The sequence below is a fragment of the Nonomuraea sp. NPDC004186 genome (genome assembly GCF_053603495.1).
This window is the reverse complement of the sequence record NZ_JBSGFQ010000035.1, coordinates 1-54799: the sequence shown is the minus strand read 5'-3', so window position 1 is coordinate 54799 and position 54799 is coordinate 1. Positions and strand designations below refer to the sequence as shown.

Below are 54799 nucleotides of genomic sequence, written 5' to 3'. Positions count from 1 at the left end.
GAAGGCGTTGACCAGGCGCTCGCCCGGCGCGTACACCGTCACCCAGTCGCCGTGGTTGCTGAAGCAGGCCCGGCCGAGCCCGTCCTCGCGCAGCGCGCCCACCGACAGCACCACGTCGCCGGAGGAGTTGACCGGCTCCGTGGCGAACGCGGCCGGCCAGAACGGCAGCGTCTCGCCGTCGTTGCCGGCCGCGGCCACCAGGAGCGTGCCGGGGTGGGCGGCCAGCTCGTCCACGAAGTCGGCCAGGCCGAGCAGTGCGCTCGCGTCGGCGGTCCTGGTGCCGGCCGACAGGGAGACGATGTCCGGCCAGCCGTGCTCGTCCAGGATGTGCAGCAGGGTCTGGCCCAGCTCGTCCTCCAGGGCGGCGCCCGCGTACGGGAAGGCGTTGTAGACGCGCACGTCGGCGGCGGGCGCCACGCAGCGCAGCACGCCGGCGATGAACGTGCCGTGGCCCACGTACGGCTTGATCAGGCCGTCGGGGTCGAGCTCGTCGCCCGGGGCGGTGACGTCGCCGTCCACCTTGGGGATGTTCGGGATGCCCGAGCTCTCGGCCAGCCACTGGTGGTCGAGGTAGTCGTGGACGAGGCCGGTGTCGAGGACGGCGACGCTCACCCCCGCGCCCCGGTCGCGGCCGGACAGGGGCGGGTTGAGCGGCCCGGCGCTCGGGACCGGCTCGTCGCCGGGGCACAGGTTGACGCCCGCGACGGTGACGAAGTGGACCAGGCTCGACGCGATGTCCTCGCGGGCCAGGTGCTCGACGGTCCGGTGCAGGTTCCTGGAGCCGACGGAGAGCCGGCGCATGGAGGTCCGGCCGACGGTCCTGGCCCCGGCCACGCGGACCGTGTCGGGGCCCGGCTGCAGGCGCTGGACGGTCGCGGCGGCCCGGCCCGCGTCGGCGTCGCGCACCAGGACGTGCCCGGCGAGGTGGGCGAACCGCGGCTGCACCGCGGATCCCGGCGCGGCCCCTTCGGGGCCCGCGACCGCGCGCATGCCGTCCGGCAGCGCCGCGTTGAGTATCTCCAGCTGCTCCCAGAACCGGCTGTCCGATGGGGTCATTCTTTGTGTCCCTCCCTGCGATGTACGTATGTAGGAGCCATCACCGGAGCCGCTGATACAGCAGGGGTCTACGATCGTTCCGTGTCCCGGGAAGATCCGCATGACCTGCTGGCCATGGTCTTCGCGAGACCCCGGGAGGCCCTGGCGGCAGCCAGGGCGCTGCTGGCCGACGGGAGGGGCCCGTACGAGTCCTCGATCGCCAGGCAGGCGCTCGGGATCCTGCACCGTGAGTTCGGCGACCTCGAGGCGGCCATCGGGGAGCTGCGCCATGCCGTGCGCCTGGCGCGGCGCTCCGGCTCGGCCGACCGCGAGACCGACGTGCTGGCCACGCTGGGCATCGCGCTGCTGCAGTCAGGACGTACGCGGGCGGGCCTGTCGGCGCTCGACCAGGCCGCCACCCGGGCGGACGGCACGACGCGGGCGCGGGTGCTGTTCCGCCGCGCGGGCGCCCGGTGGATCCTGGGCCGGCACGGGCCGGCCCTCGACGACCTGCGGGACGCGGTGCCGGCCCTGCTGGCGGCGCGCGACACCGTGTGGGCGGCGCGGGCGCTGACCCTGCGCGGGCACGTCCAGCTCGCCCTGGGCGCCGTCCAGGCCGCAGACGCGGACTTCCGCACGGCGCAGGACATGCTGGGCCCCACCCGGCAGGAGCACGACTCGGCGGTGGCCGTGCAGAACCGGGGGGTGGCGGCGTTCCGCACGGGCGATCTGCCCGCGGCGCTCGCCCTGCTGGACGAGGCGGAGCGGAGCTTCCACTCACTCGGCACGCCGATGTTCGACCTGGTCGGCGACCGGTGCGCGGTCCTGCTGGCCGCCGGGCTGGCCCGGGACGCGCTGGAGCACGCGGACGGAGGGCTGCGGCTGCTGGCCCGGCTGCGCGGCCAGGCGACCCGGCGTGCCGAGCTGCTGCTCATCGCCGCCCGCGCCGCCCTCCAGGGCGGCGACCCGGCCACCGCCGGCGAACGGGCGGGGGAGGCCCGGCGGCTGTTCGCCCGCCAGCACCGCGCGTGGTGGTCCGAGCACGCCCGCCTGATCGTCCTCCAGGCCGAGCACGCCACCCCGGACGTCCCGGCGCGGCGGACCGCGCTGGGTGAGGCCCGGCGGCTCGCCGCGCGGCTGGCCGGGCTGGGGTCACCGGAGGTGTGGCAGGCCCACCTGGTGGCGGGACGGATCGCGCTCGCCCTGGGCGAACCGGGCGTGGCCGAGCGGCACCTCGCCAGGGCCGCCGACGTCCGGCACAAGGGGCCCGCCACGTCCCGGGCGGGCGGCTGGCTGGCCGAGGCGCTCCGGGCGGAGGCGGCCGGGGAGCCGCGCCGCCTGCTGCACGCCTGCCGGGCCGGTCTGGCGCTCATCGAGGAGCACCGGCTCACGTTCGGCTCGTCCGAGCTGCACGCGCTGGCCACCGCCCAGGGCGCGGAGCTGGTCACGCTCGCCCAGCGGCACCTGCTGCGCGAAGGTCGGCCCCGCCGGCTCCTGGCCTGGACGGAGCGGTGGCGGGCCACCTCGCTCGCCGTGCCCGCCGTGAGCCCGCCCGAGGACGGCGAGCTCCTGGCCCGGCTCGCCGCCCTGCGGCAGGCCGAGCACCTGCTGGCCCAGGCCCGCCAGGACGGCGCCGCCTCGGCAGCGGCCCTGGAGCGCGACCGCAGCCGCCTGGAATCCCGCGTACGCTCCGCCACGCTCCATGCCAAGGGGCAATCGAGCGGCGGGCGCGAGCGCCGCGACGACGATCGGACCGGGCGGCTCCTGGACGCCCTCGGCGGGGGCCGGCTGGCGGAGCTGGTCGCCGTGGACGGCACGCTGCACGTCCTGCTCTGCGGCGGCGGGACCGTGCGCCGCCACACCGCCGGGCCCATGGAGCGGGCCGTCGCGGAGGTCGAGTTCGCCCGCTCCAGGCTGCGCCGCCTGGCCTACGAACGCGACCCCGACCAGGGTGAGCTCCACGACCTGGGCGCCCGGCTGGAGCGTGCGGTGCTCGGCCCGGTGGCGGGCCTGCTCGGCGAGGAGGGGCCGCTGGTCGTGGTGCCCCCCAGCACCCTGCACACCACCCCCTGGGGCCTGCTGCCGTCCCTGCGCCGCCGGCCCTTCACCGTCGCCCCCTCCGCCGGGGCGTGGCTGCGCGCCAGGTCGGCGCCGCGCCCCGACGGCGGCCGCATCGTCCTCGTCCGCGGCCCGGGTGTCGCCCACGCCGACCGCGAGGTACGCGAGATCGCCGGCCTGTACGCCCAGGCCGACCGTGACGTGCGCTGGGACGTGCCCTGGGACGTGTCCCTCCTCGAGGCGGGGCGGTCCACCGCGCCCGCGGTGCTGGCGGCCATCGACGGCAGCCTGCTCGCCCACCTGGCCGCGCACGGCACGTTCAGGGCCGACAGCCCGCTGTTCTCCTCGCTCCACCTCGACGACGGCCCCTTGACCGGCTACGACCTCGAACGCCTGCGCCGCGCCCCCCACCACCTGGTCCTGTCCAGCTGCGACTCCGGCCAGATGGCGGCCGTCGGCGCCGACGAGCTGCTGGGCCTGGCCACCGCCCTGCTCCGCCTCGGCACCGCCGGGATCGTCGCCAGCGTCGTCCCCGTGAACGACGAGACCGCCGTGCCCGTCATGCTCGGCCTGCACGACGGCCTGCGCCGCGGGCTCGGCCTGGCCGAGGCGCTCTGCCGGGCCAGGGGCGACGACGTGTCGTTCATCGCCATCGGGGCAGGCTGATCGGGCCATTGATGGGAAGCGCGCGATCATGAAACAATTCCCTAACAGATGGATATCGGGGTTTGGGGGACGGTCGCCCATGATCCGCGAGCTGATCGAGCGGCCCTAGGATGCCGGACGACGAGCTGGACGAGGCGTTCGAGCTCGGCAGGACGTGCGCGCTGGCCGCCGAATGCGGCAGGGACCTGCGGCGCTGCGCCCAGATGTACAGCGGGCTGTTCCCCGTGGCGGCCTTCGGCGCGGAGTTCTACGCCGCCCTGACCCTGTCCACGGCCTTCAGCGCCCCCTGGGCCAGCGCCGAGCACCTGAAGGTGGCCAACCGGGCCGCCCTGTGGGTCCTGGCCGTGGACCGTCTCGTGGACCACACCGCCACCACCCGCGAGCAGGTCGACCGGCTGATCCGCGAATGCCTGTCGGTCGCCGACGGCGCCGTGCCCCGCTCGGCGGCGACCCGGTTCCTGGCCGACCTGCGGGACGAGCTGGGCACCGTCAAGGAGTTCGACGACCTGCGGTGGATCTGGCGCGACCAGCTCGCCGAGACGCTGACCGGCATGGGCAGGGCGTGGGTGTGGCGGGACACGCGGGCCGTCCTGACGCTGGAGCGCTTCCTCGACAACGCCGACAGCCGCGGCTCGTGCTTCGTGGACGTCTCGCACTGGATCTACACCGCCGACGACTGGGCCAGGACCCATCTGGACGACCTGCGGGCGGTCAGCAGGCAGGTCCAGCGCTACCTGCACCTGCTCGGCGACGTGGCCTCCTACCGCAGGGACATGAGCTGGGGCGACCTGAACGTCCTGGCCCTCGGCGTCAGCCGCGCCGAGGTCACCGGGGCGATGGCCGCCCTGGCCCGCGAGGCCGCCGGGCTCATCGAGCCGGTACGGGCCGGCAGCCCCCGCACCGCCGCCTACCTGCGCAGACAGATCGGGTTCAACGCAGGTTTCGTCGGTATTTCGGGCTGAGGACCGGTCCGTTAAAGTGCTTGTCGGATTACCTGACACATTGGCTTGACACTTTGACCGTCAGATCCGCGAATAAGGGCGCGTCGCACGACAAACCGTGACATTTTGATTCTTGTAAAAGATTGCGGCTTGAGTGGAAAATGTGGCGTTGCTAGGGTGTCTGGATGCCAGGCATGTGGAGCGACCTTCTCAATGCACCTTGACAGGTACCACTGACCACGGCACCTCAGGGGCGGGGTTGTGCATGCGCGGGAGAGGTACAGGCGGTGCTGGATGGAATTCGGTCGCTCTGACCGTTGGCGGCTGCCGACAGCGATCAAGATCCTGATCGCGGGTGGTTTCGGTGCGGGCAAGACCACCATGGTCGGCGCCGTGTCCGAAACCCGGCCATTGCGTACGGAAGAGGCGCTCACCCAGGTAGGGACCCACGTCGACGACCTGTCGGGCGTCGAGAGGAAGCTCACCACCACCGTGGCCATGGATTTCGGCCGCATCACCATCGCCAACGACTACATGCTCTACCTGTTCGGGACGCCCGGCCAGGAGCGGTTCTGGTTCGTGTGGGACGAGCTGGCCATGGGCGCCCTCGGCGCCGTCGTGCTGGCCGACACCCGCCGCCTCGACGACTGCTTCCCGGCCGTCGACTACTTCGAGAAGCGCGAGCAGCCGTTCATCGTGGCGCTCAACTGCTTCGAGGGCTCGAGGCCGTTCACGGTCGGCGAGGTGCGCTCGGCGATCGGCCTGGAGCCGGACATCCCCATCGTGCGCTGCGACGCCCGCAAGAAGGACTCGGGCCGGGAAGTGCTCATCACGCTCGTCGAGCACGCGATGCGCATGGGGGCCTCGCCCGTCGGGACCATGTCGTGACCATGACCGGCTAACCTTTTGGCGATGGAGGAGATCGACCGCCGGATCGTCACGCTGCTCGCCCGCGACGGCCGCATGAGCTTCACCGACCTGGCCAGGGAGACCGGGCTCTCGGTCTCGGCGGTGCACCAGCGCGTACGCCGCCTGGAAAAGCGCGGGGTCGTGCGCGGATACGCCGCGATCATCGACCATGAGGCGGTCGGGCTGCCGCTGACCGCGTTCGTGTCGATCAAGCCGATCGACCCGGCCGCGCCCGACGACGCCCCCGAGCGGCTGGCCCACCTGACAGCCATCGAGGCGTGCCACAGCGTGGCGGGCGACGAGAGCTACATCCTCAAGGTCCGGGTGGGCTCGCCGACGGCGCTGGAGGACCTGCTGCAGCAGATCCGCGCCTCGGCCAACGTCTCGACCCGCACCACGGTCGTGCTGAGCACCCCGTACGAGCATCGGGCCCCCGAGGTGGCCGGCGAGCTCCCCGCCGGCCCGGACGCCTGACCACCCGCCCCGGAGCGGCCGCCGGGGTGCTCAACCACCCTTGAGCGCTCAGCCCCGGCCAGGCGGCTCGTAGCGGGCGCGCAGGCGGGCCTTGGCGCTCTCCGCCGCCCCGAGGTGCTCAAGGCCGAGCAGCCCCGCGCCCACGATCGGGGGCACGTCGGCCAGCACCGGCTTCGCCCGCGGCGTCCGTACCGCGAAGGAGGAGTCCAGCAGCGACGTCAGCAGCGGATCCCGGGCCGTCAGCAGGCCCCCGCCCAGCACCACCTCGGTCGGCGTCTCCAGCAGGCCGAGGCGGCGCAGGCACACCTCCGCCATCACCGTCACCTCCTCCGCCTGCCGCTCCACCAGCGACCGGGCCACCGCGTCCCCGTCCCCGGCCGCCGCGAGCACGCCCGGCGACAGCTCGTGCAGGCGTTCCTCGCTCAGCCGGCCCAAGTGCACCTCCAGCACGAGCTCCTCGACCGTCGCCGTGCCGAAGTAGGACGTGATCAGCCCGGTCAGCGCGGTCGGCAGGCCGCGCCCGTCTTCGGCGCGGACCGCGTGCCACAGCGCCTCCTCCGCCAGGCCCTGGCCGCCGCCCCAGTCGCCGCTGATCCGCCCGAGAGCGGGGAAGCGGGCCACCGCGCCCGCGGGGGAGACGCCGACCGCGTTGATGCCGGCCCCGCACACCACCGCCACCCCCCACGCGGCCGACGCCCCGGCCCGCAGGAGCGCGAACGTGTCGTTGCGCACCGCCACGTCCCGGCCGAACCCCCTGGCCGCGAACTCCCGCGCCAGCGCCTCCTCCTCGACCGGCAGGTCCGCCCCCGCCAGGCAGGCCGACACGTGGTCGAACCCGCCCTCAGGCCCGCCCTCAGGCCCCAGGGCGGCGAGCGCGTCCCGGACCACGCCCACCGCCGCCGCCACCCCGTCGCGCTGCGGCGCGAACGGCCCCGAGCGGCCCGTGGCGAGCACCTCGCCGTGCTCGGAGATCACCGCCACGTCGGTCTTGCTGTTGCCGCCGTCCACCGCCAGCACGAGCCGCGGGCGCCCCACTAGCCCACCGCCCACGGCAGATGCGCGCGGTTCGCATCGAGGAGCAGGCCCGTCAGCTCCTCGGCGATCTCGTCCTGCCCGACCAGCGGATGGGCGAGCAGGGCGTCCCGCACCCGGTCCGCGTCGCCGTGCAGCGCCGCGTCCAGGGCCAGGCGCTCGTACGCGGACACGTGCGCGATCAGCCCGGCGTACAGCGGCTCGACCGGCGGCACCGGCAGCGGCACCGCGCCCCGGGCCCCGACGGCCGCGGGCACCTCGATCACCGCCGCGTCGTCGAGGAACGGCAGCGTGCCGCCGTTCCGGACGTTCACCACCTGAGTGTCCCCCCGGTCCCCGAGCAGCGAGGCGATCAGCGCCACCGCCGCCTCCGAGTAGAACGCCCCGCCGCGCTCCGACAGCAGCTCCGGCTTGGTCACCACGGCCGGGTCGGCGTACATCTCCAGCAGCCGCCGCTCCAGCGCCGCCACCTCGGCCGCCCGCGACGGCTTGGCGCGCTGCTCGCGCACCACGGCGTCGTGCGCGTAGAAGTAGCGCAGGTAGTAGGAGGGGACCGAGCGCAGCCGCTCCAGCAGCTCCGGCCGCAGCCCGAGGCTGTCGGCGATCTCCTGCCCGTGCGAGCGCAGGATGGCCGGCAGGACGTCCTCGCCGTCCAGGTGGACGGACCGCTCCCAGGTCAGGTGGTTCAGCCCGACGTGCCCGAGCGAGACCCGCGAGGGCTCCACCCCCAGCCACCCGGCGAAGCTGCGCTGGAAGCCGATCGCCACGTTGCACAGCCCGATCGCCCGGTGCCCGGCGTCCAGGAGGGCCCGGGTGACGATGCCGACGGGGTTCGTGAAGTCCACGATCCACGCCTGCGGCGCCAGCGCGCGTACCACCGAGGCGATCTCCAGCACGACCGGCACCGTGCGCAGCGCCTTGGCCAGCCCGCCCGCGCCCGTCGTCTCCTGCCCCACGCACCCGCAGCGCAGCGGCAGCGTCTCGTCCACCTCCCGAGCCGCCTGCCCGCCCACCCTGAGCTGGAACAGCACCACCTGCGCCCCCGCGACCCCCTCCTCCACCGAGGAGGTGGCCAGCACGCGCGCCGGGTGCCCCGCGTGCGCCAGCATCCGCCGCGACACGCCCGCCACCAGCTCCAGGCGCGCGGCGTCGGGGTCTATCAGTGCGATCTCCGTCACCGGCAGCTCGTCGCGCAACCGCGCGAAGCCGTCGACCAGCTCAGGCGTATATGTCGAGCCGCCCCCGACCACGGCCAGTTTCAACCCTTCACTCCCGTCAAAGTCACGCCCTCGATGAACACTCGCTGGGCGAAGAAGAACACGATGATCACCGGTGCGGTCACCAGCAGCGTGGCGGCCATGGTGAGGTTCCACTGCACGCTGTGGAACGCCTTGAACGTGGCCAGGCCGAGCGACAGCGTCAGGTGGTCCTGTTCGACGCCGGCGTACAGCAGCGGCCCGTAGTAGTCGTTCCAGCAGTAGAAGAACTGGAACAGGGCGACCGCCGCGATGGCCGGGCGGGCCATCGGCAGGACCACCCTGACGAGGGTCGTGAAGTCGGAGCAGCCGTCCACCTTGGCCGCGTCGGTGTAGTCGCGCGGGATCGTGACCAGGAACTGCCGCAGCAGGAAGATCGAGAACGCGTCCCCGAGCAGCATCGGCAGGATCAGCGGCCACAGGCTGTCCGTCAGCCCCAGCCGCGCCCACACCAGGTAGATCGGCACCGCGATGACCTGCGGCGGCAGCATCATCGCGGTGATCACCAGCAGGAACGCCAGCCGCCGCCCGCGAAAGCGGAACTTGGCCAGCGCGTACGCCACCGGCACCGACGACACCACCGTGAACACCGTCCCGAGCACCGCGTACATGAGCGTGTTGGCCGCCCACCGCAGCAGCATCGACTTCTCGAACACCACGGCGAAGTTGTCCCAGTTCCAGCTGTGCGGCCACAGGTCGCTGGTCAGCGCCTGCTGGTCGGTCATCAGCGCGGTCAGCGCGATGAACACCACCGGCGCCAGGAACATCAGCGCCAGCGCGACGGCCAGCGCGTGCGTGGCGATCCACACCAGCACCCGCCGCCTGCGGGCCCGGACGCCGTCCCGCCGGGCGTGCGCGGCCACCGGACGGGGCGCGGTGCCCGGGTCGGCGATCGTGGCACTCATGACGCCTCCTCGGCCTTGCGGAACTGCCGCAGCAGGATCAGCGTGAAGATCATCGAGGTGGCGAACAGGAGCAGCGCGAGCACGCACGCGTACCCCATGGAGTAGTCGCGGAAGCCGACCTGGAACAGCCACTGCGGCAGCGTCAGCAGCGATTCGTCCGGATAGCCGGGCGAGAACGAGCTGCCCGGCGAGTCCGTCTCGCCCGAGGCCACCCGCGAGGCGATCATCGCCTGCGTGAAGTACTGCAGGGCGTAGATGACGTTCGTGACCAGGGAGAACATCAGCACGGGCGCGATCGCGGGCAGCGTCACGCTGCGGAACTGCCGCCACGCTCCCGCCCCGTCGATGGCCGCGGCCTCGTACAGGTGCCTGGGCACGTCCAGCAGCGCCGCCATGAAGATCACGACGAGCTGGCCGCAGCTCCACAGCGACAGCAGCGTCAGGCTCGGCTTCGACCAGGCCGGATCGCCGAACCAGTCGGGCCCCCGGACCCCGAACAGCGCCAGGAACTGGTTCCACGGCCCGGTCGCCGGGTTCATCAGGAAGACGAACGTGATCGTGCCGGCCGCCAGCGGCACCAGTGACGGCAGGTAGAAGATCGTGCGGAACAGCCCGACGCCGGCCTTGAGCCGCACCACGAGCTGCGCCAGCGCCAGCGAGCACAGCACGGTCGCCGGCACCATGATGAGCACCAGCCACAGCGTGTTCTTCGCCGAGGTCAGCACCCTGGGGTCCTCGAACAGGTAGCGGTAGTTGTCCAGGCCGGCGAACTCGAGGGTGTACATGTCGTAGCGGTGGAAGGAGAAGTACACCGTGGACAGCAGCGGGTAGACGAAGAAGATCGACACCCCGGCGATCCACGGCGACAGCCACACGAGGGCCCGCAGGCCCTCGCGGCGCCGCCACACGTCAGCGAGCGCGGCCACCTCAGCCCCCGGACAGCTTCAGCTTGTCGTCGATCTGCTTGTCCACGCCTTTCAGCCCGGCGTCCAGATCGGGTACGCCGCCCTTCTCCCACTTGGTCATGAAGGTGCCCATGACCTCCTGGTTGAAGACGCTGTTCACGCTGGCGGGGATGGTCGAGGTCTTCGGGTGGGCGAAGATGTTCAGGAACGTCGTGAAATTGGCGTCCTTGGCCAGCTCGGGTGACTCCATCGACGCCTTCGTCGTCGGCACGTTGCGCAGCGCGTTCGACAACGTCACCAGCGAGGCGGTGTCCGTGGTGAGGTGCTTGACCAGCTCCCACGCCTGCTGCGGATGCTTGGCGCCCTTCGGCACGCCGATCACGGTGCCCGCGGTGAACCCGCTGCCGTACAGGTCGGGCCGGTCGTCGGCGACGGGCAGGGGAGCGGTGCCGTAGTCGAGGTCCTTCGCCTCGTTGGCGATCATGGCGTTACGCCACTCGCCGTCCAGGACCATGGCCACCTTGCCCTGGTAGAACGGGTGCTTGGCGCTCCACTCGTCGCCCAGGCTCTTGCGGAACTTCTCCAGGTTGGCGTAGCCGTACCAGTCGACGAGCTCCTTCTGCCAGGTCAGCAGCCGCTTCCAGGCTGGGTCGGAGCCGATGGCCGAGGTGCCGTCGTCGTTGTACCACTTGGCGCCCACCATGGGGGCCAGGTGGGTGGGGCTGTTCTCGTAGTACTGGACACTCGGGATGAACCCGGCCACCTTGATCGTGCCGTCGGCGTCGCGCACGGTGAGCTTCTTGGCCAGCGCGGTCAGCTCGCTCAGCGTCTTGGGCGGCTGGCTGCCCTTCATCAGCGTCTTGTTGTAGTAGAGCCCGTACGCGTCCGCCAGCAGCGGCAGCGTGCACTGCTTGCCCTCGAAGCCCGAGTACGAGCGCGCCACCTCGGGCAGCACCGACAGGTCGATCCCGTCCTGCTTGATCACCGGGGTGAGATCCTGGAACGCTCCCGACTTGCACCATTGGGCCACGGTGTCGGTGGTGAACGAGGCCGCCACGTCGGGCGCCTTCCCGCCCCGGATGGCCTGGGTGATCTGGTCGTCCTGCACGTTCTTGACGGCCTTGACGGTGATCTGCGGGAATTTCTTGTTGAAACCCGCGATGGCCTCCTCGAACGCCTTGACCTCGGCGTCCGTGTTGAACCCGTGCCACAGCTCCAGCGTGGCCGCCGGGAGCGCCTGCGAGGCCGAGCCCGAAGGTTTGGGCTGGGCGCCGAGCGACGGCCCTGCCTGTTTGTTCGCGGTGCACCCGCTCAGAGTGCAGGCGGTCAGCGCGAGAGCCGCGGCGACCGACAGAGGGACGAAGCGCACGGGGGGTGCCTCCTGCCATGGTGGATCATGTCGGAACGGTTGAGCTGAAAACCTCTTCGCGTACGGTGGCAAGAGCCAGATCGAGGGCGCCGGCGAGGACGGGGTTGCCCTCGACGCTCGACAGCCGGACCCGGGGCTGCGGGATGGTGAGCGCGTGCAGCTCGTGTTCGACCAGCTCGCGCAGGGTCTCGCCGCCCGACAGCACGACGCCGCCGGTCAGCACGATCAGCCCGGGGTCCACGACGGACGTGATCGCGGCCAGGCCCACGGCCAGCCGGGCGGCGATGTCGCGCAGCCCCGCCCTGGCGTCGTCGGCCTTCTGGCCCTTCCCCTCGGCCGCCCGCACGGCGTTGGCGACCGCGTGCGGGAAGTCGCCGCCGCGCACGCCGTACGAGCGCAGCAGCTTCAGCACCGCCGGGCCGCCGGTGAGCGCCTGGTAGCCGTGGTTGGCGTAGCGCCCCGCCTCGCGGGCCGTCGGCGCGCCCGGGGTCGGCATGTAGCCCACCTCGCCCGCGCCGCCCGTGGCGCCCCGGTGTATCCGGCCGCCCAGCACGATGGCCGAGCCGATGCCCTCGTCGGCCCACAGCAGCACGAAGTCCTGATGGCCCTGGGCCGCCCCGTGCGCCTGCTCGGCCACCGCGACCAGGTTGACGTTGTTCTCCACGTCCACCGGCACGCCCAGGCCCGCGCTGAGGGTCGGCACCAGGTCGGGGAGCTGCCAGCCGGGCACGTCCTTGGCGGCCGCGTACCCCAGCCTGCCGGTGGACGGGTCGATCGCGGCCTGCACGCCGATCACGACCCGGCGCAGCTTGTCCGGCGGGCTCGCGCCCTCCAGGGCCGCGTTCAGGCGGTCCACCAGCTCGCCGGGGGGCCGGCGCGGGGTCGGGAGCGTGTGCTCGCCGACGATCGTGCCGGTGATGTCGGCCACCTTGGCCTCGATCCGGTCGGGCGTGACGTCCAGCGCGGCCACGTACGCCGCCGCCGGGTTGATCCGGTAGACCTCCGCCGTACGCCCCGGCAGGCCCTCCCTGATGCCGTCGAGCACCACCAGCCCGGCCTCCTGCAGCCGGGCGAGGAGCTGGGACGCCGTCGGCTTGGACAGCCCGGTGAGGGTGCCGATCTCGGGGCGGGTCAGCGGACCGCGTTCGAGGAGTGCCTGCAGGGCGGCGCGATCATTGATGGCACGTAGCAGACTGGGGGTCCCCGGTACCGGACCGCTCACGGATGGACTCCTTGCGAGTTAGGAAACTTTCCTAACTCGGAACATAGGGAGTCCGGCCCCGTGGGTCAAGAGCCGGATGCAGGTGAAACCAAGCCGTAACAAGGAAAGAGATCGGAGAGAGAAAGCAAGTGGGAGTGCCTCAACAGGCGTGCTAATGTCGTCGTTTGTCGTAACAACAAGCAGAATGGCCCGGAGTGTCTCATTAACCACAATAACGGTCAGGCGGCAACTCGTCAAACAGAGCTCGCCAGGGAGCAGGCATACGTCACCCGACTCTACGACCGCCTCGACGAGCTGCGCGAGCGTACCCAGCGGCAGCTCAAGGAGGTGCTGGCCACGGGCGCCGTCGGCACGATGCAGAACAGGTCGGAGCGCGACACGTTCGCCGAGATGTACGCCTCCAGGCTCGCCCGGCTCTGGGCGGTCGAGCGCGGCCTGATTTTCGGTCGCCTCGATCATGTCGACGAGGGCCGGCTGTACATCGGCAAGCTCGGCATGACCGACGACGAGCAGGTACGCCTGCTCATCGACTGGCGCGCGCCGGTCGCGCAGCCGTTCTACCGTGCCACCCCGGCCGCTCCCATGGGCCTGACCAGGCGCCGCCACCTGCAGACCAAGGGCCGCGCCGTGATCGGCGTCGACGACGACCTGCTCGACCTCGACTCGCTCACCGACGACGACCGCGCCACGCTCAACGGCGAGGCGGCCCTGCTGGCCGCGCTCGACGAGCGGCGCACCGGCCGCATGCGCGACATCGTGGCGACCATCCAGGGCGAGCAGGACCGCGTCATCCGCAGCGACCTGAACGGCGTGCTGGTCGTCCAGGGCGGGCCCGGCACCGGCAAGACGGTCGTCGCGCTGCACCGCGCCGCGTACCTGCTCTACACCCACCGCGAACGGCTCGAGCGGCGCGGCGTGCTCATCCTCGGGCCCAACCTCACCTTCCTGCGCTACATCGAGCAGGTGCTGCCCTCGCTCGGCGAGACCGACGTGCTGCTGTCCACGGTCGGGGAGCTGTACCCGGGCGTGACCGCCACCGCCAGGGAGCGGCCCGAGGTGGCCGCGCTCAAGGGCGACGCGCGCATGGCCGAGGTGATCGCCAAGGCCGTACGCGACCGGCAGCGGGTGCCGCGCAAGCCCGTCGAGCTCACCATCGGGCGCATCACGCTCACCATCGACCGTTCCATGCTCGACGGCGCGCGCAACAAGGCCACCCGCTCCCGCCGGCCGCACAACCAGGCGCGCGCGGTGTTCGTCCGGTCGCTGCTGAACGCCCTGGCCAGGCAGCAGGCCCGCAAGATCGGCAAGGGGCTCATCGACGACGACGAGCTGGCCGACCTGCGTGAGGAGCTGCGTACCGAGCCGGTGGTCAAGTCCGCGCTCAACCGGCTGTGGCCGTACCTGACGCCGCAGCGGCTGCTGCTCGGCCTGTACGGCTCCCCGGAGCGCCTCGGCTACGCCGCCTCCGAGCTGAGCCCGCAGGAACGCGCACTGCTGCGGCGCGACGGCGGGGAGTGGACCGAGTCGGACGTCCCGCTGCTGGACGAGGCCGCCGAGCTGCTCGGCGAGATCGACGAGCAGGTGCTGCGGGCCAGCGCGATGCAGGCCGAGGAGGAGCTGGCCGCCGCCAGGCAGGCCGAGGAGAGCGAGCGCGAGGCCGAGCTCGCCTACGCGCGCGAGGTCCTGGAGCTGACCGGGCTGTCCGACGTCATGGAGGCCGAGCGCCTGGCCGAGCGCCAGCGCGGCCAGGGCTCCTACCTCACCACCGCCGAGCGCGCGGCGGCCGACCGCACCTGGGCCTACGGGCACGTGATCGTGGACGAGGCGCAGGAGCTGTCGCACATGGCGTGGCGGGCGGTCATGCGGCGGTGCCCGACGCGGTCGATGACGATCGTCGGGGACATCGCGCAGACCGGGTCGGCGGCCGGGGCGCGGTCGTGGGAGGAGGTCCTCGACCCGTACGTGGCCGGGCGGTGGCGTCAGGAGAGGCTCACCGTCAACTACCGCACGCCGGTGGAGCTGATGGCGGTGGCCGCCCGGGTGCTGGCCACCATCGACCCCGCCCTTCAGGCGCCCACGTCCGTGCGCGAGCTCGGCGTGGAGCCGTGGTCGGCGCCGCTGCCGGCGCTGGCGGAGCTGGTCAAGGCCGAGGTGGGGGAGGGCGGCAAGGTCGCGGTGGTGGTGCCGGACGCGCTGCTGGAGTCGCTGGGCGCGGAGGTGGCCGCCACGGTGACGGGCGCGGTGGTGGTGACGCCCGGCCCGGGCCGCACCGGGAACCCGGGATCCGGGGCGGGACGCGCGGCGGCGCGGTCCGGCACGGACCCGGCCGGGGCGGTGGCGACGGGCGTGGAGCGGGCCGGGGCGGCGGCGGCCCTCGACGCGCCGGTGGCCGTGATGGGGGTGGCGGACGCGAAGGGGCTGGAGTTCGACTCGGTGATCGTGGCCGAGCCCGACCTCATCGCCGCCCAGTCGCCACGGGGTCCGAGCGACCTGTATGTTGCTCTCACCCGCGCCACGCAAAGGCTCGGAGTGGTGCACGAGCGGCCGCTGTCGCAGGCTCTGAGGGGCTTGCCGAGCCGCTCCCAGGCGTCCGCTAATGACCTTTGACCGGCTTACGCCCCCATGTCCTACCTGCGAAAACTTGATGTTTCTGCTGATCGGGACACGGTTGACATCTGAGGTGGAGTCGGTAGTTTGCTGCGCAGTCCAGCACGGGACTTGGCCGGTTGGCCGTCTCTGACATCGTCGGATCCTGCGTCCGTGACGGAGTGTGACTCCGTCCACACAGCCAGGTGCAGGGCCGTCGGTCCGTCGAGTCGGGGCACCCCAACCGGGCGGGGGGTTGGACCCGGGACGGGTCCGGGAGCCCAGTAGACAACGGAATTCCGAGCTCGCCGCCGACGAGACGGGTCCGGTCCGAAGGGTTTCCGGGCCCTCTTCCCGCTCTCGTGCGCAGGACCGACATGTGCGCCGGGTGGTCCCGTAGGTCGCGGGATCACCCTGCCGCCTCCCGGCGTGAAACGCCGATTCTTTCGATCTTCCGGTGCTGCGCTGGCTTCGACCGCCCCTGTGGGGCGGTAGCGTTTTCGCAAGCAGGCGTGCGATTCGGCGGAGGAGACCCCGGAGTGGTTCAGGAGAGAACGAGCCTACCGCCCACCCCCGGGCGTGAGCCGGCTCGCGCCGACGCCCCGGACGCGGCTCTCACGGACGCAGCCCTCGCGGACGCGACGCTCGCCGACGCAGCTCTCACGGACGCGGCGCCTGCGGCCGGACCCGAGCCCACGCCACCGCCCACCGCCGCCCCTGCCAGCGAGGGCTCGCCCGAAGAGGCACCTTCGCCTGACACCGCATCACCCACCGCCTCCGCTCCCGACCCCGCTACGCCATCCGACGCCGACGCCGCGCCTGCGCTCGACGCCGCACCCGCGTCGGAAGGGGCGTCCGGGTCCGACGCGACGCCTGCGTCCGAGAACGCGCCTGAGGGGGCGTCGCCCGCCGCCGGTGGCCCTGTGCCGCAATCCGTGCCCGCCGCCGCGCCCGACGCCGCACCCGTGTCCAAGGGGCCGGCTGCGTCCGAGACGGTGAGTCCGGGTGGCGGGGGGCGGGTGCTGTGGGCCCGCGTCGTGGCGGGTGTGGTCGGCGGGGTGGCGTTGTACACCGCGTTCCCGTCGCTCAACTGGTGGCCGGCCGCCCCGATCGGCGTCGGGCTGATCGTCGCGTCCCTCTACGGCACCCGGCCCAGGAGGGCCGCCTGGCTCGGCTACGTGATCGCCCTGGTGTTCCTGCTGCCCACCCTCGCCTGGGTGCGGCCCATCGGCGACGACGTCTGGCTGATGCTGGTCGCCACGGAGAGCGTGTTCTACGCCGTCATGGCCGCCCTGGCCGCGCTGGTGTTCAGGCTGCGCGCGTGGCCGCTGTGGTTCGGCGGGCTGTGGGTGGCCATGGAGTGGGCCCGCAGCCAGGTGCCCATCGGCGGGTTCCCGTGGGCGCGGCTGGCGTTCAGCCAGAGCGAGTCCCTGTTCACGCAGTACGCCGCGCTGGGCGGCGCGCCCCTGGTGTCGTTCGCCGTGGCCTTGTGCGGCGCCCTGCTGGCCTACGCGGCCCTGGCCCGGCCCAAGGTCGAGGGCGGGTGGCGCAGGGCCGTGCCGGCGATCCTGGCGCTGGCCGTGCCGGTGCTGACGCTGGCGCTCCCCAGGCCGGGCGACGAGGGGCGGGCGGTCAACGTCGGCATCGTCCAGGGGAACGTCCCGGGAAGGGGCATGGGCTTCCTGGGGGACGAACCCGCCGTTGTCCTGAAAAATCATGCCAATGAGACGAAACGCCTGGCCCAGGCCGTACGCGAAGGAAAACTCCCCAAACCCGACGCGGTCGTCCTCCCCGAGAACTCCACCGACATCGACCCCTACCAGGACCCGTACGCCCGCGAGATCATCCAGGACTCCGTCCGCGACGTCGGCGTCCCGACGCTGATCGGAGCGGTGGTCGCGATCGGCGAGGATTCCCGCGCCACCCGCAGCCTCGTCTGGGACCCGGTGACCGGCCCCGGCGCCTATTACGACAAGCAGCATCTGGTCCCGTTCGGGGAGTACACGCCGTTCAAGGACCTCGTCCTGGCCCTGTGGGAGCGGGCGAGCCTGGTCGGACGGCAGTCGGTCCCGGGGGACAAGCCGGGCGACCTGAAGCTGGGCCCGATCACGATCGGCGCGGTCAACTGCTACGAGGTGGCCTACGACGACACCGTGCGCGGCACCGTGCGCGCCGGGGGCACGGTCCTGGCGATGCAGGCCAACAACGCCACGTACGCGCTGTCGAATCTGCCGACGCAGCAGCTGGCCATGTACAAGCTGCGCGCCGTCGAGCACAACCGGGCGGTCGTGGCCGCCGCCACCACGGGGATCTCCGCCTACATCCGGCCTGACGGTAAGGTCTCCTGGCAGACCCGCGAACTGGTCGCGGACATGAACGTGGTCAAGGTGCCCGTACGCACCCAGGAAACGATCGCCACCACGGTGGGCGCGGTTCCTGAGTGGGCATTGATGGTGATGGGAGCGGCGGCGGCAGGAGTCGCCGCGTGGCGGGGCAGGCGGCGAGGCGATCGGATGAGGAACGACTGATGATGGAGACTCTCGGCCGGGTGCTCGTCGTCGTACCGACCTACAACGAGCGCGACAATCTGCCCATGATCGTGGAGCGGATCCGGGCGGCGCTGCCGGAGGTCCACGTGCTCGTGGCCGACGACAACAGCCCCGACGGCACCGGCGAGGTGGCCGACGGGCTGGCCGACGGCGACGACCACGTCCACGTCCTGCACCGGGAGACCAAGCAGGGTCTCGGCGCGGCGTACATCGCCGGGTTCCGCTGGGGGCTGCGGGAGGGCTACGACGTCCTGGTCGAGATGGACGCCGACGGCTCCCACCAGCCCGAGGAGCTGCCCAAGCTGCTCGAGGCGCTGGCCGACGGCGCCGACCTGGCGATCGGGTCGCGTTACGTGCCCGGCGGCAAGGTCGTCAACTGGCCGCACCGGCGCGAGCTGCTGTCCAAGGGCGCCAACCTCTACACCCGGGTGATGCTCGGCCTGCCCGTGCGTGACGCGACCGCAGGGTTCCGCGCCTACCGCGCCGCCACCCTGGAGAAGGTGGGCCTGTCCGGCGTGGAGTCGCAGGGCTACTGCTTCCAGGTCGACCTCACGCTGCGCACGTCCAGGAACGGGCTACGGGTGGTGGAGGTGCCCATCACGTTCGTGGAGCGTACGGTGGGCAAGAGCAAGATGAGCGGCAAGGTCATGTCCGAGGCGCTGTGGCGCATCGGCCTGTGGGGCGTCACGGGCCTGCCCAAGCGGCTGCGCGGCGGCCCCCACTAGCGGCCCCTTCTAGCGGAAACGCGGGCCGAGCAGCTGCTCGCGCAGCGCGTTGAGCTGGTGGGAGTGCTCGACGGATCGCGGCTCGTCTAGCGAGTCGAGCGCCAGCAGCAGCGCGTCGGCCACGAGGATGCCGGCCAGGGGCTCGCCGGTGATGCCGGTGGGGGTGTGCGGCGCGGCCAGCACCGCGTCCACGCGTTCGGCGAACTCGCCGCCGAGCTCGTCGGAGATCAGCACGATGCCCGCGCCCACGGCGTGGGCCCGCTCGATCAGCACGGTGATCTCCTTGAGCCGCCGGCCGGGCTGGAAGATGACAAGCACCTCGTCGTGGGCCAGCGAGAGCAGGTCGTCGGCGAGCGCGAAGCCGGTGGCCGAGGTGGCGCGGGCGCGGTGGCCCCGGCGGCCCAGCTTGAGCGCCAAGTGGCGGGCCGCCGGGTCGGACGCGCCGGCGCCGTAGACGAGCACTCCTGGCGCGTTGACCAGCAGCTCCACGGCCTTCTTGTACGCCTCGGGGTCGAGCAGGCGGCGGCAGTGGTCGATCCGTTCGCGGGCCTCGTCGAAGACCCGCTCCCAGATGGCCGACAGGTCCTGGCCCACGTGGCCGATGCGCCGCTTGAGCCGGACGTCGGGCGCCACGGACGAGGTGAACTCGGCCGCCAGCGCCCGCTTGAGCCCGGGCAGGCCGCCGAAGCCCAGCCGCTGCATGGTGCGCACCACGGTGGCGTTGCTGGTGCCGGTCGCGCTGCCCAGCTCCTGGGCGCTGGCGAAGAGGATCTGCTCGGGCGAGGCCGAGATCAAATAGTGGCACACGGCCCGCTCGGCCGGTGACAGCTCGTCCCACAGCTGCCTGACCATGGCCCTGAGCTGCTCGATTGGGCTGTGTGTATTTTCCATTACGACTCTTGACTCCCGTGTAGCGCTCATTACTCTGTCTTTGGAAACGACCGCTACAGACTTGCCGTCCCTTGAAATGAACGTTACAGGACGCCGGCCGGTCCAAGGAGCACCATTGAGCCTCACATCCCTGCCCCTCGTCGAGATCTCCGGCGCTCCGCGTGAGCGCGGGCGCCAGTACGGCGAGCAGGCCCGCGACCGCGTGCACCGCGCGCTGGCCTACTACGCCGAGGCGTTCGCGCACTCCAGCGGCCTGTCGTGGGAGCAGGTCGGCGCGCGTGCGGCGCGCTGGGTCGAGCCCAGCAAGGAGTTCGCGCCGGAGCTGGTCGAGGAGATGGAGGGCATCGCCGAGGGCGCCGGCGTCGGCTTCCTCGACATCCTGGCGCTCAACGCCCGCGGCGAGATCATCTACGACACCACGTTCGGCTCCATGGAGCCCGACGGGTGCACGTCGTTCGCGCTGATGCCGGAGGCCTCCGGCGACGGCCACGTCTACGCGGGCCAGAACTGGGACTGGCGCGACGGCGTCTCCGACACGGTGATGGTGCTGAGGGTGGTGCAGCCCGGCCGGCCGACGGTCATCATGCACGTGGAGGCGGGGCAGGTCGGGCGGCAGGGGGCCAACTCGGCGGGCATCGCGCTCAACGCCAACGGGCTCGGCGGGCGCTTCGACGACTCGGTGGGCGTGCCGCAGACGCTGATCAGGCGCAAGGTGCTCGACAGCGGCAACCTCAACTCCGCGCTGGAGGCGCTGACCAAGTCGCGGGCCCACATCGCCAGCAACGCGCTGGTCACCCATCGCGACGGGTTCGCCATCGATCTGGAGACCACCCCCGGCGCGATCGGCTGGATGTACCCGACCGGCGGGCTGCTCGTGCACGGCAACCACTACCAGGCGTTCGTGCCGCCGCAGCTGGCCGCGACCTACCGGCCCGGCTCGGCCGACTCGCTGTTCCGGGTGCCCAGGGCCGAGGGCGGGCTGCGTACCGTGGCCGAGGCGTCCGGCACCGACGAGGCCCGCAAGCGCATCAGGCTCGCCATGTCCGACCACCTGGGCTACCCCGAGTCCCTCTGCACCCACCCCGACGAGACCCAGCCCGCCGTCAAACGGTGGGCGACCCTGCTGTCGAGCTGCGTCGACCTCACCACGGGCGACTACCTGATCGCGGCCGGCACGCCCTGTGACCACGAGTACGAGCGCGTGCCCTGGAACCTCTACGACGGACCGCATGGAGAAGTGACCCCGTGAAGAAGACCCTCGCCCTGCTCGGGCTCGCCGCTCTCACCGCGGCCTGCGGCGGACCGGCGGCCACCACCAAGGCGCCCGACCCGGCCACGCTCACGCTGGTCGACCGCACGCCGAAGGCGGCAGGCCCGCTCGACAACGCCGTCTGGCTGCTCGGCCAGGAGCCCGGCACCCTCGACCTCGACCTCGACGGCGGCACCGACAACCGCACGGTCATGGCCAACGTCTGCGAGCGCCTCATGCAGACCCAGCCCGACATGACGGTCAAGCCGTGGCTGGCCGAGAAGGCCGAGCAACGCGACCCCAAGACCATGGTCCTCACGCTGCGCCAGGACGCCACGTTCCACGACGGCTCGCCGGTCACCGCCGACGACGTCGTGTGGAGCCTCAAGCGGCACTCGGGTGAGGGCAAGGACGAGTCCGACGAGTTCGAGGACGTGCAGTCGGTCACCAAGACCGGCGACCACGAGGTCACGATCGCGTTCAAGCGGCCCAACGCGCTGTTCGTGCAGGCCCTCGCGGGCGGCGCGGGCATCGTGCTGAACCAGAAGGTCGTGGACGAGCTCGGCAAGGACTTCGGCACACCCGGGCACGAAGACGCCTGCAGCGGGCCCTACCGGCTCAAGGAGTGGAAGTCCGGCAGCCAGCTGACAATCGAGCGCTATGACGCGTACTGGAACAAGGACGTCAAGCCGCTCACCAAGAGCGTCACCTTCCAGTGGGCCGACGACACGGCGCTGGTCAACAGCCTGGTCACGGGGGCGGCGCAGGGGGCCTACCTGTCGGACACCGGGCCCGCGGTGGCGCTGCAGAGCAACCAGGCGGTGAGCGTGGCCTACGGCGCGACCACCCGCGTGTTCGTGCTGCTGCCGACCGACCGCGGCGTGATGAAGGACGCGCGGATCCGGCGGGCGCTGTCGCTGGCGGTCGACCGGGCGGGCATCGCCAAGTCCGGGTTCGCGGGGCTGGCCAGGCCGTGGAAGGTGCCGGTCGGGGCGGGGGCGTGGTCCTACGAGAAGGAGGCGTTCCAGGCGGCCTACGACCAGCTGCAGGGGTCGCCGGAGACGCCGCGGCTGGAGGAGGCCAAGAAGCTCGTGCAGGAGGCCGGGTCGCCGAAGGAGCCGATCATCGTGGCGACCAACGGCGAGCAGGCCCGTACGGTGATCGCCAACGCGGTGGTCGACGCGGCGAAGAAGATCGGGCTGACCGCGCAGATCAAGACCGTCCCCGCCTCGGAGTTCGGCAGCTTCTACACCGACAAGTCGCTGCGCGCGCAGGTGGACCTGGTGCCCGACGACTGGTACATCACCAAGTCCGACCCGATCGGCTTCTACGACAACGGCCTGACCGGCTCGTCGAACAACTGGGTCAAGTTCAGCTCGCCCGAGTACGACGAGCTCGTCGCCAAGGCGCTGAGCGCCACCGACGACGCGGCCCGCGCCAAGGACGTCATCGAGCTGCAGCGCCGCTTCACCGCCGACATGGTGTGGATCTCGCTGGTCGAGGTGCCCAACGCGGTCGTGCTCGGCAGCAAGGTGACCGGGCCCCCGGCCTCGCAGGTGAACATGGGCTATCCGTGGGCGGCCGACCTCGGGGCCAAGGGCTGAGTCCATGGTGCGCAAGCTGGCCGGGCTGCTCGTCACGCTGCTCGCCACCTCGTTCGTGATCTTCGGGGCGTCCTACGCGGCGCCCGGCGACCCGGTCACGTTCCTGGCGGGCGGCAAGGAGAACCTCACGCCCGAATACCTGGCCGCCGTCCGGGCCGAATACCACCTGGACGACCCGTTCCTGGTGCAGTACGCACGATGGCTCGGTGACGCGGCGACCGGCGACCTCGGGCGTTCGACCCAGTACAACGACCAGGTCTTCGACCTGCTGATGGCGCGGCTGCCGAGCACGCTCGGGCTGGTGGCGTACGCCGCGGTGCTGTTCGTGGTGTTCGGGGTCGCGCTCGGGGTGCTGGCCGCGGTGCGCGGCGGGCGCACCGACTCGGCGGTGGTGGCGGGCACGACGTTCGCCACCTCGGTGCCGCCCTTCGTGGTGGCCACGGCGCTGATCTCGCTGTTCGGCGTGCAGCTCGGCTGGTTCCCCGTCATGGGCGGCCAGTCGCTGTGGCACCTGACGCTGCCCGCCGTGACGCTGGCGCTCGGCGCGCTGGCCATCATCAGCCGGGTCACCCGGCAGTCCATGGTGGAGCAGCGCGAGCTCGACCACGTGACCGTGGCCCGCGCGTCCGGGCTGTCCGAGCGGCTGATCGTGGTCAGACACGTGCTCAGGGGCGCGCTGGGGCCGATCGTGACCATGTGCGGGCTGGTCACGGCGGGCATGCTGGCGGGCACGGTGACCGTGGAGACCGCGTTCGGGCTCAACGGCGTCGGCTCGCTGCTGGTCAACGCGATCAACACGCACGACTTCCCGGTGACGCAGGCGGTGATGTTGCTCATGGTGAGCGCGTACATCCTCGTGACCACGCTCGTCGATCTCGCCCAGCCGCTGATCGACCCCAGGGTGCGGAGGCCCGCATGACCACGATGGTCGCCACACTCTCTCCGAAGGCCGCCCGGCCGCTCGGTTACCGGCTGGCCGGCGCCTTCCTGGTGCTGGTCGTGGTGGCGGCGGTGTTCGCGCCGCTGGTGGCCCCGTACGAGCCGGACGGGGTCGACTTCGCCGCCACGCTCGCGCCGATGTCGCCCGAGCACCCGCTCGGCGCCGACCAGTCCGGCCGTGACCTGTTCACCAGGGTCCTGTACGGCGCCCGCACCTCCCTGATCGGCCCCCTGGCGCTGCTGGCCATCGCCTCCGTGCTCGGCGTCGCGCTGGGCACACTGGCCGCCTGGCACCGCGGCTGGGTGGACGCCGTCGTGTCCAGGCTGACCGACGTCATGTACGCCTTCCCGGGGCTGCTGTTCGTGGTGCTGGTCGTCGCGGTGTTCGGCAACGGGATGACCACGGCCGTGGTCGCGCTCGGGCTGGCGTACACGCCGACGATCGCCCGCTACACCAGGAGCGTCGCGCTGGGCGAGTGCGGCAAGCCGTACATCGACGCCTACCGGGTCCAGGGCATGGGCGGGTTCGCGATCTGCGTGCGGCACCTGGTGCCCAACATGGCGCGCTCGATCGTGGGCTACCTGGTCGTGCTGTTCGGCGAGGGGCTGATGAGCCTGGCCACGCTGAGCTTCCTCGGGTTCGGGGCTCAGCCGCCGTCGTCCGACTGGGGGCTCATGGTCAAGGAAGGACAACCGGCGATCGTGCAGGGCGCGTTCCTGCCGGTGCTGGTGCCGGGCGCGGCCATCGCGCTGGTGGTCGTGTCGTTCAACGTGATCGGCGTACGCCTGGCCGACCGCATGGGCGTGAGGGGGACCTGATGCTGCTCTCCGTGGAGGAGTTGACGATCACGGCGGGCGGCCGGCGGCCGATCCTGCGCGAGGTGTCGCTGGCCGTCGGCAAGGGCGAGATCGTGGGCCTGGTCGGCGAGTCGGGATCGGGCAAGTCCACGCTGGCCCGGGCGGTGCTGCGGCTGCTGCCCGCCGGGGCGGCGGCCTCCGGCAGGGTGCTGGTCTCGGGCGAGGACGTGCTCGCGATGGACCCGGGCCGGCTCAGGGACCTGCGGGCCTCGCAAGTGTCGATGATCTACCAGGACCCACGCTCCTCGCTCAACCCGGTCCGCCGGGTCGGCGACTTCCTGACCGAGCGCATGGTGCACACGCTGGGCCGCCCCAAGGCCGAGGCACGCGCCCGGGCGGTGGAGCTGCTGGCCGCCGTCGGCCTGCGCGATCCCGAGCTGCGCATGCGGCAATACCCGCACGAGTTGTCCGGCGGCATGCTGCAACGGGTGGTCGTCGCCGCCGCGCTGGCCGCCGACCCCGCGCTGCTGCTGGCCGACGAGGCGACGAGCGCGCTCGACGTCACCACGCAGGCCGAGACCCTCGCCCTGCTGCGCGAGGTCCAGGCGGAGCGGGAGCTCGGCATGCTGTTCATCACCCACGACCTGCACCTCGCGGCGTCCTTCTGCGACCGGGTGCACGTGCTGTACGCGGGCACGGTGGTCGAGTCGCGACCGGCCAAGGAGCTGTTCGAGGACCCCCGCCACCCGTACACGGCCGGGTTGCTGGCCTGCACGCCGGAGCTGGACGATCCCCGTCCCCTCCGGCCCATCCCCGGCCGCCCGCCCTCGCTGGACGACACGTTCGCCGGCTGCCCGTTCGCGCCGCGGTGCCCGCGGGCCGCGGACGCCTGCGAGGAGTGGTCGCCGCGGCCCGTGACCGTGTCCGGCGGCTCCGCCGCCTGCCGTCTGGTGGAGGCGTGATGCTCGGCGTACACGATCTGTGCAAGTCCTTCCACGGCTCGGTGGCCGCCGACCAGGTGTCCTTCGGGCTGCCGCCGGGCGGCTCGCTGGGCCTGGTCGGGGAGTCCGGGTCGGGGAAGACGACGATCGCGCGCATGCTCGTCGGCCTCGTCACCCCCGACTCCGGCACGATCACCGTGGACGGGCGGGCGCGCTCGGCCAGGGAACGCGGCCGGGCGGCGCGGCTCCGGCGGGCCCGCGAGATCCAGATGGTGTTCCAGGACCCCTATCTGTCGCTCGACCCGCGGCTCACCGCCGCCGAGTGCCTTCAGGTGGCGCTCCGGCTGCACGGCGGGGACCGCTCGCGCGTCCCCGAGCTGCTCGACCAGGTCGGGCTGGGCAGCCGCGAGGCCGGGGCCCGGCCCCACCAGCTCAGCGGCGGGCAGCGGCAGCGCCTGGCCATCGCCAGGGCGCTGGCCGTGGAACCGTCGGTGCTCGTGCTCGACGAGGCCGTGGCCGCGCTGGACGTCTCCATCCAGGCGCAGATCCTCGAACTGCTCAACCGGGTGCGCGCCGAATCCGGCGTCGCGCTGCTGTTCGTCAGCCACGACCTGGCCGTCGTACGCCACCTGTGCGAGGACACGCTGGTGCTGCACAGAGGGGTGGTCGTCGAGCGTGGGCCCGTCGCGAGGGTGCTGGCGGAGCCCGAGCATCCCTACACCAGGCTGCTGCTCGACTCGGTGCCCAGGGCGCGCTAGCAGCCAGGAACGCTTTGGGGCCGTCGGCCGTTGTTCCTGGTGTAACGCGCTGGTGCGGAATCGAGGAAACGATGCGGCTGCTGCTCTTCCTGGCCTTCCTGGTCGTCCCCGTCCTGGAGATCTGGCTGCTCATCCAGGTGGGTTCGGTGATCGGCGGGCCCGCCACCGTGGCCCTGCTCATCGCCGACAGCCTGCTCGGCGCCTGGCTGGTACGCCGCGAGGGCCGCAGGGCCTGGCGGGCGCTCCAGGAGGCGATCGGGTCCGGCCGGATGCCCGAGCGCGAGCTCGCCGACGGCGGCCTGGTCCTGGTGGGCGGCGCGCTGCTGCTGACGCCGGGCTTCTTCACGGACGTCTTCGGGTTCCTGTGCATCCTGCCGTTCACGCGGCCTCTGATGCGCCGCCTGGGCGCCTGGTTCTTCGACCGCCGGGTCAAGCGGCTGGCCGCGAGCTCCCCGTACGCGAACCTCTTCCCGCCCCACCAGGACGTGAGAGTGCCGGACAGCGGCCGGGTGGTGCACGGCGAGGTCATCCGCGAGGACCGCGACTGATCGTCCCGGTGGGGCCTGCGTTCGAGGTCTATCGGCCCCGGGAGGACGCATGCCGTAGGCTCGCCGGGCCATGGGGGACGCGGACGCCGTCCGGGCTGGGAGGTAGAGCCCTGGCGGGCCCGCGTCGGCTCCTTGCCCGAGAGCGGTCTGCGCGCGCAGGACGGGGAGTGCAGAGCGCGACGCTCCTGCACGGCACTGACGGCCTGGACCTCGCGGTCAAGGACGGACGCGTCGTCGGGATGCGCGGGCGCGCCGGATCGCGTCAACCACGGCCGCCTCGGGCCGAGGGTCCTGACCTGACCCTGGCACCATCTTCGTGGTGTGGGCATCTTCGTGGTGTGGGCATGAAGAAACCCCCGGGCGGGTAGCCCGGGGGTTTCACCGTGAGAGGAGGTCAGGCGCTCTTACGACGCTGGGCCCGCAGAACCGCGAGCCGCTCGTTGAGCACCTCCTCAAGATCTTCGATCGACCGCCGCTCCAGGAGCATGTCCCAGTGTGTCCGCGGGGGCTTGACCTTCTTGGACTCCGGCTGCTCGCCGTCCACCCGCACCGCGGTCGCGCCGCACATGCGGCACTCCCAGGTAGCGGGGATCTCAGCCTCGGCTGCAAGCGGAACCTCGAAGCGATGGCCCTTAGGACAGGTGTAGGACACCTCCTGGCGCGGGGCCAGATCCGTGTTACGGTCGTTCTCGTAGCTGGTTGCCCCGAGCCGGGTGCCACGAAGCGCGCGCTCGCCCATGTCTAAATGCCTCCTACAGGGCCCCCTTGCGTGGGGGGATCTGTCTCCCACGGTGTCTAACGCTTGGTACCGTGATGGGATTCCCACCCGCGGGGTGATCCAATCGCGCTTGGGGCGTCGGTTCTTCACACAGTCGCCGATCGGGCCCGCGTTCCGGCCCTGACCAGGGCCGCCGCCAGCCAGACCCCGCCAATCATGATCAGCGCGCCGTGCGCGATCCGCAGCGGATACGGGCCGAAGAACTGCGGAATGAACAGCACGAACCCCAGCGCCAGAGCCGTCCCGCTCCACTTGGGCAGCATTCCGGACCGCCAGACGGCGATCGCCGCCATCACCGCGCCGACGGCCAGAACAAGGAGTCCCACGGCGAACATGGTGATCGCGACAGGACCGTACCTGAACTCCTCGGCCAGGTCCATCAGCGCGGGCGCCTGGTCGTGGAGGGAACGCCGGGCGATCACGTTCAGGCCGAAGTCCTCGGCACCGTAGTACGGGAGCGTCAGGCCCGCGCCCACCCAGGTCACGACGGCGGCACGCAGGGAGAGGCGGTCGCCGAGCACCTGGTGCAGCCCGAGCACGGCCAGGCCGAGCAGCACGAAACCGAGCATGGCGGCCGCGTGCCCGGCGACCCACGCCGTGGAGGCCATGGCTGTGGCGTCGTCGCCGGAGGGGCGGATGGCGGGATAAGCGAGGAAGAGGATGCCGGCGGCGGCGAAGGCCAGGGAGGTGAGCCTGGGGGCCATCAATGCTCCTTGAAGAGGGCGTTGCTCTTTAGTGAGAGCAATGCTCTCGCTTCGAGAGAGCATTGTCAAGAGCACTGCTCTCTCTTCGGATCAGTGAACCTCCTTGGTTGGTGTGAGACCGGCGGGGCGTGGGCTCTCAAACGGCCTGGCCGGGTGTCTTGAACCCGGCGAGCGCGACCATCCTCCGGGCGAGCAGGGCAGGGCAGGGCAGGGCAGTCGGGGCGGAACTGGGCATGATGGCGAACCGGGGCGGAGTGGCACGAGACGGGCGCCCGGTTGGGCTCTAGCGGGGACGCCTGCGGGTCAGGAGAGGGACCAGGGTCCTGTCACCGAAGCGGGTCATTACCGCCAGCGGCTTGACGGCGGCGGCAACGAGCCAAGGGAGGCCCGGTGTGCCGGTGGTGCGCGCCATGCCGGGGCCGAGTGCGGCCATCATCGCCGTCAGCCCAGGCAGGGGTCGGATCCACATGGTGATCTCCTTGATCAGCCCGTCCTCGCCCACCTCGACCAGCGCCGCCTCGTGAATCTCCTGGCGCCCCAGCCGGGCGGTCGCGGTCAGGGCCCGCGTACGTTCGTCGCCGATGTCCCTCTGATAGCGCAGGTCCGACAGCACGCCGAACACGACCGAGAACAGCTCCCGTACCTGCTCCTTGCCCTGAAAGGCGGCATTGGCGCTGAGCGGCGAGCGGAAGACCACGTCGTCGGCCAGCGTGGCGACGAGGGCGTCGACGTCGTGTGCCTCACCGGCCCGGCGGTAGGCGGCGGCAGGTGAGTTCTGAATGTGAACTGTCATAGGTTCACTTTATCAACCCACTATCCTGGGTCCATGAACAGGTTCGGTGAGATGCACTGCTCCATCGCCCAGGCCGTCGGCGTGGTCGCCGAGCCGTGGACACCGCTGATCCTGCGTGACCTGTTCCTGGGCCTGTGCAGGTTCGACGACCTGGCGGAGGACCTGGGCATCTCGCGCAACCTCCTGACCCGCCGCCTGGAGCATCTGGTGGCGGCCGGCGTGGTGGAGAAGCGGCCGTACCAGGAGCGTCCCGTGCGCCACGAGTACGTCCTCACCGAGGCGGGCCGCGATATCGTGCCGGCCCTGCTGACGTTGATGGCTTGGGGCGATCGCTGGTCCACGCCGCCGGGCGGCCCGCCCGCTCTCCTGGTGCACTCCTGCGGCGAGCGCTTCACCCCCGTCGTCACCTGCCCACACTGCGGCGACGAGGCCACCGCGGACACGGTCTCAGCCGTACGCGGCCCGGGCGCGGCCCAGGGCCCCGGCACCATGCTCCTCGCAGCACAGTCATGACCAGGCACGCAGCCGTCCGCCGCGACCATCCCACCGGCCGTACTGTGGTGATCGGGCAAACCGCCGTCCGCTGCGGCCGGCCCCCCACCGCACTGCCGACCGGGCACTCCGCCCTCTGCCGTGACCAGCCCACCGATCGCACCGCCGTGACCGGCCTGGGCCCCTGAACCTCGTGACGAGGACGTCGGCCGCGCCGTTGCACCCGGAGGGCGTCCCGGGTCGCTGTGACCAGATCACCGGCCGCACCGCCGTGCCTGCAGTCAGTCCCTGGCTGTAGCGATCAGAGCCGCCCGGACTGCCGTGACTGGCGTGCCGCCTTGGACGGCTTCCGGGATCGGGCGTCCGCCTGTCGATGAGAGACCTCTCATCCGCCGCTAACGCAGGCGCCATCGTAGGCCCGCAGGCTGAGAACCGGCAGCGTACGGGACCTACCGACGGGAGACGCCGATGAGACGGGGACCACGATGGCTCCTGCCGGCCGTCACCGTCGCGCTCGTCCTGGGCACCACGGCGGCGCTACCAGGGCGGCGGGAGGCCCGGGCGGCGTCGCCGCTCGGCGCGGTCCAGGTCGCCGCCGCCTCCGCGGATGGCGACGGGGGCGATGACGATGACGGGGAGGGCGATGGTGGGGACGGCAAAGCGGTGCGTACGGGTCCGGCGAGGGACCACTCAGGCGCCGGATCGGGCGGGAGCTCAAGACCAGGCAAGGGCTCGCAGCCTCGCTCGGACGACGGACGATCACAGGGTGGGGCGGAGGCGCAACCGTCCCCCTCCAGCGGTTTGGGGGGCGGCGAGGGGCAGGGTGCCTCGCACGGCCCCGGGCCCGCGGGCGCCGGTGACGGGACACGCACCTTCCGGGGCGTCGCAGGTCCGTCAGCATCGCGTGCCGGCGGAGGGCCGCAGAAGCGCGACGGACGCTCACCGGCGCGAGGCGGGCCGGATTTACACCCCCGAGGCGGACCGGATTCACAGGCGTCGGGCAGCGCCACTTCACCGACCTGGAAAGGGGGGAGCGGACCCGTGCAACGCGGCGCCGGCAGCTCAGAGACGCCGCCAAACGGGGTTCCGCCCTCCGGCGTTAACTCGCCGTCTCGAGACGCCACCATGCTTCCCCGAGGATCCGGCCACTCCGACAGTTCGACCGCGCAGCCCGGCACAGGCTCGCCGCCTGCCGCCGCAGGCTGGTCGCCTGGTGGTGCCGGTTCGCCGTCTGGCGGCGTGGGCCAGTCTCCGGGTGGTGTCGGCTCGGAGGCAGGTGCCGCTGGTCGGTCGCCGGGTGGTGTCGGTTCGCAGGCGGGTGCCGCTGGTCGGTCGCCGGGTGGTGTCGGTTCGCCGCCTGGCGCGGTGGGCCTGTCGCCTGACGGGTCAGGTTCGCCGTCTGGTGCCGCAGGCTGGTCGCCCGGTGGGGGAGGCTCGCTGCCTGTCGGCGGGGGCTGGTCGCCGGACGGCGTGGGCTGGTCGTCGGACGCTGGGGCTTGGGGGTCGCTTGAAGGCCATAGAAGCTGGTCGTCCCTCGATGGAGCCGAGGGGTGGCCGCCCTCGCACGACGTTGACGACGCGGCGACTCGACCCGGCGACGGCGGCTCGTCCGTTCTGCCCGATACCGGCGGCCCATCAACCTCATCTGGCGACGGCGCCTCGTCGCTCCCGGGAGGCTCCCCGCCGCGCGGTACGGGCGCGCCAGGCGGTACTGGCACGCCGGATGGTGCAGGCGTGCCGGGTTCCGATGCCGGGCGCACCACCGGCGACTCGTACGGCAACGGTCATCGGGGGTGGTGGGTGCTGTTCGCCATCGTGGGCACGGCTGCCCTCGCAGGGACGGCGTTCTGGATCGCCCACAAGCTCGGCCCGTGCCCTGACGCTCCGGCCGACTCGAGCTCTGAACCCCTGCCTGACTCCGGCCCCGATCCGCCACACAGCCCAAACGACTGAACCCTCCTGCCTGGCCGCCCGCTGGAAGCCTGCGGCGAGTTGTCGTGATCGGCGCGAGCGCTTGAATGAGCCGCCTAGCTGCTCGTTTCGTCGCGAGCACGTGGACGATCCGCCCGGCTCGTTTTCGTCGCGAGCGCTTGGTTGTGCCGTCTGGTGGTCCGTTCCGGTGTGAGTGCCTGGACGATCCGCGCGGCTGCTCACTTCGGCACGAGCGCTTGGATGTGCTGTCTGGCGGTCCGTCCCGGTCTGAGCGCCTGGACGATCCGCGCGGCTGCTCGCCTCGGCACGAGCGCCTGGATGTGCCGTCTGGCGGTCCGTCCCGGCACGCGCGCTTCATGTGCCGTCAGGTGGTGCGTCTCGGTGTGAGCGCTTGGATGTGGCGTCTGGTTGCTCGTCTCGGTGCGGGCACCTGGGCGAGCCGCCTGTGTGCTCGTCCAGGAAACCGCTGGGAGGGCAGCCGCCGAACGCCAGGAACGCGCCAGGAACGCGCCGGGAGTTACGCTGCCGAACGCCGGGGACGACCCCGGAGGCCGGTCGCCCACGGCGGCGGGCGGCTGCGGACCGGACCACCAGCGCGTGTCCACGTGGGATGGCGCCTCGTGTCCACGTGGGATGGTGCCTCATGCGGCTGCTCTCCCGGTGAACGGGCGCGAGGGGTTTGCCCGGGGGATGGGGGTCAGATGCGGTCGGGGACCTCGTTGCCGGCTTGGCGGATCGCCCTGGGGAGGTTGGTCAGGGCCAGGAGGACGAAGCCGATGATGAAGAAGATGATCATGGACACGATGGCGATCCGGTAGCTGTTGCTCAGATTGAGCGCGATCGTGACCGTCAAGGAGCCGATGAACGCCGAGCCCTTGTCGCTGATCTGCAGCAGGCTGAAATACTCGGCCTCCCGCCCCTTCGGGATCACCTGCGAGAACAGCGAGCGCGACAGCGCCTGCGTGCCCCCCAGCACGATCGCGATCGCGAACGCCATCAGGTAGAACTGCAGCTCCTGCCCCTCCTGGACGAACAGCGCCGCCACCACGATCGCCGTCCACAGCACCAGGCTGGCCAGCACCGCGCGCTTGGTGCCGATGCTGCGGGCCAGCCGGCCCAGCAGCAGCGCGCCGAAGAACGCCACGAACTGCACCATCAGGATGGCCGTGATCTGCACCGTCTTGTCGAGCTTGAGGGCCTCGGAGGCGAAGGCCGCGCTGTTGCCGATCACCGTCTGCACGCCGTCGTTGTAGATCAGGTACGCCACCAGGAACAGCAGCGTCAACGGATAGCGGCGCAGCTCGGCCAGGGTGCGGCCGAGCTGGCGGAAGCTGCCGCCGACCGAGCGCAGCGCCGTGGTCTCGTGGGCGGGCACGGGACGGTTGCGCAGCCGCAGCAGCGGGATGATCGTGAAGATCGCCCACCACAGGCCGGCCGACATCATGCTGATGCGCACCGCCATGCCCTCGGCAACTCCCAGGGCCTCATGCTGGGTGTAGAGGACGAGGTTGAGGGCCAGCAGCAGGCCGCCGCCCAGATAGCCGATGGCCCAGCCGCGCGAGGACACCCTGTCGCGCTCGGCCGGGGTGGAGATCTGCGGCAGGAAGGAGTCGTAGACCACGACCGAGGAGCCGTAGGCGAGGTTGGCCAGGATGAACAGCACCCCGCCCAGCATGTAGCGGTCGCCCTCGACGAAGTACAGGGCCATCGTGGCCAGCGCCCCGACGTAGGCGAAGCCGCCGAGCAGCTCCCGCTTGCGCCCGGTGTGGTCGGCCAGCGCGCCCACCACGGGCAGCACCACGATCTGCAGGAACACCGCGATCGTCAGCGTCAGCGCGAAGAACGCGGCCGGCCTGATGTCGGCGCCGAGCACGTCGACGTACCCCAGGCCCGGGTTGCTCTTGACCAGCTTGTCGAAGTCGGCTACGCACGTGCCGGAGACGATGTTCGGGAAGTCCTTGGCGCAGGCCGCGGTCTTGGCGACCGGGATGAGGTACGGGCCGAGGAAGACCGAGATGATCGTGGTGTAGAAGGCGGAGTTGGCCCAGTCGTAGAAGTACCAGCCGCGCTGCTCGCGCCTGCGGGCTGCGGGGGAGTCGTCGAGGGCCGCGGGGGGTGCGGGTACGGGCATGGTGTCGAGTCGCTCCTATGCGGCCGGGCGGCCCGGCCTGCAGGCTTATGGGGCTTTCTTGGCTTCTTGGGGCTGGTACGCCGTGCTCTGGATGCTCGCTCGTGCCGCGGAGCCCGGGCCGTCCGGCCGGATCACGCGGCCAGGCTGCCGGGATGCCATTGGCCGCGGCGCTCCAGGACGGTACGCAGGCCGGTGACGTTGTCGGTCATGAGGCCGTCCACGCCCAGGTCGAGCAGGTGTTCCATGCGTACGGGGTCGTTGACGGTCCATACGTGCACCTGCATGCCGATGGCGTGCGCCGTACGTACCAGACTCCGGGTGGTCACCCGCAGCCCGCGGAAGCCCACCGGCACCTGCGCGCACGGGACGCCGGCGCGCGACAGACGGGCCAGCAGGCGGCCGTAGCCTGAGGTGGACGCGGCGGCGCGCAGCGCGGCGACGCCGCGCGGGCCGAGCGCCGAGCACACCTCCCTGCCCATCGCCGCCCTGGCCAGCGTCAACCGCTCGTCGGAGAAGGAGGTCAGGCAGATGCGGTCATAGGAGTTGGTACGCCGGATCGCCTCGGCCAGCGGCGCGATGGCGGCGGCCTCCTTGACGTCGATGTTGAAGCGGACCTCGGGCCAGGTGCCCAGCAGGTCCTCCAGCAGCGGGATCTCGTGAACCCCGCCGATGCGGGCCTGCCTGACCGCCCGGTAGGGCAGCTCCGAGATGCGGCCCCGCTGGTCGGTCACCCGGTCGAGCGTGTGGTCGTGGAAGGCGAGCAGCACGCCGTCGGAGGTGGCGTGCGCGTCGGTCTCCAGATAGGTGTAGCCGAGCCCGACCGCCCGTTCGAAGGCCGCGATGGAGTTTTCCGCGCCCTCGGCGGCGCCTCCGCGATGCGCGAACGCCAGCGGGCCCGGATGGTCGAGAAAGGCGAATCGACGGCTCAGCACGTCCTGAGTATGCCTTCCGTGGGTGAACGGGTCGGTTACGGTTCGAGGAGATTCTCCCACTCTTGGCGGCGAGCCTCGGACAGCGCGATGGCGGCGGCCACCGCCACGTTGAACGACCCGACCCGCCCGACCTGCGGGATGTAGCAGACGCCGTCCACGGCCTCGAGCAGTGCGGGGGAGCAGCCGTGATCCTCGCTGCCGACCACCAGGCACACGTCACGGCCCAGGTCGGCGCGGTGCAGCGGCACGGCCTCGGCGGTCAGCTCGATGGCGTGCACGGTGTAGCCCCCCGCCTTGGCGGCCTTGACCGCCTCGGTGGCCAGGATCGGCTCGTGCCAGGTGACCAGGCGTTCGGTGCCGAGTGCGGTCTTGCCCGCCTTGGGGTTGGTCGGCGGGGTGGCGTTGCCGGCGAGCCAGATCTCGTCCACGCCGAACGCGGCGGCGCTGCGGAAGATCGAGCCGATGTTGAACGGGCCGGTGACCGACTCGATGATCATGGCGAGGCGGTTCTGGGTGTTCCTGCGCCAGGTGCGGTTGAGCCGCTTGACGTCGGTGGGGCGCAGTTGCCTTCTCATCGGGTCACCTTCAGGATGCGGTAGGCGGCCCGGCTGGCCTCGCGGGAGGCCTGCCAGCCCTGCTCGCCGAGCCAGCGCTGCAGGGAGTCCGAGCCGAGGTGTTTCTGGACGACCAGGTAGGCGACGCCGTCGGGAGTGAGCCGCGTCAGCCACCTGGTGAGCATGTCGTGCAGGGCCTGCTTCCCAATACGGATCGCAGGATTAGACCAGATTGCCCGAAATTTCACTTCATCTGGTACTTCGTCGATATGTGCTGACCGTACTTTGTAAAGGCCCGCGGCTTGGGCGTTCCTGGCGGTCAGCTCCAGGCTGCGCCGGTTCACGTCGACGGCCCATACGGTCGCCTCGGGCGCCCGGGAGGCCATGGTCAGCGCGATCGGCCCGTACCCGCAGCCCAGGTCGAGCAGATCGCCCTCCTGCGGTGGCGGCGGGACGGTCTCCAGCAGGATGCGCGTGCCCACGTCGACCCGTTCCGGCGAGAACACGCCGCTGTCGGTCTCCAGCCGCAGGTGCAGATCGGGCAGGACCAGGTCGACGGAGCCCGGCTTGCTCGCTGCCTTCGGCTGTTCGGAGAAGTAGTGGGCCACGTCGCAAAACGTTACCGGACCGGCCCGGATCCCCGACGCACGCGGCCGACCGGGCCCGGCCGTCGCGGCTGCCACGGGTGGGGCTGGTTCGTGGCCGGCGTGGGTCAGGCGTCCGTGGTGCGGGGCTGGTCGCTTTCGCGGGCTGGTTCGGTCTGTTCGAGCGTGGAGGCCCAGCTGGCGAGGAGGGTGAGCGCGTCGTGGGCCGGGGTGCCGGGTTCGGCGCTGAAGGCGGTGAGGGTCAGGCCGGGGTCGGCGGGCAGCGGCATGGCTTCGAAGGGGAGGCTGAGGTCGCCGACGACGGGGTGGTGGAAGTTCTTGACGCCGGTGTGGTGCAGGCGGACGTTGTGGGCGGCCCACAGGGCGCGGAATTCCTCGCTGCGGGTGGCGAGTTCGCCGACGAGGTCGGTCAGCGCCCGGTCGTAGGGGTCGCGGCCTGCTTCGGTACGCAGCAGGGCCACGGTCGTGTGGGCGGATTCGTCCCAGTCGGGGTAGAAGTCGTGGGCGCGGGGGTTGAGGAAGCGGAACCGGGCGAGGTTGACGGGCCGGACCGGATCGTCGAAGACGGGTGCGTAGAGGGCCCGGCCAAGCCGGTTGGCGGCCACGATGTCCAGGCGTCCGTTGCGGACATAGGCGGCCGCGTCGGTCATGGAGTCCAGGAGGCGCTGGATGCCGGGCCGGATCTGCTGCTGGGTGGGGCGACGGCGGGTGCGGGGGCCGGCGTTGGCTGTTCGGGCCAGGTCGAACAGGTGGGCGCGCTCGGCTTCGTCCAGCTTCAGGGCACGGGAGAGGGATTCCAGGACGCTTTCGGAGACGCCGCTGAGATTGCCCCGCTCCAGGCGGGCGTAGTATTCGGCGCTGACGCCGGCGAGCATGGCGACCTCCTCGCGGCGCAGCCCGGGGACGCGCCGATGGCCGCCGTAGGCGGGCAGCCCGGCCTGCCGCGGGGTGATCTTGGCTCGCCGCGAGATCAGGAACTCGCGGACCTCACTGCGGTTGTCCATGTCTTCGCAGGGTAGGCCGGATCTCGACGCTGTGGGGTGTTCTGCCAGTACAGGGAACAGCAGGAACTCTTTGCGGCCATCTCACCAGCGCTTTCCCGGCTGGTGCCGGTCGTATGTGCTGCCCGCCGCCACGGTGGACACGACGGTGAAGACCTTGCTGGACGCGGCGTTCGACAACGCTGGCACCCAGAAGCGCGGCGGCCGTCCCGAGGCCGGGTGTTCGTCGCGGGAGCGGTGCAGGGCTTGCCGTCGTACGGGATGCATCCGGCCGGTTCAAACCCGGCATGGGGTGTTCTGCCAGTACAGGCAACGACAGGGACTCCCTCACCGCGCCCACCTGCGGTTTCGTGGTTGATGCCCAGGTCCTGAGGAGCGGGTGCCCGCTTGGCCCCACCTTTCCGCCAGGCCGCGCCATCAATGTACGGCTCGCCCGCCACGGTGTGGCCGCAGCCCTGAGCAGCCCGTCCGTTTGCCCACTCCGCATTGCGAAGAGATCACCGCTGATGTCCACCACGCGCACCGCCTGCCCGGCCATCGCCGCCGGCTCCGACCGGCCGCGCGCCGTTGCCGGCCGCGCGCTGGCCGCCGCCGTGCTCGGATTCTTCGTCATCACCCTCGACGCGGTCATCGTCAACGTCGCCCTGCCGTCGATCCGGTACGACGTCGGCGGTGGCATCACCGGGTTGCAGTGGGTCGTCGACGGCTACACGCTGATGTTCGCCGCGCTGCTGCTGTCCTCGGGTTCTCTGACCGACCGCGTCGGAGCGCGCCGCGCCTTCGGCCTCGGGGTGACGATCTTCGCCCTGGCCTCGGCGGCCTGCGGTCTGGCGCCGAACCTGGGCGCGCTGGTGGCCGCCCGCCTCGTCCAGGGCGCGGCGGCCGCCGTGATGATGCCCTCCTCGATGGCGCTGATCGGCCACGCCTACCCGAACCCGGTCCGGCGAGGACGGGCGGTCGCGGTGTGGGCGATGGGCGGCGCCGTCGCCTCCTCGTGCGGCCCCGTCCTGGGCGGACTGCTGACCATGCTCAGCTGGCGGCTGATCTTCTTCATCAACCTGCCCGTCGCCGCGGCGGCCCTGATCCTGCTCGTCCGCACCCAGCGCTCGCCCCACCGGCGCGTCCCCTTCGACTGGCCGGGCCAGGTCAGCGCGGTCCTGGCGATGGGCGGGCTGACCTACGGCGCGATCGAGGCCGGCGCAGTCGGGTTCGCCGAGCCCCGGGTGATCGCCGCGTTCGCGGTGGCGGGCGTGGCGCTCGCCGTCTTCCTCGCGGCCCAGGCGCTCCGCACCCACCCGATGGTGCCGCTGGACCTGTTCGCCTCCCGGACCGCGACGGTCAGCGTCGTCGTCGGTTTCGCGTTCGTCGTCGGCTATTACGGGCTGCCGTTCGTGATGAGCCTGTACCTCCAGCAGTTGCGCGGCCTGTCCGCCCTGGCCGCCGGAGCGGCGTTCGCTCCGATGATGCTCGTCGGCGCCGTCCTGACCCCCTTCAGCGCGCGCATCACCGAAAGGATCGGCACGCGGGCACTCATCACCACCGGCCTGGCCCTCATGACGGCGGGCCTGACGATCCTCGCCCTCGCGCCCGCCTCGACCCCGGTCTGGGCCCTGGCCGCCCTGATGGTCCCGATCGGACTGAGCGGTCCGCTCGTGATGCCGCCGATGACCGCCGCCCTGCTGGACGCCGTCCCGCCCCACCGTGCCGGGGTCGCCGGCGGCGTGTTCAACACCAGCCGGCAGGTCGGCGGTGCCCTGGCCGTCGCGGTCTTCGGCGCGCTGCTCGCCCAACCGGCCGGCTTCCTGCACGGCCTGCGTACCAGCCTGCTCATCGCCGCCGCGGCCACGCTGGCCGCCGCAGCCGCAAGCCGGCTGCTCGGACCCGCCCTCACAGCGACGACGGGACGTACGCGCCCGGACGGCGATGCGACAGACGATCATGATCAGCGGTGAAACGATCGACGAAGGAGCCGACCATGGACAAGCGAACTCTCGGCCGTGATCTCGAGGTCTCGGCGATCGGCCTCGGCTGCATGGGCATGAGCCAGAGCTACGGCCCCAACCCCGGCAGCCGGCAGGAGATGATCGCGCTCATCCGGGCAGCGGTGGAGCGCGGCGTCACGTTCTTCGACACCGCCGAGGTCTACGGGCCGTTCCGCAACGAGCGACTGGTCGGCGAGGCCCTCGCCCCCGTCCGCGATCAGGTCGTGATCGCCACCAAGTTCGGATTCGCGTTCGACGCCGAGGGCCGCCAGGCCGGGTTGTCCAGCCGGCCCGAGCACATCCGGCAGGCCGTCGACGGCTCGCTCCAGCGGCTCGGCATCGACGTGATCGACCTGTACTACCAGCACCGCGTCGACCCGCAGGTGCCGATCGAGGACGTCGCCGGAGCGGTCAAAACGCTCATCCAGGACGGCAAGGTCCGGCACTTCGGCATGTCCGAGGCAGCCGCCGGCACCATCCGCCGCGCCCACGCCGTCCAGCCCGTGACCGCCGTGCAGAGCGAGTACTCCCTGTGGTGGCGCAGGCCCGAACAGGAGGTCCTGCCGGTCCTGGCAGAACTCGGCATCGGCTTCGTCCCCTACAGCCCGCTCGGCAAAGGATTCCTCACCGGCACCGTCGATGCGGCCACCACCTTCGACCGCGCCGACATCCGCGCGAGCATCCCGCGCTTCACCGCCGAGGCGAGGAAGGCGAACCAGGCGCTCGTCGATCTCCTGGGCGCCATCGCCCGGCGCAAGGGCGCCACACCCGCACAGATCGCGCTGGCCTGGCTGCTGGCCCAGCAGCCCTGGATCGTCCCGATCCCCGGCACCCGCAGGCCGGAGCGACTGGCGGAGAACATCGCCGCCGCCCACGTCGAGCTCGCCGCCGACGACCTCGAACACATCGACGCCGCCGCCGCGAAGATCGACATCCAGGGCGCCCGCTATCCCGAACACCTGGAACGCATGACCGGCCTGTGACCGGCCGGCACCACAGGAAAGGACATCCGCCATGACTTCATGGACCAGCGACGAGCTCGCCCGTATCGGCACCGCGGAGGAGCTGCGGATCGCGCCCGTCCGCGACGACGGCACGCCGCGCACACCGGTGCCCATCTGGGTCGTCCGTGACGGTGACGATCTTTACATCCGCTCCTACCGAGGCAGCGACGGGGCCTGGTACCGGACCGCCCGGGCCGGCCACCACGCCCACATCACCGCCGGCGGCATCGACAAGGACGTCGCCCTGGCCGAGGAGAACGATCCCGGCGTCAACGACCGGATCGATGCGGCGTACCGCACCAAGTACCGCCGTTACGGCAGCACCTACGTCGTCCCCATGGTCGCCGCCCAGGCCCGAGCCACGACCCTGAAGCTCCTGCCGCGACCATGACCGCCGCCGTGGGGCACCCGCCTCACGGCGCGCCGGCCGGAGGTGTGGGGTGTTTGGACGCCGGGCCCTCGGAGGCGACCCCGCCGCCTACCATCACCCCGCTCCCGGTCTCGGGCCCTGCCTCCGGCCCGCGGCTCCAGCCTTGGTTGGTTGTGCGCCTGGGGCCGGGGGAGGGGTGGGGGTCAGCGGGTGGGGGTCAGGGTGCGCTTTCTGGAGGCGTAGATGTCGTCCACCAGCCTGTACGTGCGCGCCTGCTCCGCCGTGAAGATCCGATCCCGCTCGATGTCCTTCCTGATCTCCAGGATCCCCCGCCCCGTGTGCCGGGAAAGGATCTCCTCCTGCTGGTCGCGCATGCGCAGGATCTCCCTGGCGTGGATCTCCAGGTCGCTGCCCTGCCCGCGACCGCCCTCCGTGTGGGGCTCGTGCAGCAGGACGCGGGCGTGCGGCAGGGCGGCGCGTTTACCGGGCGAGCCCGCCGCCAGCAGGACCGCCGCGGCCGAGGACGCCTCGCCGATGCAGACGGTGTGGATCTCCGGCCGCATGTACTGCATGGTGTCGTAAATGGCCATCATGGCGGTGAACGAGCCGCCGGGGGAGTTGATGTAGAGGCTCACGTCCTGGTCCGGATCGAGCGATTCGAGCGTGAGCAGCTGCGCCATCACGTCGTTGGCCACGGTGTCGTCGATGGGGGCGCCGATGAAGACGATCCGGTCCTCGAAGAGCTTGTTGTACGGGTTCATCTCCCTCATGCCGTACGACGTGCGCTCCGTGAACGAGGGCAGCACATAGCGGCCGCTCATATCAGTTCATCCCTTCTGCGATGTGGTCGACGATGCCGTAGTCCAGCGCCTCCTGGGCGGTGAACCAGCGGTCGCGGTCGGAGTCGGCCTGGATGCGCTCCAGCGGCTGGCCCGTGTGGTGGGCGATGATCTCGGCCATCCGGCGCTTGGTGTAGAGCATGTTGTCGGCCTGGATCTGGATGTCGCTGGCCGAGCCGCCGATGCCGCCGAGCGGCTGGTGCATGACGACGCGGGAGTTGGGCAGGGCGTAGCGCTTGCCCTTGGCGCCCGCCGTCAGCAGCACCTGCCCCATGGAGGCGGCGAACCCCATCGCCACCGTCGCCACATCACACGGAATGAACTGCATCATGTCGTAGAGTGCCATCCCGGCGGTCACGGACCCGCCCGGCGAATTGATGTAAAGCGTTATGTCGCGGTGTGGGTCTTCGGCCGCCAGCAATAGGAGCTCCCCGCAGAGCCGGTTGCAAATCTCGTCGTCGACCTCCTGGCCGAGGACGACGATCCGCTCTTTCAGCAGGCGCTGGCTGAGCTGGTCTGGCCAGGCCGCACGCTGGGTCTCCGTCATGACCGGTCGCCTTTCTGTGCTGGGTATTTCCGAGAAAAACGCTAGACCCGGCAGCTGTGAATTCTGGAATTATTTCGCTGGGGGCGCATTTCTCTAAGGGCGCATTCCACCGAGAGCGAATATCCATCGACATACAATCGCAGATGTGAGAAGGAACCTGCCCCGCCGATGGGCGTGCCTCATCCTGGGCGGCGCGCTGCTGATGCCGTACATGATGACCGGCGTCCTGATCGCGGCCCAGTGGCAGGGCCAGAACGCCAACCTGCTGCTGCCCATCCAGATCGGCGTGTTCGTGGCGGTGCTGCCGGTGGTGGCCGTCACCGGGCTGTTCCTGCCGATCCGGGCCCTGGAGGTGAACGCGGCGCAGGGGCTGCTCGGGGCGCACGTCGAGACCCCGCCCAGGCAGGCGGGCCGCACCTGGCAGGAGCGACGCAGGACCGCCGCCTGGTTCACCCTGCACCTGGCGGTCGGCGGGCTGCTCAGCGGCTCCACGCTGGCCATCGTGCCGTTCACGCTGGTCACGCTCGCGCTGCCGTTCGCCGGGCGGGCGACCCCGGTCATCGGCGTCGTCGTGGAGCCGGGATGGCCCGCGGTGCTGTGGCCGCTGGGCGGGCTGGCGCTGCTGGGGGCGCTGGTGGCGACGGTGGCGGGCGCGGGCGAGCTGCTGGCCAGGCTGGCTCCCGTCCTGCTCGGCCCCACCCCGGCCGAACGCCTGGCCGCCGCCGAAGAGCACGCCCGTACGCTCGCCGAACGCAACCGTCTCGCCCGCGAGCTGCACGACTCGGTCGGACACGCGCTGAGCGTCGTCACCCTGCAGGCCGCCGCCGCGGGCCGGGTCCTCGACCGTGACCCGGAGATCGCCAGAAAGGCCCTGGCCGCGATCGAGCAGTCGGCCCGCACCGCCCTGGAGGACCTCGACCACGTCCTGGGCGTGCTCCGCGACGACGACCGGGCCGGCGGCTCTCGCAGTGATGGCGATCCGGGGCGGGGCAGGGCGCCGCAGGCCACGCTGGCCGACCTCGACGAGCTCGTCGCCGCCTCGGGCGCTCAGGTGCGGCAGGAGGTGGGTGACCTGTCCGCCGTGCCCGCCGTGGTCTCCCGGGAGGCGTACCGCATCCTCCAGGAGGCGCTCACCAACGCCATCAAGCACGGCCACGGCCCCGTACGCCTGGCCGCCGCCGTACAGGACGACGACCTGAGGCTCGAGGTCACCAACCCGGGACGGGGGACCGGCGGCGGTCCCGGAGGCAGGGGCGTGACGGGGATGCGCGAGCGTGTCCGGCTGCTGCGCGGCGAACTGGACGCGGGCCCCACGGAGGCCGGATGGAGCGTCACGGTGCGTCTGCCGCTACGGTCGAGCCCATGACGCTCAGAGTCGTGATCGCCGACGACGAGGACCTCATCCGCGCCGGACTGCGGATCATCATCGACGCCGAGCCGGACCTGACCGTGGTCGGCGAGGCCGCGGACGGCGCCGCCGTCCTGCCCCTGGTTCGCCGTGAGCGGCCCGACGTCGTCCTCATGGACGTCCGGATGCCCGCGCTCGACGGCATCCAGGCCACCGAGCGCCTGCTGGCCCTGGACGCGCCGCCGAAGGTGCTGGTGGTGACCACGTTCGAGAACGACGACCATGTCTACGACGCGCTGCGGGCCGGGGCCAGCGGGTTCCTGCTCAAGCGCACCAGGCCGGACGACCTGATCAAGGCGGTCAAGCTGGTCGCGGCGGGGGAGTCGCTGCTGTTCCCGGCCGCGATCCGGGCGCTGGCCGGACGCCGGTCCCAGGGCCCGGGACGGGTGGCCGGGATCGACCGGCTGACCGGCCGTGAGGGCGATGTGCTGCGGCTGATGACCAAGGGGCTGTCCAACAACGAGATCGCCGCCGAGCTGGTCGTCAGCCAGGAGACGGTCAAGACGCACGTGGGGAACGTGCTGGCCAAGCTGGGCGCCCGGGACCGGACCCAGGCCGTGATCGCCGCGTACGAGTCGGGCTTCGTCTCGCCGAGCTGAGACGGCGTCCCCCCGGCGTCCCCCCGGGGGGCCCGTGGGGTCCTTCGGGGGCGGGCGAGGAGGTCAGGGGTGGATGGCGGCGCGGCGCAGGAGCTCGGCCGCGGGCAGCACGGTCGCCTCCGTGGCCGTGAGGCCGGTGGCGGCCAGGGCCCGGTCGACCAGGTGCAGTCCCACCGCGTACCCCGCCATGTCGGCGATGCCGCGCGGTTCCTGCCCGAACATGCGCGCCACGCTGTCCCCCACCACGTACTTCGACGTGTGCTGCATCCCGGCCAGCGAGAAGTCCGCCATGATCAGCTCGTACGCCCGCTCGTACGCCTCCCCGCTCACCATCGACGACCACGGCCCCATGGCCTCGGCCCCCGACAGCTCCCGTACGAACGCCTCGGCCAGCCCTTCGGCCACCACGTGCTCGCCCACGGTCACGGTCACCGGGTTCCACTCGACGTTGGTGTAGCGGACGTTGTGGTGGAACTCGTGCACCGCCAGGTGCCCGATCCGGCCGATCACCTCGTCCGACGGCCAGGCCAGCAGGTAGAGCCAGCCGGGCGAGCCGCCCATGCCGTAGTAGCCGCCGCCCACCTTCATCAAATGCTCGTTATCCGGATTGCCCAACATGAGCATGACCTGCACCGACTCCCGCTGCTTGGCGTCACGCAGCCGGTCGGAGGCGCGCTCCAGCTCCCGCCGCACCTGCCCGAGCACGTCGGCGTCGATCATGCGCTGGACGGCGGGCAGGTAGCGCGGATCGTCGGCGTCGACCCGGAAGCCGCCGCCCTGGTGGTGGATGTCGACGATGTCGCCGGGCATCGGGATCTCCGAGCGCGTCGGCTCCAGGATGTCCCGCAGCGCGCCGGGCCGCCGTTCGAGCGGCTCGCGCAGCAGGGCGGCCATCGGCGTGAGGGTGTCGTGAACGATGAATTCCATGCCGCGGAAGCTAAAGCCTCCTGTTACGTCAGGCTCAAACTAATGGAACAGCGGGGACTCCTCACCCAGCTCGTCGCCCGGTGTCTGACCGGGCGTGACCTGCCCGCTCTCCGACGGGGAGGGCGACGTCGACGGCGATGGCCGCGGCTCGGGGCTGGCCGGCGTCGGCGGCGGCGTCGGCACGAACACCGTCGGCGGCAGCTGCCGGGGCTGCGGCTCGCTGTCGCGCCGGCCCAGCAACAGCAGCAGCAGGATCGCCGTCACCAGCATCAGCAGCAACACCAGCGCCAGCGCGGCCATCAGGACCCGCTTGCGGGTCTCGGTGAGCGGCCTGCGCTGCCGCGTCGGGCCGGGCAGCGCCGGCGCGCGGTCGGTCAGCCAGTACGGCACGAAGTCGGGCCCGTGCGCCTCGCCGATGAACGTCCCGCCCACCATGACGGGATCGAGGAAACGCTCGGCCCCGGGCCGGCCGGGCACGTACGGGACCGCCACCCAGGGCGCGTGCCCGCCGTCGAAGGCGAGCACGTCGGGCGTGTCGTCCAGCACCGCGCTCCGCGACCGCCCGGAACGTCCGAGCCAGCCGCGGAATCCGGACCGTTCGCCCCTGGCCTCCCTGATCGCGGTCACGAACCGGTCACGGGCGGCGGCGTCGAGCGCGGCCCCTCGGGTGAGCACGGCGACGGACACCGCGCGCCCGTCGGGTGCCTGGCCGAGGTACACGAAGCCGGCCGGGGCAGTGTGCAGGCGGGCCTGGACCACGTAAGGTCCCAGCCGGGGTGGATCGCCGTACTGCAGGGGACTTGCCACGTTTGCCATGAAAGCACAGACGTGGCGTCGTGCACGTTTGCGGCGCGTTTGGTGGAATGGCGTCATGAGCGTCGCCGAAGAGTTGCCAGGCGGAAACGACGCGGCACTGCTGCGTCAAAGTCTCGACGAGGTCCGGCGTGTCATCGTCGGCCAGGACCACATGGTCGAAAGACTCATCGTGGCCCTGCTGGCCCGTGGGCACTGCCTGCTCGAAGGAGTCCCAGGCGTCGCCAAGACCCTCGCCGCCTCCACCCTGGCCACTGTCGTGGGCGGCACGTTCGCCCGGATCCAGTTCACCCCCGACCTCGTGCCGAGCGACATCATCGGCACCCGGGTCTTCCACCCCTCCAACGAGAAGTTCGATGTCGAGCTCGGCCCCGTGTTCGTCAACTTCCTGCTGGCCGACGAGATCAACCGCGCCCCGGCCAAGGTCCAGTCCGCGCTGCTGGAGGTGATGGCCGAGCGGCAGGTCACCCTCGCCGGCGTCACCCACCCGCTGCCCAGGCCGTTCATCGTGCTCGCCACCCAGAACCCGATCGAGTCCGAGGGCGTCTATCCGCTGCCGGAGGTGCAGCGCGACCGGTTCCTGTTCCGGGTACGGGTGCCGCACCCCAGCGCGCACGAGGAGCTGGAGATCCTCCACAGGATGAGCGTCAAGCCGCCGGTCCCCGAGCGGGTGCTCGACCCCGACAAGCTGCTGGCCCTGCAGGAGGCGGCCGAGCAGGTCTCGGTGCACCAGCTCGTCGCCGACTACGTGGTGCGGCTGGTCATGTCCACCCGCAGCCCCGCCGACTACGGCCTGCCCGACCTCATCGACACCATCGAGATCGGCGTCAGCCCCCGCGCCACGCTGGGCCTGGTCTCGGCCGGGCGGGCGCTGGCCCTGCTGCGCGGCCGCGACTACATGCTGCCCGACGACGTACGCGACGTGGCGGTGGACGTGATGTCGCACCGGCTCATGCTCACCTTCGACGCCCTGGCCGACGGCGTCGACCCGGAGCAGGTCGTCAAACAGATCCTGCAGGCCGTGCCCCCGCCCCTCGTCGTCTGGAACCAGAACCGGTGAGCGGCCTGTGAACACGGCCGAACAGGCGCTCAGGCGGCTGGAGCTGACGGTCACCCGGCGGCTGGACGGGCTGCTGCACGGCGCCCACCAGGGGCTGCTGCCGGGGCCGGGCAGCGAGGCCGGCGACAGCCGCGTGTACGTGCCCGGCGAGGACGACGTGCGCCGCATGGACTGGGCGGTCACCGCGCGCACGACCGTCCCGCACGTACGCGACCTGATCGCCGACCGCGAGCTGGAGACCTGGGCGCTGGCCGACCTGTCGCCCAGCATGGACTTCGGCACCGCCGACACCGACAAACGCGACCTGGTCGTGGCGGCGGTCGGCGCGATCGGGTTCCTGTCGAGCAGGCTGGGCGACAGGTTCGGCGCGCTGGTGCTGCACGACGAGTACGTGCACCGCATGCCCGCCCGCACCGGCCGCCCGGCCCTCTACGGGCTGCTGCACTCGCTCATGGACGCCCCGCGCGGCCGGATCGTGCCCGACGCCCCCGATCTGGCCGAGGGCATCGAGGTGCTGTCGGCCAGCCGCAGGCGGCGCGGCGTGCGGCTGATCGTCTCCGACTTCCTCGACGCCCGCCCCAGCCTCGACCCCGACGCCGAACGCCCCTGGGAGCGCCCCATCAGGCGGCTGGCCGCCCGTCACCAGGTGCTGGCGGTCGAGGTGATCGACCCGCGCGAGCTGGAGCTGCCCGACGTGGGGCGGGTCGCGTTCACCGACCCCGAGAGCGGGAAGGTACGCGAAGTGCATCTTTCGCCCAAGGTTCGGCAAGCGTACGCGGAGGCGGCCGCCCTGCAGCGCGAGGGCACGCGCGTGGCGCTGCGCCGCGCCGGCATCGCGCACCTCGTGCTGCGTACCGACCGGGACTGGGTGTTCGACATCGCGCAGTTCGTCCTCCGCCAGCGCCGCATGAGCCATCTCGCCCACAGGAGACCTACGTGACTTTCTTGGCCCCCGGCTGGCTTTGGCTGTTCCTGCTGGTGGGGCTGCTGGTGGCCGGGTACATCGTCTCGATGTTCGCCCGGCGCCGCTACACCGTGCGCTTCACGAACCTGGCCCTGCTCGACCTCGTCGCCCCCGCCGGCCCCGGCTGGCGCCGCCACGTCGGCCCCGCGCTGTTCCTCCTCATGATGGCGCTCCTGGTCGTCGGCGCCGCCAAGCCCGCCGACCAGGTACGCGTGCCGCGCGACCGCGCCACCATCATGATCGCGCTGGACGTGTCGCTGTCCATGGACGCCGACGACGTCCAGCCCGACCGGATCAACGCCGCCAAGGCCGCGGCCCAGGCGTTCGTCAGGGAGCTGCCGGACCGCTTCAACGTCGGCGTGGTGTCCTTCGCCCGCTCCGCCAACGTCGTCATCTCGCCCACCACCGACCACCAGGCCGTGGTCACCTCCATCGGCACCCTCACCACCCGCCCGGGCACTGCGATCGGCGAGGCCGTCTTCAACTCGCTCGACTCGCTGCGCTCGTTCGACCAGCAGGCCGCCACCGACCCGCCGCCGGCCGCGATCGTGCTGCTGTCCGACGGCGACAACACCTCGGGCAGGTCCGTGAACGAGGCCATCGACGCCGCCCAGCAGGCCCGCGTGCCGGTCTCCACGATCGCGTACGGCACCCAGGAGGGCACCGTCAACATCGACGGCCGCCCGGTGAACGTGCCGGTCAACAAGCAGACCCTGCAGTCGTTGTCCGACGGGACCAGCGGGCGGGCCTACACCGCCGAGTCCGGCAGCGAGCTGCGCGAGGTCTACGAGCAGATCGGCACCTCGCTCGGCTACAAGCTGGTCAACCAGGAGATCACCCAGTGGTTCATCGTGGCCGCGATCCTGGCCGGGCTGCTGGTGGCGGGCGCGGCGGTGCTGTTCGGCTCCCGGATCCCCTGACGTCACCCCTCCCTCCAGGCGGCTTGCTGTGTGACTTGTACACTCTTGGGGTTTCTTGGGGGAAATCGGGGGAGTGGCGTGCCGCTGGAGCAGGTCCTGGTGTTGCTGGTCGCGGCGGCAGGGGCGGGGTGGGTCGACGCCGTCGTGGGCGGGGGCGGGCTGGTGCAGCTCCCCGCGATCTTGATGACGGGGCTGCCCACGGTCGAGGCGATGGCCACCAACAAGCTGTCGTCGATCTTCGGCACCACCTCGGCGGCCGTCGCGTACGCCCGCTCCACCAAGATCGACCGGCAGGTGGCGCTCCCCGGCGCCGGGCTCGCCGTGCTCAGCGCCGGGCTCGGGGCGTCGGCAGCGGCGGCGATCTCGGCCGAGGTGCTGCGGCCCGTCGTCATGGTGGTCCTGCTCGGGGTGGCCGCGTTCGTGACGCTGCGGCCCGCGCTCGGGGCCGTGCCGGTGCCGCACCTGCGGACCCGCGGCCGGGTGCTGGCCGCGGTGGCGGTGGCCGGGGTCGGGATCGCCTTCTACGACGGCATCATGGGGCCGGGCACGGGAACGTTCCTCATCATCGCCTTCACCACCATCCTCGGCCTGGACTTCGTCTCGGCCTCCGCGTCCGCCAAGATCATCAACGTGGGGACGAACCTCGGGGCGCTGATGGTCTTCGGGCTCCAGGGGCACCTGAACTGGGGGCTCGGGCTGGGCATGGCCGTGTGCAACGTGGCCGGCGCCCAGCTCGGCGCGCGGATGGCGCTCAAGCGGGGCACCGGCTTCGTGCGGATCGTGCTGCTGTGCGTCGTGGTGGCCCTGGTGGCCAGGCTGGCGTGGCAGCAGTTCGGCGGCTGACGGCGCGCCGCGGGGTCAGGCCAGGAGGGAACGGACGTACTCGCCGATCGGCTGGGTGGGGCGGCCGATGAGGTCGCGCAACGTGCCGGGGGTGTGCGAGAGCCAGCCGCGGGCGATGTTGACGTCCACGTCCGCCATCATCTCGGCGAACGGCACCGGCAGGCCGGCGCCGGCCAGCACGCCCGCGTACTCGTCCTTCGGCAGGTCCTGGTAGACGACCTCCTTGCCGGTGGCCGCGGCGATCTCGGCGGCCAGGTCGGCCCGGGTCCAGGTCGTGTCGCCGGACAGCTCGTACACCTGGCCGTCGTGGCCCTCGCCGGTCAGCAGGGCGGCCGCGGCGGCGGCGTAGTCGGCGCGGGAGGCGGAGGCCACCCGGCCGTCGCCGGCGGCGCCGTGCACCGCGCCGAGCTGCGGGGCGGCCGTGATCGCCGGCGCGTAGACCTCGTTGTACCAGTTGTTGCGCAGGATCGTGTACGTCACCCCGGACGCCTTGATGTACTCCTCGGTCGCCCGGTGGTCGGCGGCCAGGAGGGCCTCGGTGGTGTCGGCGCCGGGCGCGCTGGTGTAGACGAGCGTGGCCCCGGCCTCCTTGGCGGCGTCCACGACGGTCGAGTGCTGCTGCAGGCGGTTGGGGTCCAGGCCGGAGATGAGCAGCACCTTGGTGGCGCCCCGCAGCGCGCTCCTGACCGTCTCGGGCCGGTCGTAGTCGGCCTGGCGCACCTCGACGCCGAGGTCGGCACCCTTCTCCGGGGTACGCGCGGCGGCGACGACCTGCTCGGCGGGGACGCGCTTCTTGAGCTCCTCGATCACCAGCCGGCCCAGCTGTCCGGTGGCTCCGGTCACCACGATCATGATTTCTCCCATTCAGTACCAGCGCTTTGGTTAGTACTTTCTATCAGAAAGTACCCACGAACGCGTACGCTGGTTTCCATGGACGAGTTCGAAGAGCTGGTGGCCGATGTCTTCTCGCGCCGGTGCACCTCGCGCTCGGTGCTGGAGACGATCACCGGTCGCTGGGCGATCCTGGCGCTGGTGGCCCTGTACGAGGGCCCCTACCGCTTCAACGCGCTGCGCCGCCGGGTCGACGGGGTGAGCGAGAAGATGTTGTCCCAGACCCTCCACGCGCTCGAACGCGACGGCATGGTGCTGCGCGTGGCCGAGTCCTCGATCCCGCCCAAGGTCGAGTACAGCCTCACCGAGCTGGGCCGGGAGGCCGCCGAGCGGCTCGTCCCGCTCCTGGAGTGGGTGGAGGGGCGCATGCCCCAGGTGATGTCCTCCAGAGAGGAGTACGCCGCCCGCTGAACGGCCGCTTTCCCGCGGGCCGCTTTCCTACAATGGGGCCATGCGTGCCAGCCGCCTGCTCTCGCTGCTCCTGCTCCTGCAGTCGCGCGGCCGCATGACCGCGCCGGAGCTGGCCGAGGAGCTGGAGGTGTCGGTCCGCACGGTCTACCGCGACGTGGAGGCGCTGTCGGCGGCCGGCGTGCCGGTCTACGCCGACCGGGGGCCCGTGGGCGGCTACCAGCTGCTCGACGGCTACCGCACCCGGCTCAACGGGCTGACCGCCGAGGAGGCCTCCTCGCTGTTCCTGGCGGGGCTGCCCGGCCCGGCGGCCGAGCTGGGGCTGGCCGAGGTGGCCGCCACCGCGGAGCTGAAGCTGCTGGCCGCGCTGCCGCCCGAGCCGCGCTCGCAGGCCTCGCGGATGCGGGAGCGGTTCCTGCTCGACGTGCCGAGCTGGTACCGCTCGGCCGACGACGTGCCGCATCTGAGCGAGGTCGCCGAGGCGGTGTGGGACCGGCGGCCGCTGCACATGACCTACCGGCGCTGGGGGCAGCAGGAGGTCGACCGGGTGATCCACCCGTACGGGCTGGTGCTCAAGGGCGGGTCCTGGTACATGGTGGCCGCGCCGCCGGGCGGCAGCGCCCGCACCTACCGGGTGGCGCGCATCCTGACCGTGGAGACGCTGCCCGGCCGCTTCCCCCGGCCCGAGGGGTTCGACCTGGGCGAGTTCTGGCAGGGCTACGCCAAGGAGTTCCGCGAGCGGATGTACACCGCCGAGGCCGTCATCAGGCTCGCCCCCGGCCGGGGTGAGCTGCTGGCGTACACGATGGGCTCCGACGTGGTCGGCGCCGCGCTGGCCGCGGCCGGCGAGCCCGATCCGGAGGGCTGGCTGACGCTGACGGTGCCGATCGAGTCGATCACGCACGCGCGCTGGCTGCTGCTGCGGATGGGGGCCGACGTGGAGGTGCTGGGGCCGCCGGAGCTGCGGGCGCTGATGGGCGAGGCGGTCGCCGAACTGCGCAAACTGTACGAGTAGGCCGATAATCAGGCGACTTCCCGGCGCGGTTTCTGGGAGCATGCCACGCATGTATCTACTCGCTTTCGTAGGCGCGTGCGTTCTGGTGGCCATGGCGCCAGGGGTCAGCACGGCCATCATCCTGCGCCAGACGCTGCGCGCGGGCCGCGGCTCCGGCATGGCCGCCACATTGGGCAACGAGACCGGCATCCTGCTGTGGGGGCTGGCGGCCGCCTTTGGCCTGTCGGCGTTGCTGGTGGCCTCGCAGCTGGCCTATGACGTGATGCGCGTGGCCGGCGCCGTGGTGCTGGTCGTGATGGGCGCGCAGGCGCTGTGGCAGGCCCGTAAGGGCGCCCCGGCGACCGAGGTCGAGGGGCAGGTGGTGCCGGGTCTGCGGGGGCCGTACCTGGCGGGCCTCGGGACGTGCCTGGCCAACCCGAAGGCGGCGGTGTTCGCGATGTCGTTCCTGCCGCAGTTCGTCGCGCCGGGGCAGAACGTGCCGGTCACGCTCGCGACGCTGGCCGTCGTGTGGGTGCTGGTCGACCTGGCCTGGTACGGGCTGCTCATCTGGACGGTGGCCAAGGCCAAGGCGGTGCTGGGACGGCCCGCGGTGCGCCGGCGGCTGGAGCAGATCTCCGGCGTGGTGCTGATCGGGCTGGGCGTGCGGCTGGCGGTGGAGTCACGATGACGATCTGGCATTCCGAGCGGGGCACGGGCGAGCCCGTCGTGCTGCTGCATTCTCCGGCGGTCGACTCGGGCATGTGGGACGCGCAGGTGGAGGCCCTGTCCGAGCGCTTCCGGGTGATCACGGTGGACTTCCGGGGGTACGGGCGCAGCCCCTACCGGTCGGACGGCCCGTACAGCGACTGCGACGACGTGGCGCGGCTGCTGGCCGCGCTGGAGGTGAGCCGGGCGGCGCTGGTCGGCGCGTCGGGCGGGGGCCGGGTCGCGCTGGAGCTGGCGGCGGCCGGGCTCGCCGGCCGGCTGGTGCTGCTCAACCCTCTTTCCGACCTGGCGCCCACGCCGGACCTGCGGGCGTACTGGGACGAGGAGGGGCGCCTGCTCGAGGCGGGCGACGTCGAGGGGGCGGCGGAGCTGAACGCGCGCACCCTGCTCGGGCCCGAGGCGTCGAGAGAGATGTTCGGGCGCGTGGTGGAGATGCAGCGGCACGCGTTCGAGGTGCAGCTGGCCGCCGATCCGGAGCCGTCGCAGGTCGAGAAGGAGTTCGCGCCGGCGGAGATCGACGTGCCGGCGCTGGTCGTGGCCGGCGCGCACGACCTGCCGTACTTCCAGGAGAGCGCCCGCCACCTGGCCGGCGAGCTGCCCCGGGCGCGGCTGGTCGAGCTGGACTGGGCCGGGCACCTGCCCGCCCTCGAACGTCCCGAGGAGATCAACCGGCTGCTCCTGGACTACCTTTAGGACATGACGAACGACCTGGCGACCCTCCTTCGGCAGGCGCAGGACGACGACCCGCTGCTGGCACTGCACGCCACGACCGCCCTGCGCCGCGAGATCGAGCGTCTGGAGGCGGTCCAGGTGCGCCGGGCCAGGGTGGCGGGGCTGGCCTGGGCGCAGATCGCCGACGCGATCGGGGTGAGCAAGCAGGCCGTGCACAAGAAGTACGGCCGCCGCTAGCCCGCCCACGTGCCGGCGAACCAGCGCAGCGCGATGTTCCAGGAGTAGCCGCGCCGGATGCGCCCGGCCACGTCCGGGGGCAGCGTGTCCAGGCCGCGGTGCTCCAGCAGCACCTCGGTGCCGCCCTCGACCGGGCTGAAGGCCACCTCGATCTCCATCCGGCCGCCCTCGTTGAGCAGGTCGGCCCAGACGAGGCGGCGCGGCGGCTCCCAGGCGAGGATCCTGCCGGTGTCGACGTGGCCGCCGTCGGACCACAGCTCGCGCAGGAAGCCGTCCTGGAAGCGGATGGCGACCGCGCGGGCCGGGTCGACCCAGCTGTGACGGCCGCGCACGTACCAGCTGTCGATCTCGTCGGTGAAGATCCGGAACGCGGTCGCCGGGTCGACGGGCACGGTGACGCTGGCCTGGACGGAGTTCACCGGCTGCGCTCCACGTGGTCCTTGAACGAGCCGAGCTGCTCGGCCCAGAACGCCTGCACCTGGTCCAGCCAGGCCTGCAGCGCCGTGAACGGCTCCTGGCGCAGCGTGTAGAGGCGCAGGCGGGCGTCGGCGCCGCCGGCCTCCGCCTGGACGAGACCGCCCGCCCGCAGCACGCGCAGATGCCTGCTGAGGGCGGGGGCGCTCATCTGGACGGCCTGCGCCAGCTCGCCGGCCGGTCGCGGGCCTTCGCGCAGCAGGTCGATGACCTTGCGGCGGTTGGGATCGGCGAGCGCGGCCAGCGTCGCGTCGATTTCGTTAACGTTGGTGTTAATTGTTGCCTGCTTCCGTTAAGCTGTTAACCCTTAACGCTAGCGGCAATTATTGCGGAGGTTCGTACATGAGTGTCGAGCTGGGTTACTACACGCTGTCCGTGGCGGACCTGGATCGGGCGGCCGCCTTCTACGGGGCGCTGTTCGGCTGGGAGTTCAGGCGCGAGCACGAGACGTACCTGCACGTCACGAACACGGCCGTGCCGATGGGCTTCGTCGCGCGCGGGCCCTCCTCGCAGCCGAACATCTACTACCACGTCACCGACATCGACGCGGCCGTCAAGCGGGTGCGGGAGCTGGGCGGCGACACCGGCGAGCTGTACGACAGCAAGTCGGGGCGCGGCTGCACCTGCACCGACGACCAGGGCACGGAGATCAGCCTCTGGCAGCCCGCCCCCGGCTTCGACTAGTCGGGGGCTTTGACGGTGGCGATGCCGAGGGTGCTGGTCATCGGCAGCAGCCCGGCCTCGAAGACCGCGCCGAGGAACGGCGAAGCCAGCCGGGCCAGCCGCTCGGCGCGCTCCTCCCCGAGCAGCCGCCACGGCTCCGCGGCCAGCTGGTCGGTCATCCGCTCGACCTGGTCGCGCAGCGCCCGCCCCCGCTCGGTGGCCTGCCCGTCGGGGCCGGCCAGCCCGCGGGCGGCCAGCCGCTCCTGGGCCGCGTCCCACTCCTGCTCGCTCCAGCCGCGCCCGGCGAAGTTCGCCGCGGGGGCGGCGCCGATCGCGGCGAACGACACCAGCGACTCGCAGCCGTCCAGCTCCGCGGCCTGCAGCGCCGCCAGATGGCCGTCGCCGCGGTGCTCGCGCAGCACGGTGGCTGCCTGCCACAGCACCAGGTGTGGCTCGTCGGCCCAGGGCAGGTCCAGGTTGGCCGCGGCCAACGGCCGCCCGGCCACGCTCACGCTCTCGGCGGCCCGCCTGGCCAGCTCCGCCGCCTCCGCCGCCGCGTCCGCCGTCACCTTGTCACCCAGCAGAGCGCGGTACGTGCGGTCGACGGCGGTCATCCGGGCCTCCAGCACCCGCTCGGGCGAGGCGACCTCCCACGCGGCGGGCACGTGCTCGGCGATCATCCGCGGGCTGAAGCTGTAGTACGCGGCGGTGGCCAGCCGGCTGCCGGCCCGCCCGAGCGGGGCCGTGCGGTAGGCGAAATAGCTCGGCCAGCGCGACTCCACGTCGTAACCGAGCGCGCCCGCCTCCTCGAACGCCTGGGGCGAGAAGTACAGCACCGCGTGGATCGGCTCAAGCTGGTGCCACATGCGGCGGGCAAGTCTGGACGATGCGCTCATCGCAATCCCTCACTGTCTAGGTAAGCTACGCCAGTGACGATAGAGGCTTGGCGCATCACTGGTCAATCGCAAATAGACAGTTATGTCGGGAGGTGGGCTGAGCTGGCCGTCCTGCTGGTGAACGAGCTGGCCGTCACCCAGGCCCGCGGCCGCCCCGTGGACCCGCCCGCCGACCGCCGGGCCCCGCGGGAGGCGGCGTTCGACCGGCACTGCTGGTCGCCGCACCTCGCCTCGCGGTCGTGCCCGCCCTTGCCCTCGCCGTCACCGGTCTGGCGGTCGC

The 54799-nt window shown here is 71.8% G+C and carries 56 protein-coding genes (1 of these 56 cut by a window edge); 30 read left to right on the top strand and 26 right to left on the bottom strand.

The window, feature by feature from the left end:
* Positions 1-1056, bottom strand: partial view of a S8/S53 family peptidase gene (locus ACWEPL_RS27170; RefSeq protein ID WP_452437819.1) — the 5' portion only. The gene continues 282 nt to the left of window position 1, outside the view; only the first 1056 of its 1338 coding nucleotides appear in the window; the start codon lies at positions 1054-1056; its stop codon lies beyond the left edge, outside the window.
* A gap of 81 nt (positions 1057-1137) precedes the next feature.
* Between ACWEPL_RS27170 and ACWEPL_RS27165 the strand changes: the two genes are divergently transcribed.
* The 4 genes from ACWEPL_RS27165 (at position 1138) to ACWEPL_RS27150 (ending at position 6083) form a co-directional block, all read left to right on the top strand.
* Positions 1138-3759 (top strand): CHAT domain-containing protein, encoded by a 2622-nt coding sequence (locus tag ACWEPL_RS27165; protein WP_452437818.1) that lies wholly within the window; start codon positions 1138-1140, stop codon positions 3757-3759.
* 110 nt (positions 3760-3869) lie between these two features.
* Positions 3870-4721: a terpene synthase family protein gene (locus tag ACWEPL_RS27160; protein ID WP_452437817.1), complete on the top strand. Its 852-nt coding sequence runs from the start codon at positions 3870-3872 to the stop codon at positions 4719-4721.
* A 273-nt stretch (positions 4722-4994) separates the two neighbouring features.
* Positions 4995-5588 carry a GTP-binding protein gene (locus ACWEPL_RS27155; RefSeq protein ID WP_350734616.1) on the top strand — a complete coding sequence of 198 codons (594 nt, stop codon included), beginning with the start codon at positions 4995-4997 and terminating at the stop codon, positions 5586-5588.
* 24 nt (positions 5589-5612) lie between these two features.
* On the top strand, positions 5613-6083 hold the full coding sequence (locus ACWEPL_RS27150; RefSeq protein ID WP_350734614.1) for an Lrp/AsnC family transcriptional regulator: 471 nt from the start codon (positions 5613-5615) through the stop codon (positions 6081-6083).
* 48 nt (positions 6084-6131) lie between these two features.
* Here the strand turns inward: ACWEPL_RS27150 and ACWEPL_RS27145 are convergent, their stop codons facing one another.
* From ACWEPL_RS27145 to ACWEPL_RS27120, 6 genes are read right to left on the bottom strand one after another with little or no spacing between them, the layout of a single operon-like run.
* Positions 6132-7118 carry an N-acetylglucosamine kinase gene (locus ACWEPL_RS27145; protein ID WP_452437816.1) on the bottom strand — a complete coding sequence of 329 codons (987 nt, stop codon included), beginning with the start codon at positions 7116-7118 and terminating at the stop codon, positions 6132-6134.
* Positions 7118-8377, bottom strand: coding sequence for a 6-phospho-beta-glucosidase (locus ACWEPL_RS27140; RefSeq protein WP_452437815.1), 1260 nt, complete (start codon positions 8375-8377; stop codon positions 7118-7120). Before ACWEPL_RS27140 ends, ACWEPL_RS27145 begins: the two co-directional genes overlap by 1 nt.
* The gene (locus ACWEPL_RS27135; RefSeq protein WP_355198914.1) at positions 8374-9276 is read right to left on the bottom strand and encodes a carbohydrate ABC transporter permease; all 903 of its coding nucleotides are present in this window, start codon (positions 9274-9276) and stop codon (positions 8374-8376) included. Before ACWEPL_RS27135 ends, ACWEPL_RS27140 begins: the two co-directional genes overlap by 4 nt.
* The gene (locus tag ACWEPL_RS27130; protein WP_350734607.1) at positions 9273-10202 is read right to left on the bottom strand and encodes a carbohydrate ABC transporter permease; all 930 of its coding nucleotides are present in this window, start codon (positions 10200-10202) and stop codon (positions 9273-9275) included. The genes ACWEPL_RS27135 and ACWEPL_RS27130 overlap by 4 nt, the downstream gene beginning before the upstream one ends.
* Position 10203: 1 nt before the next feature.
* Complete coding sequence (locus ACWEPL_RS27125) at positions 10204-11550, bottom strand: ABC transporter substrate-binding protein (protein ID WP_452437814.1); 1347 nt, start codon at positions 11548-11550, stop codon at positions 10204-10206.
* Between the two features lie 25 nt (positions 11551-11575).
* Entirely contained in the window at positions 11576-12772 is a 1197-nt protein-coding gene (locus ACWEPL_RS27120; protein WP_397368441.1) for an ROK family transcriptional regulator, read from the bottom strand.
* A 327-nt stretch (positions 12773-13099) separates the two neighbouring features.
* Here ACWEPL_RS27120 and ACWEPL_RS27115 point away from each other — a divergent pair, with 327 nt between their 5' ends.
* From ACWEPL_RS27115 to ACWEPL_RS27105, 3 genes are all read left to right on the top strand, one after another.
* Positions 13100-15379: a HelD family protein gene (locus ACWEPL_RS27115; protein ID WP_452437813.1), complete on the top strand. Its 2280-nt coding sequence runs from the start codon at positions 13100-13102 to the stop codon at positions 15377-15379.
* 902 nt (positions 15380-16281) lie between these two features.
* Positions 16282-17886 carry an apolipoprotein N-acyltransferase gene (gene lnt, locus ACWEPL_RS27110; protein WP_452437812.1) on the top strand — a complete coding sequence of 535 codons (1605 nt, stop codon included), beginning with the start codon at positions 16282-16284 and terminating at the stop codon, positions 17884-17886.
* A complete protein-coding gene (locus ACWEPL_RS27105; RefSeq protein ID WP_363968680.1) occupies positions 17886-18632 on the top strand; it encodes a polyprenol monophosphomannose synthase in 747 nt (248 codons plus the stop codon). Before lnt ends, ACWEPL_RS27105 begins: the two co-directional genes overlap by 1 nt.
* A gap of 9 nt (positions 18633-18641) precedes the next feature.
* On the opposite strand, the gene ACWEPL_RS27100 is transcribed toward ACWEPL_RS27105, so the two are convergent.
* Positions 18642-19484 (bottom strand): MurR/RpiR family transcriptional regulator, encoded by an 843-nt coding sequence (locus ACWEPL_RS27100; protein WP_350734596.1) that lies wholly within the window; start codon positions 19482-19484, stop codon positions 18642-18644.
* A gap of 154 nt (positions 19485-19638) precedes the next feature.
* On the opposite strand from ACWEPL_RS27100, the gene ACWEPL_RS27095 reads away from it, so the two are divergent.
* The 7 genes from ACWEPL_RS27095 to ACWEPL_RS27065 all read left to right on the top strand — a co-directional run bounded on the left by ACWEPL_RS27095 (position 19639) and on the right by ACWEPL_RS27065 (position 26360).
* Positions 19639-20772 (top strand): C45 family peptidase, encoded by a 1134-nt coding sequence (locus ACWEPL_RS27095; protein ID WP_363968678.1) that lies wholly within the window; start codon positions 19639-19641, stop codon positions 20770-20772.
* Positions 20769-22376: an ABC transporter substrate-binding protein gene (locus tag ACWEPL_RS27090; protein ID WP_452437811.1), complete on the top strand. Its 1608-nt coding sequence runs from the start codon at positions 20769-20771 to the stop codon at positions 22374-22376. Before ACWEPL_RS27095 ends, ACWEPL_RS27090 begins: the two co-directional genes overlap by 4 nt.
* Positions 22377-22380: 4 nt before the next feature.
* Entirely contained in the window at positions 22381-23295 is a 915-nt protein-coding gene (locus ACWEPL_RS27085; RefSeq protein WP_350734590.1) for an ABC transporter permease, read from the top strand.
* On the top strand, positions 23292-24134 hold the full coding sequence (locus ACWEPL_RS27080) for an ABC transporter permease (protein WP_363968674.1): 843 nt from the start codon (positions 23292-23294) through the stop codon (positions 24132-24134). Before ACWEPL_RS27085 ends, ACWEPL_RS27080 begins: the two co-directional genes overlap by 4 nt.
* The gene (locus ACWEPL_RS27075; RefSeq protein WP_449896652.1) at positions 24134-25075 is read left to right on the top strand and encodes an ABC transporter ATP-binding protein; all 942 of its coding nucleotides are present in this window, start codon (positions 24134-24136) and stop codon (positions 25073-25075) included. The genes ACWEPL_RS27080 and ACWEPL_RS27075 overlap by 1 nt, the downstream gene beginning before the upstream one ends.
* Entirely contained in the window at positions 25075-25812 is a 738-nt protein-coding gene (locus tag ACWEPL_RS27070) for an ABC transporter ATP-binding protein (RefSeq protein ID WP_452437810.1), read from the top strand. Before ACWEPL_RS27075 ends, ACWEPL_RS27070 begins: the two co-directional genes overlap by 1 nt.
* A gap of 71 nt (positions 25813-25883) precedes the next feature.
* Positions 25884-26360 (top strand): FxsA family protein, encoded by a 477-nt coding sequence (locus ACWEPL_RS27065; RefSeq protein ID WP_363968670.1) that lies wholly within the window; start codon positions 25884-25886, stop codon positions 26358-26360.
* 394 nt (positions 26361-26754) lie between these two features.
* On the opposite strand, the gene ACWEPL_RS27060 is transcribed toward ACWEPL_RS27065, so the two are convergent.
* The 3 genes from ACWEPL_RS27060 to ACWEPL_RS27050 all read right to left on the bottom strand — a co-directional run bounded on the left by ACWEPL_RS27060 (position 26755) and on the right by ACWEPL_RS27050 (position 28635).
* Positions 26755-27099 (bottom strand): RNA polymerase-binding protein RbpA, encoded by a 345-nt coding sequence (locus ACWEPL_RS27060; RefSeq protein WP_185074387.1) that lies wholly within the window; start codon positions 27097-27099, stop codon positions 26755-26757.
* Between the two features lie 125 nt (positions 27100-27224).
* The gene (locus tag ACWEPL_RS27055; protein ID WP_452437809.1) at positions 27225-27842 is read right to left on the bottom strand and encodes a hypothetical protein; all 618 of its coding nucleotides are present in this window, start codon (positions 27840-27842) and stop codon (positions 27225-27227) included.
* Positions 27843-28125: 283 nt separating this feature from the next.
* Positions 28126-28635 (bottom strand): nuclear transport factor 2 family protein, encoded by a 510-nt coding sequence (locus ACWEPL_RS27050; RefSeq protein WP_452437808.1) that lies wholly within the window; start codon positions 28633-28635, stop codon positions 28126-28128.
* Positions 28636-28668: 33 nt separating this feature from the next.
* Here ACWEPL_RS27050 and ACWEPL_RS27045 point away from each other — a divergent pair, with 33 nt between their 5' ends.
* On the top strand, positions 28669-29148 hold the full coding sequence (locus tag ACWEPL_RS27045; protein ID WP_363968662.1) for a winged helix-turn-helix transcriptional regulator: 480 nt from the start codon (positions 28669-28671) through the stop codon (positions 29146-29148).
* Between the two features lie 2608 nt (positions 29149-31756).
* Here the strand turns inward: ACWEPL_RS27045 and ACWEPL_RS27040 are convergent.
* From ACWEPL_RS27040 to ACWEPL_RS27015, 6 genes are all read right to left on the bottom strand, one after another.
* Positions 31757-33190, bottom strand: a complete 1434-nt coding sequence (locus ACWEPL_RS27040; protein WP_363968660.1) for an MFS transporter — start codon at positions 33188-33190, stop codon at positions 31757-31759.
* A gap of 131 nt (positions 33191-33321) precedes the next feature.
* A complete protein-coding gene (locus ACWEPL_RS27035; protein WP_452437846.1) occupies positions 33322-34119 on the bottom strand; it encodes a glycerophosphodiester phosphodiesterase family protein in 798 nt (265 codons plus the stop codon).
* 38 nt (positions 34120-34157) lie between these two features.
* Positions 34158-34697 carry a TrmH family RNA methyltransferase gene (locus ACWEPL_RS27030; RefSeq protein ID WP_350734572.1) on the bottom strand — a complete coding sequence of 180 codons (540 nt, stop codon included), beginning with the start codon at positions 34695-34697 and terminating at the stop codon, positions 34158-34160.
* Positions 34694-35284 carry a class I SAM-dependent methyltransferase gene (locus tag ACWEPL_RS27025; RefSeq protein ID WP_452437807.1) on the bottom strand — a complete coding sequence of 197 codons (591 nt, stop codon included), beginning with the start codon at positions 35282-35284 and terminating at the stop codon, positions 34694-34696. Before ACWEPL_RS27025 ends, ACWEPL_RS27030 begins: the two co-directional genes overlap by 4 nt.
* Before the next feature lie 104 nt (positions 35285-35388).
* Complete coding sequence (locus tag ACWEPL_RS27020; RefSeq protein WP_363968654.1) at positions 35389-36285, bottom strand: helix-turn-helix transcriptional regulator; 897 nt, start codon at positions 36283-36285, stop codon at positions 35389-35391.
* 81 nt (positions 36286-36366) lie between these two features.
* On the bottom strand, positions 36367-36549 hold the full coding sequence (locus ACWEPL_RS27015) for a hypothetical protein (RefSeq protein WP_452437806.1): 183 nt from the start codon (positions 36547-36549) through the stop codon (positions 36367-36369).
* A gap of 239 nt (positions 36550-36788) precedes the next feature.
* Here ACWEPL_RS27015 and ACWEPL_RS27010 point away from each other — a divergent pair, with 239 nt between their 5' ends.
* From ACWEPL_RS27010 to ACWEPL_RS27000, 3 genes are read left to right on the top strand one after another with little or no spacing between them, the layout of a single operon-like run.
* A complete protein-coding gene (locus tag ACWEPL_RS27010) occupies positions 36789-38234 on the top strand; it encodes a DHA2 family efflux MFS transporter permease subunit (RefSeq protein ID WP_452437805.1) in 1446 nt (481 codons plus the stop codon).
* Positions 38235-38257: 23 nt separating this feature from the next.
* Entirely contained in the window at positions 38258-39247 is a 990-nt protein-coding gene (locus ACWEPL_RS27005) for an aldo/keto reductase (RefSeq protein ID WP_452437804.1), read from the top strand.
* A gap of 31 nt (positions 39248-39278) precedes the next feature.
* The gene (locus ACWEPL_RS27000; RefSeq protein ID WP_363968646.1) at positions 39279-39659 is read left to right on the top strand and encodes a DUF2255 family protein; all 381 of its coding nucleotides are present in this window, start codon (positions 39279-39281) and stop codon (positions 39657-39659) included.
* A 182-nt stretch (positions 39660-39841) separates the two neighbouring features.
* Here ACWEPL_RS27000 and ACWEPL_RS26995 read toward each other — a convergent pair whose 3' ends face one another.
* A complete protein-coding gene (locus tag ACWEPL_RS26995) occupies positions 39842-40459 on the bottom strand; it encodes an ATP-dependent Clp protease proteolytic subunit (protein WP_363968644.1) in 618 nt (205 codons plus the stop codon).
* A gap of 1 nt (position 40460) precedes the next feature.
* Positions 40461-41024 (bottom strand): ClpP family protease, encoded by a 564-nt coding sequence (locus ACWEPL_RS26990; RefSeq protein ID WP_192783338.1) that lies wholly within the window; start codon positions 41022-41024, stop codon positions 40461-40463.
* Between the two features lie 145 nt (positions 41025-41169).
* On the opposite strand from ACWEPL_RS26990, the gene ACWEPL_RS26985 reads away from it, so the two are divergent.
* Both ACWEPL_RS26985 and ACWEPL_RS26980 read left to right on the top strand, forming a co-directional pair.
* Complete coding sequence (locus ACWEPL_RS26985; RefSeq protein WP_452437803.1) at positions 41170-42390, top strand: sensor histidine kinase; 1221 nt, start codon at positions 41170-41172, stop codon at positions 42388-42390.
* Complete coding sequence (locus tag ACWEPL_RS26980; RefSeq protein WP_363968640.1) at positions 42387-43031, top strand: response regulator transcription factor; 645 nt, start codon at positions 42387-42389, stop codon at positions 43029-43031. Before ACWEPL_RS26985 ends, ACWEPL_RS26980 begins: the two co-directional genes overlap by 4 nt.
* Positions 43032-43094: 63 nt before the next feature.
* Here ACWEPL_RS26980 and ACWEPL_RS26975 read toward each other — a convergent pair whose 3' ends face one another.
* Together ACWEPL_RS26975 and ACWEPL_RS26970 are read right to left on the bottom strand one after the other, a co-directional pair.
* Positions 43095-43958 carry a DUF2268 domain-containing protein gene (locus tag ACWEPL_RS26975; protein WP_363968638.1) on the bottom strand — a complete coding sequence of 288 codons (864 nt, stop codon included), beginning with the start codon at positions 43956-43958 and terminating at the stop codon, positions 43095-43097.
* A 39-nt stretch (positions 43959-43997) separates the two neighbouring features.
* A complete protein-coding gene (locus ACWEPL_RS26970) occupies positions 43998-44774 on the bottom strand; it encodes a hypothetical protein (RefSeq protein WP_363968636.1) in 777 nt (258 codons plus the stop codon).
* Between the two features lie 55 nt (positions 44775-44829).
* Between ACWEPL_RS26970 and ACWEPL_RS26965 the strand changes: the two genes are divergently transcribed.
* The 4 genes from ACWEPL_RS26965 (at position 44830) to ACWEPL_RS26950 (ending at position 48558) form a co-directional block, all read left to right on the top strand.
* Entirely contained in the window at positions 44830-45831 is a 1002-nt protein-coding gene (locus ACWEPL_RS26965) for an AAA family ATPase (RefSeq protein ID WP_355198869.1), read from the top strand.
* 7 nt (positions 45832-45838) lie between these two features.
* A complete protein-coding gene (locus tag ACWEPL_RS26960) occupies positions 45839-46771 on the top strand; it encodes a DUF58 domain-containing protein (RefSeq protein WP_350734294.1) in 933 nt (310 codons plus the stop codon).
* Positions 46768-47715 carry a VWA domain-containing protein gene (locus ACWEPL_RS26955; protein WP_350734295.1) on the top strand — a complete coding sequence of 316 codons (948 nt, stop codon included), beginning with the start codon at positions 46768-46770 and terminating at the stop codon, positions 47713-47715. The genes ACWEPL_RS26960 and ACWEPL_RS26955 overlap by 4 nt, the downstream gene beginning before the upstream one ends.
* 78 nt (positions 47716-47793) lie before the next feature.
* Positions 47794-48558 (top strand): sulfite exporter TauE/SafE family protein, encoded by a 765-nt coding sequence (locus ACWEPL_RS26950; RefSeq protein WP_363968633.1) that lies wholly within the window; start codon positions 47794-47796, stop codon positions 48556-48558.
* A 15-nt stretch (positions 48559-48573) separates the two neighbouring features.
* Here the strand turns inward: ACWEPL_RS26950 and ACWEPL_RS26945 are convergent, their stop codons facing one another.
* Positions 48574-49410 (bottom strand): SDR family oxidoreductase, encoded by an 837-nt coding sequence (locus ACWEPL_RS26945; protein WP_452437802.1) that lies wholly within the window; start codon positions 49408-49410, stop codon positions 48574-48576.
* A gap of 78 nt (positions 49411-49488) precedes the next feature.
* Between ACWEPL_RS26945 and ACWEPL_RS26940 the strand changes: the two genes are divergently transcribed.
* The 5 genes from ACWEPL_RS26940 to ACWEPL_RS26920 are packed head-to-tail and all read left to right on the top strand — an operon-like array spanning position 49489 to position 52486.
* Positions 49489-49860: a winged helix-turn-helix transcriptional regulator gene (locus ACWEPL_RS26940; protein WP_363968629.1), complete on the top strand. Its 372-nt coding sequence runs from the start codon at positions 49489-49491 to the stop codon at positions 49858-49860.
* A gap of 40 nt (positions 49861-49900) precedes the next feature.
* The gene (locus ACWEPL_RS26935) at positions 49901-50872 is read left to right on the top strand and encodes a helix-turn-helix transcriptional regulator (RefSeq protein WP_363968627.1); all 972 of its coding nucleotides are present in this window, start codon (positions 49901-49903) and stop codon (positions 50870-50872) included.
* A gap of 49 nt (positions 50873-50921) precedes the next feature.
* Positions 50922-51539 carry a LysE family translocator gene (locus tag ACWEPL_RS26930; RefSeq protein WP_452437801.1) on the top strand — a complete coding sequence of 206 codons (618 nt, stop codon included), beginning with the start codon at positions 50922-50924 and terminating at the stop codon, positions 51537-51539.
* Positions 51536-52270, top strand: coding sequence for an alpha/beta fold hydrolase (locus tag ACWEPL_RS26925; protein ID WP_452437800.1), 735 nt, complete (start codon positions 51536-51538; stop codon positions 52268-52270). Before ACWEPL_RS26930 ends, ACWEPL_RS26925 begins: the two co-directional genes overlap by 4 nt.
* Positions 52271-52273: 3 nt before the next feature.
* Positions 52274-52486 carry a hypothetical protein gene (locus ACWEPL_RS26920; RefSeq protein ID WP_185074419.1) on the top strand — a complete coding sequence of 71 codons (213 nt, stop codon included), beginning with the start codon at positions 52274-52276 and terminating at the stop codon, positions 52484-52486.
* Here ACWEPL_RS26920 and ACWEPL_RS26915 read toward each other — a convergent pair.
* Positions 52483-52905 carry an SRPBCC domain-containing protein gene (locus ACWEPL_RS26915; RefSeq protein WP_452437799.1) on the bottom strand — a complete coding sequence of 141 codons (423 nt, stop codon included), beginning with the start codon at positions 52903-52905 and terminating at the stop codon, positions 52483-52485. The genes ACWEPL_RS26920 and ACWEPL_RS26915 overlap by 4 nt on opposite strands.
* A complete protein-coding gene (locus ACWEPL_RS26910; protein WP_452437845.1) occupies positions 52902-53204 on the bottom strand; it encodes an ArsR/SmtB family transcription factor in 303 nt (100 codons plus the stop codon). Before ACWEPL_RS26910 ends, ACWEPL_RS26915 begins: the two co-directional genes overlap by 4 nt.
* A gap of 98 nt (positions 53205-53302) precedes the next feature.
* Here ACWEPL_RS26910 and ACWEPL_RS26905 point away from each other — a divergent pair, with 98 nt between their 5' ends.
* On the top strand, positions 53303-53644 hold the full coding sequence (locus ACWEPL_RS26905; protein WP_363968619.1) for a VOC family protein: 342 nt from the start codon (positions 53303-53305) through the stop codon (positions 53642-53644).
* Here ACWEPL_RS26905 and ACWEPL_RS26900 read toward each other — a convergent pair.
* On the bottom strand, positions 53641-54519 hold the full coding sequence (locus ACWEPL_RS26900) for an SCO6745 family protein (protein ID WP_363968617.1): 879 nt from the start codon (positions 54517-54519) through the stop codon (positions 53641-53643). The genes ACWEPL_RS26905 and ACWEPL_RS26900 overlap by 4 nt on opposite strands.
* A gap of 80 nt (positions 54520-54599) precedes the next feature.
* A partial coding sequence (locus ACWEPL_RS26895; RefSeq protein ID WP_452437798.1) for a hypothetical protein occupies positions 54600-54799 on the bottom strand: 200 nt, incomplete at its 5' end.

Coding starts and splice junctions, on each gene's coding strand:
- ACWEPL_RS27160 (WP_452437817.1), top strand. CDS start 3,870: ATGCCGGACGACGAGCTGGACGAGGCGTTCGAGCTCGGCAGGACGTGC.
- ACWEPL_RS27155 (WP_350734616.1), top strand. CDS start 4,995: ATGGAATTCGGTCGCTCTGACCGTTGGCGGCTGCCGACAGCGATCAAG.
- ACWEPL_RS27150 (WP_350734614.1), top strand. CDS start 5,613: ATGGAGGAGATCGACCGCCGGATCGTCACGCTGCTCGCCCGCGACGGC.
- ACWEPL_RS27135 (WP_355198914.1), bottom strand. CDS start 9,276: ATGAGTGCCACGATCGCCGACCCGGGCACCGCGCCCCGTCCGGTGGCC.
- ACWEPL_RS27105 (WP_363968680.1), top strand. CDS start 17,886: ATGATGGAGACTCTCGGCCGGGTGCTCGTCGTCGTACCGACCTACAAC.
- ACWEPL_RS27100 (WP_350734596.1), bottom strand. CDS start 19,484: ATGGTCAGGCAGCTGTGGGACGAGCTGTCACCGGCCGAGCGGGCCGTG.
- ACWEPL_RS27085 (WP_350734590.1), top strand. CDS start 22,381: ATGGTGCGCAAGCTGGCCGGGCTGCTCGTCACGCTGCTCGCCACCTCG.
- ACWEPL_RS27080 (WP_363968674.1), top strand. CDS start 23,292: ATGACCACGATGGTCGCCACACTCTCTCCGAAGGCCGCCCGGCCGCTC.
- ACWEPL_RS27075 (WP_449896652.1), top strand. CDS start 24,134: ATGCTGCTCTCCGTGGAGGAGTTGACGATCACGGCGGGCGGCCGGCGG.
- ACWEPL_RS27070 (WP_452437810.1), top strand. CDS start 25,075: ATGCTCGGCGTACACGATCTGTGCAAGTCCTTCCACGGCTCGGTGGCC.
- ACWEPL_RS27065 (WP_363968670.1), top strand. CDS start 25,884: ATGCGGCTGCTGCTCTTCCTGGCCTTCCTGGTCGTCCCCGTCCTGGAG.
- ACWEPL_RS27060 (WP_185074387.1), bottom strand. CDS start 27,099: ATGGGCGAGCGCGCGCTTCGTGGCACCCGGCTCGGGGCAACCAGCTAC.
- ACWEPL_RS27055 (WP_452437809.1), bottom strand. CDS start 27,842: ATGGCCCCCAGGCTCACCTCCCTGGCCTTCGCCGCCGCCGGCATCCTC.
- ACWEPL_RS27050 (WP_452437808.1), bottom strand. CDS start 28,635: ATGACAGTTCACATTCAGAACTCACCTGCCGCCGCCTACCGCCGGGCC.
- ACWEPL_RS27045 (WP_363968662.1), top strand. CDS start 28,669: ATGAACAGGTTCGGTGAGATGCACTGCTCCATCGCCCAGGCCGTCGGC.
- ACWEPL_RS27040 (WP_363968660.1), bottom strand. CDS start 33,190: ATGCCCGTACCCGCACCCCCCGCGGCCCTCGACGACTCCCCCGCAGCC.
- ACWEPL_RS27030 (WP_350734572.1), bottom strand. CDS start 34,697: ATGAGAAGGCAACTGCGCCCCACCGACGTCAAGCGGCTCAACCGCACC.
- ACWEPL_RS27020 (WP_363968654.1), bottom strand. CDS start 36,285: ATGGACAACCGCAGTGAGGTCCGCGAGTTCCTGATCTCGCGGCGAGCC.
- ACWEPL_RS27015 (WP_452437806.1), bottom strand. CDS start 36,549: ATGCATCCCGTACGACGGCAAGCCCTGCACCGCTCCCGCGACGAACAC.
- ACWEPL_RS27010 (WP_452437805.1), top strand. CDS start 36,789: ATGTCCACCACGCGCACCGCCTGCCCGGCCATCGCCGCCGGCTCCGAC.
- ACWEPL_RS27005 (WP_452437804.1), top strand. CDS start 38,258: ATGGACAAGCGAACTCTCGGCCGTGATCTCGAGGTCTCGGCGATCGGC.
- ACWEPL_RS27000 (WP_363968646.1), top strand. CDS start 39,279: ATGACTTCATGGACCAGCGACGAGCTCGCCCGTATCGGCACCGCGGAG.
- ACWEPL_RS26995 (WP_363968644.1), bottom strand. CDS start 40,459: ATGAGCGGCCGCTATGTGCTGCCCTCGTTCACGGAGCGCACGTCGTAC.
- ACWEPL_RS26990 (WP_192783338.1), bottom strand. CDS start 41,024: ATGACGGAGACCCAGCGTGCGGCCTGGCCAGACCAGCTCAGCCAGCGC.
- ACWEPL_RS26980 (WP_363968640.1), top strand. CDS start 42,387: ATGACGCTCAGAGTCGTGATCGCCGACGACGAGGACCTCATCCGCGCC.
- ACWEPL_RS26975 (WP_363968638.1), bottom strand. CDS start 43,958: ATGGAATTCATCGTTCACGACACCCTCACGCCGATGGCCGCCCTGCTG.
- ACWEPL_RS26970 (WP_363968636.1), bottom strand. CDS start 44,774: ATGGCAAACGTGGCAAGTCCCCTGCAGTACGGCGATCCACCCCGGCTG.
- ACWEPL_RS26965 (WP_355198869.1), top strand. CDS start 44,830: ATGAGCGTCGCCGAAGAGTTGCCAGGCGGAAACGACGCGGCACTGCTG.
- ACWEPL_RS26945 (WP_452437802.1), bottom strand. CDS start 49,410: ATGATCGTGGTGACCGGAGCCACCGGACAGCTGGGCCGGCTGGTGATC.
- ACWEPL_RS26940 (WP_363968629.1), top strand. CDS start 49,489: ATGGACGAGTTCGAAGAGCTGGTGGCCGATGTCTTCTCGCGCCGGTGC.
- ACWEPL_RS26935 (WP_363968627.1), top strand. CDS start 49,901: ATGCGTGCCAGCCGCCTGCTCTCGCTGCTCCTGCTCCTGCAGTCGCGC.
- ACWEPL_RS26930 (WP_452437801.1), top strand. CDS start 50,922: ATGTATCTACTCGCTTTCGTAGGCGCGTGCGTTCTGGTGGCCATGGCG.
- ACWEPL_RS26925 (WP_452437800.1), top strand. CDS start 51,536: ATGACGATCTGGCATTCCGAGCGGGGCACGGGCGAGCCCGTCGTGCTG.
- ACWEPL_RS26920 (WP_185074419.1), top strand. CDS start 52,274: ATGACGAACGACCTGGCGACCCTCCTTCGGCAGGCGCAGGACGACGAC.
- ACWEPL_RS26905 (WP_363968619.1), top strand. CDS start 53,303: ATGAGTGTCGAGCTGGGTTACTACACGCTGTCCGTGGCGGACCTGGAT.
- ACWEPL_RS26900 (WP_363968617.1), bottom strand. CDS start 54,519: ATGAGCGCATCGTCCAGACTTGCCCGCCGCATGTGGCACCAGCTTGAG.